Genomic DNA, 51,787 nt, shown 5'->3' on the forward strand with positions numbered 1-51,787 from the left:
TACAGCCTCTTTTAACATTGCATCATACGATGGCTATAGTGTTGGCAGGCTATTAACCCTAACTTCTCTGCTCTTCTGCATGTTCCTTTGAGACTTTTTCACCTTCTTTTTTACCTTCTATGATTTTGTGATCGGTCTCTTTGATATCTTCCGCTTCTGCAGTAGGGGCATTTTGCGCTTGATTGCTCTCCTCTTCTGGTTCGTATTGTAAAGTCGTCATAACAGGAAAGTGATCCGAGCCTATCGACGGCATACGCCGAATATCTACCACCGTAAAACAAGCACTATGGAAGATGTGATCCAGCGCCCAACGTAAAAATGGATAACTGACATGAAAAGTATTGATAAAATGTCGACCAATACGCGGATCCAACAATCCTGAGATACGTTGAAAGCGTCGAGTCGTCTTTGACCATGCTACATCATTGAGATCGCCTGCCAATATCGCCGTTTGCTTGTTTTCTTTGATGTGTTTGCCAACCATCAATAGCTCAGCATCGCGGGTAGTAGATTTATCCGCTTCCGTCGGGCTTGGCGGCATAGGATGCAAGCAATACAACCAAATCACGCGACCACTTTGCAGGCGCAGTTGGGCATGAATAGAAGGTATGTCATCAATCATCAAGTACTTAACTTCAGGATCAATCAACTCAAGCTTAGAATAAAGATGCATCCCATACAGATTGTCTAGTGGCACTTTTACGGTGTAAGGATAATCAGCTTCGATTTGATGCAGCGCTTTTTCCCATTTTTCATCACTCTCTAGCGTAATTAAAATATCAGGCTGTCTTTGCTTCACCAAATCCACCAGTTTTTGGGTGTCATTATTGGGCGTTAGTACGTTTGATACCATTATTTTTAGTTGATGCGCCTGCCCTTCTGGCTTGTCTTTTGCCTTTTGAACTTCTTTTTTCCATAGCTTGGTATAAGGCAATACCATCCTAAGCTGAAAGGCTAATGTAATGCTTAAGACGGTAAATAACAGCCACTGTCCCAGCTGCCACTCTGACCAAAAAATCAGCATACCAATCCAAGCGATGACACCCAACACCATGATCTGAATACGCGGAAATTCAACACCGCGCACCCACCAATTATCCAGTGGTATCCAGCCCCAAATCGTCACAAATGCGATGAACCCTGCTAGCCACTGTATGCTGTAATATAATAGTGAGAGATCCATAGTATGTATTAGCCGTCTATTAAATGATGAATATCGCCATGATTTTAACTGAACTGACGTTAGCTGTTTACTTTAGCATTTCAGAAGGTTATCGCCTACTAATGAGCATGGATTATTCGTTAACCGCTATAAAACATTACACTTTTAATTCGCCCACCATAACGAGTACTACGGACAAATTTTATTTTTAGGGCTATCTACTTGTGGCGAGTAAGGCATTGCCACTATCGCCATTAGGTTAATAACTTAAAGTTATACTGAACATCATTAATAGTGTATGAAAAACCACTAAAAACGGCCGAAACGCCTTGCTTTTTATGGCTATTCACGGCATTGTTATCGGCTGGCAATGCAACAATTTATGGTAAAAAGGATTGAGTTTCATGAGTAATTTAACAGTAGGCTTGGTAGGCTGGCGCGGCATGGTCGGTTCAGTATTAATACAACGTATGACTGAGGAAAAAGATTTTGACGGTATTACACCCGTGTTTTTCTCAACCAGCAACGCAGGTGGTAATGCCCCAAGCCTTGATGGTATTCATACCGGCCAATTAAAAGATGCTCATGATATTGACGCGCTAGCAGCTTGTAATGTCATCATTACCTGCCAAGGCGGCGACTATACCTCGCAAGTCCATCAACCGCTACGTGATAGTGGCTGGAATGGCTACTGGATTGATGCGGCAAGCACCTTGCGAATGGAAGATGACAGCATCATCATTCTCGATCCAGTCAATCGCGCCGTTATTGACAGCGCCCTAGCCAATGGCAAAAAAGACTTTATCGGTGGTAACTGTACCGTGTCACTAATGCTTATGGCGATTGGCGAGCTGTTTAATAAAGGCTGGGTAGAATGGGTCAGCGCCATGACTTATCAGGCTGCTAGTGGTTCTGGTGCTAACAACATGCGCGAATTAATCACTGGCATGGGCGTGCTACACGATGCAGTCAAAGACGAGTTGGCTGACCCTGCCAGCGCCATCCTTGATATTGATAAAAAAATCGCTCAGACTCAGCGCTCAGATGACTTTCCTAAGCGATACTTTGGTGTGCCATTAGCAGGTAGCTTGATCCCCTATATCGATGTTCAGTTAGAAAACAAGCAATCCAAGGAAGAATGGAAAGGCGGCGTCGAAACCAATAAAATCCTTGGTAACGCAGAAGCCGATAAGATTGCTATCGATGGCATGTGTGTCCGCGTTGGTGCGATGCGCTGTCATGCGCAAGGCCTTACCATCAAGCTCAAAAAAGACATTCCGCTAGAAGAAATCGAAGCAGCACTTAAAAACAGCGGCAATGAATGGTTGGACTTGGTCGAAGACGACAAAGAAGCGACCATGAATCGTTTAACCCCAGTGGCAGTGACTGGCACATTGACAGTTGCACTAGGTCGCTTGCGTAAGCTCAATATGGGCCCTGAGTATCTAGGCGCATTTACCGTTGGTGATCAACTGTTATGGGGCGCAGCCGAGCCGCTACGTCGTATGCTTAATATCATCCGTGAGCAAAAAGACTAAGTTTATTTTCTTAAAAAGTCAGTACAAAAAAGACAGCAAATGCTGTCTTTTTTATGGGCATACCACTTCCAAAAATTTGAATAGCACGGCAAACAAATGCAAGTCCTACTTATAACAAGCTCAGAAAATGTGACAACGCTCATCTTATACTTTGAGGCTAGAATTACTTTGGCTTGTAAGCAATCATCACTTCATTACGGCGCAAAAAAGGCAGCGTCCAAGGCGGATTATAACGTGCCAGTTCAGGCTCGCCCGTTATAGTCAAATTTTGGGTTTGCATCCAAGATTGTAGCTCTTCTGTTTTAGTCGCTACTTTTTTACTGCCTGCCAACCCTGAGAACTTAATCACACCGTACGTCTGTGCTGGCACCTCGGTAATCGTGATGTTTGGATTATTAGGCTTTGGCAGTGTTTGCATCGTATATTGACTGGGCATAGTAAATTGTACACGCCACTTACCATCGTCTTGCTGCATACTTACTGGTGCTGTCATCGCAATTTTCTGTGATTCGCTATCACTCTTTTTGTTATTAGGCTGCATCGTAACGGGCGCAGTCATGCTAATTTTACTACTACCGCCAGTTGGCGCTGTATTATTGCCAAATATATAGTCGGCTAACACTTTAAACCCTTCGCGACTCGCTGAGTCTTGGTCTCCACTTACCAACGTTTGCGCTACTAGCTGCTTATCGTAACGACGCAGCTCAAAGTCATCCATTTGCGACCACACTGTATAATTCGGCTCTTCGGTCGCCATAGCTGCTCCTGAGGTTAATAATGAACCACTTAATAATAAGTAGGTTGCCTTTTTCATAGTATGTCTCCAGCAGTTGAAACATCGCTTAGCAATGGTTACTGTCTCGCCATTATGATTTCTACTTTACCAATTACTCATAAGTACTGTCTGTGTCTTTTGGTTATGACAAAATACTATTAACCAAAAGACCCATTTGTCAGATATATCAATACCTCATAAACATCTATGTCCAAAAAAACTGCTAACAATGCTATAATTATCACCATTTTCATAGCTTACATAGCGGTTATCATATGCAATTTGTCTTACATAAAACGGCCAGCGGTGACACGCGTGCGCGCCGTGGTACGGTTCATCTCAATCATGGCGACGTGCAAACACCAGCGTTTATGCCTGTTGGCACTTATGGTACGGTCAAGGGCATGCTGCCACGTGATATTGAAGCCATTGGTGCGGATATTATTTTGGGCAATACCTTTCATCTATGGTTACGTCCAGGTACCGAAGTGATTGATAAGTTTGGCGGCTTGCATAAGTTCATGCATTGGGATAAGCCTATCCTGACTGATTCAGGTGGTTTCCAAGTATTCAGTCTGGGTGCCATGCGTAAAATCACCGAAGAAGGGGTCGACTTTAAATCTCCTATCGATGGTGCGAAAGTTTTTCTGTCGCCAGAAAAATCGATGCAGATTCAGTACAGCTTGAACTCAGACATCGTCATGCAATTTGATGAGTGTACGCCCTATCCTGCGACTCATGACGAAGCTAAAAAGTCATTAGAGCTGTCATTACGTTGGGGACAGCGCTGTGTTGATGAGCACAACAGACTGGGCAGCACCAACGCATTATTTGGCATTATTCAAGGCAGTATGTATCCTGATTTGCGTCAGCAATCACTTGAAGGCCTGCTCGATATCGGCTTTGATGGTTATGCCATCGGTGGTCTGTCAGTTGGTGAACCAAAAGATGAAATGATAGATGTCCTAGACTACCTCCCTGATGATATGCCAGCAGATAAGCCACGCTATCTGATGGGCGTTGGTAAGCCTGAGGATTTAGTTGAAGGCGTACGTCGCGGTGTCGATATGTTCGACTGTGTGATGCCGACGCGTAACGCGCGTAATGGTCACTACTTCGTCACAGGCGATGCAGACAATGCTGGTGTGGTACGTATCCGTAACAGTCAGTATCGCAATGACGAAGGTCCATTAGATCCTGAATGCGACTGCTATACTTGCCAAAATTTTAGCCGTGCTTATCTCTACCATCTTAATAAGTGTAAAGAGATGCTGGGCGCTCAATTAGCGACTATCCATAACTTGCGCTATTATCAGCGTTTGATGCAAGGTATCCGTGATGCCATTGAACAAGACAAATTTGATGAGTTTGTCAGCGAATTTTATAACAAACGTGGACAAACAGTACCTGAGTTAAATCTACGCTAATCATATTTTTGCAATTGTCATATCTATAAAAAGGGCTTAAGAATTATCTTAAGCCCTTTTTAGTGTGTTGCTTTTATTATTTCTAGTTAATCAGTACTAGCCCATTAACGAGGTTACAAATACCACGAGCACGGCAATTGGTGCTACAAACTTAGCAACGATTTGCCATAATTGCCATGCACCATTAGACAGACCAAGCTCTTGCTGAATACTGCGTTGATCCATTTGCCAACCAACGAAAATAATTGCAGCAAGACCAGTTAGCGGGAGAAGAAATTTACTGGTAATTTTATCCAATGCATCAAAGATACCGTTACCCATGATAGTAAAGTCAGACCATAGGTTAAATGATAGTAGTGCCGCAACACCTAATAGCCAAATCACCGTACTGGCAACGATGGTTGATACCGTACGACTCATCGGTGTACGTTCTTCTAAAAACTCAACGGTTGGCTCAAGCAATGAGATTGATGAGGTAATAGCAGCAAAAGTAATAAGCAAGAAGAACAATGTACCAATGATCGTCCCTGCGCCCATGCTACCAAAAGCAATCGGTAGGCTGACAAAGATAAGACCAGGGCCTGAAGCAGGGTCTAGACCATTGCTGAAGATGATTGGGAAGATTGCTAGACCAGCAGCCAAAGCGATAACCGTATCTAAAATCACAACAGTACGGGCGGTTTTTAGTAAGTTCACTTCACGACCCAAATATGAGCCATAAGCAATCATAATACCCATACCAATAGATAGGGTGAAGAACGCATGACCCAATGCTGCAAGCATCACATCGCCAGTCAACTTGCTAAGATCTGGTGTGAATAAATAAGCCACTGCTTCGCCAAAACCACCGTTTATAACGTTATAACCAACGATGACGAACAAAATCACGCCTAATAGTGGCATTAAGACTTTAGCCGTGGTTTCGATACCTTTGGTCACACCAATACCGACAATCAAAGCAGTAATAGCCATAAACACGGTATGCCAAATCGTCAATGTACCTGCTGAAGCCAACATAGCATCAAAGGTCGCAGCAATAGAATCACTGTCTTGACCAATAAAACTGCCTGTACCTGCTTTAGTAATATAGTTGAGTGCCCAGCCACCAATCACACTATAAAACGATAGAATTAAGAAACCACCTAAAATACCTGACGCGCCAATGATGCCCCAACTGCGCGACTTACCTTCACTTGCTGCAACATCCGCAAAAGTGTTGACTGGGTTCTTTTGCCCACGGCGACCAATCAGCCATTCAGCGACTAGAATCGGAAAACCTACCAGCGCGATGCAGAATAAATAAGCGATAACGAAAGCTGAACCACCGCTTTCACCGACCATATAAGGAAACTTCCATATGTTTCCCAAACCAACTGCTGAACCAACCGCTGCCAATACGAAGCCAAAACTTGAGCTCCACTGTGCATGTTCTTGTTTATTAATAGCCATTTTTTCCGTCCTCGTGCTTCAATTAACATCACTGATAATCTTCCTTGATTATCATAAATAGCCATGAAAAATATCAGGCTATTCAATAAACACCTCAATGTGAGGCGTCCAGCAACATTAAGAAAGAATTGTTTACAATATCGTAAAGGCTCAGTTTCTGCTAAGCCACCAAAAAAGTCAAGCGCTCATAAACATAAAAAGCCATAACAATTGGTTATGGCTTCTGGTAATTTTATCTATAACTGACAAGAGTTTGGCTGATTAATGAATGCATACTATATATGATTTTCAGCAAAACCCAATCGCCGTTCTAACGCACGACACCACGACGGCTTTTTTGTAGTGAATCAATGAGCAACTGGATTTTCGGCTCTTTTGGTAGCAGCTCATTATTCAAAACCTCAAGCGCTTGCACGGTCGTCAGACCAGATCTAAAAATCATACGGTAAGCTTGACGCAATACCTCAATTGTCTCTTTTGACCATCCTTTACGACGCATGCCTTCCACATTGAGACCATGAGTCGTTGCTGGATTGCCAGATACCATGGTAAAGGCGGCTACATCTTTTAGGATCAGACTTGCGCCTCCAATCAAGCTATAGTCATCAACCGTACAAAACTGATGAATACCTGAATTACCGCCAATGATCGTGTGATTACCAATAGTCACATGCCCTGCAACGCCAACATTGTTGGCCAATACATTATGATCACCAATCACACAATCATGAGCCACATGAGTGTTCACCATCAGTAGATTATGGCTGCCTATTTTAGTGAGCTCACTATCTTGTGCGGTGCCGCGGTGTAAACTACAGGCTTCTCGAATGGTATTATGATCGCCAATCTCAAGCCAAGTACGCTCACCAGCATACTTCAAATCCTGAGGATCTTCGCCAATGCTCGCAAATTGATAAAACTCATTGTGTTGACCAATACGAGTCAATTTGGTAACAACTACATGGCGATGCAGAACCGTGTGAGCGCCAATAGTGACCTCATCACCGACGATACAATACGGACCAATGATAGCAGTCTCATCAATTTGGGCGGACGGTGAGATGAGTGCTGTTGGATGGATCTGACTCATAATGTGGGCCTTTGTATGATCTGATGCGAGTAAATGGTAAAACAAATACAGCCAATTTAGTTTTATGAGAAAACCTAAGCATGGCTCTGCTGTTAAATGCGAGTGTCAATTATAATGCTTATGACCCGCTTTGACCTAATTCTTTAGACGCTTTGTTTAAAGAATTAGGTCAGCTACGAGGCACAATGGCTATTAGTAAACGTTATTGTTCTTGGCGAGCAATCATTATTTGCGCACTGGCAGCTAACTCATCGTCAACATGTACAGTACAGTCAAATTTATAAATACCGCGCTTCTGCATCACTGTTTTAGCACGAATAGTCAGCTGATCACCAGGAATCACTCGACGCTTAAAACGGACTTTATCAACACCTGCAAATAGATATAAATAACCATCTTCTGCGGTTAGACCAGCACTGATAAATCCGAGCACGCCTGAGACCTGAGCCATGCACTCAACCATAAGTACCCCTGGCATAATCGGCTCATCAGGAAAATGACCATTGAAAAACTCTTCATTGATAGTCACATTCTTAATACCCGTAATGCACTCACCAGGCGTACAATCAATAACCTTATCTACTAAAAGAAAAGGATAACGGTGTGGCAAATAATGCTTTAACGTATGATAAGTTAATGGCAGCGTAAGACCTTGCTCAGCTAAGCTTTTCATTTCTTTATCATTCAAAATATCGATATCGGTGCTGCTCATAATGGTGCTTCCTTGCTATGTTTCAAATCGCTATGATTTTACTGTGTTTGTATATATGCATTGATATTTGCGCTAATCACGCCCAAGCTGACGGAAGCGTACAGCTGCCCGTCGCCAGTTAGCGGTCGGCATAGCAGCCGTTCCAGAGGAGTATGAACCAGCGGTTTTGATAGATTTGGTTACCATGGTCATTCCAGATAAAGTGACATCATCTGTAATCTCGATATGACCTGTGATACCGACCGCACCGCCAATAATACAGCGCTTGCCGATACTAGTGCTGCCCGCAATACCTGTTTGAGCCGCGATGGCCGTGCCATCGCCGATACGCACGTTATGAGCAACTTGTACCAAATTATCAATAATAACGTGATTGCCAATGATCGTATCATCAATGGCACCTCGGTCAATGCAAGTTTGACTACCAATTCGTACATGGTTGCCAATTACGACCCGTCCTAACTGAGCGATACGCTCCCAGCCAGTGGTACTAGGATCTTTGGTTGGTGCAAAACCAAAACCTTCTGCGCCCACACTGACACCCGCGTGTAACCTCACATGATCACCAATGACACAATCATGCCCAATCACCACTTGTGATTTGATAACACCATCAGTACCAATAGTCGTATTTTCTTCGATCACCACATGCGCCGCAAGTGAGCTACGTGCACCAATTTGCACATAATCGGCTATCACACAAAAAGGCCCAATATTCACCTGCTCACCAATGACAGCACTATCAGCAATCACAGCGCTAGGATGAATACCACCAGACAGTGACTCACGAGCAAACAACTGGCTAGCACCAGCATAAGCTAAGTATGGGCTTGCGACGACTAACGCTATCGCTGTGGCGGGCACTTGGTCGCGATATTCTGCAGTAACCAATACAGCCCCTGCCTCGCTAATAGCCAGACTAGAAATATAATGAGGATCGGCCAGAAAGCTTAACTGATTATGACCCGCCGTGGTCAAACTACCAATACTGCTGAATTTTTGACGTAACTGTTCAGCGCTGATTTCAGCCTTATTGGTGATGGGCTGACGCTGCTCAATCCGAGTGATAAGTTGCTCAATCGTTATCATAGTGACTATTAATATAAATATTATTATGAATAAGACAATCGCCAAGCTGAACAATCACCTTGGCGATCTACTAATATCTAACAGATGCTGCATTCATTCAAGTAACTGCTATGGTTAACGACATGAACGCAAACAATCATGCTACGTTAGAACGTATTACCAATCTGGAACTGAACTTTTTCAGTTTCATCGCCTTCTTTATCACCAATAGGTACAGCATAACTTAATGAAATTGGACCAATTGGCGTATACCAGGTTATACCTGCACCCGCACTAAAGCGCATACTATTGTCTTGCGTCAACAGTGGTACGCCCGTATCAGTACCGTCATTAGGATTGATAAAAGTGCGATCTTCCTTATCAGTCGTATCAAATACTTGACCACCTTCAGCAAACAATACTGGACGCACCTGATCTGCCCAATCGCCCTTAAACGGCATTGGCAAAATTAGCTCACTACCGAAGCTGACTAGCGCATTACCACCGATATCTTCATCTTTGTAACGCACATCATCATTTATGGCATCATAATACGTTTGTGATTTTGGCCCAAGGGTTGAGGCCTCATAACCACGTACAGAGCCATAGCCACCAGCATAAAAGTTTTCATAAAATGGCAAATCATTACCATAGCCAAGCTTAGTATAACCGCGTGCTACCCAGTCTTTGTAGAAGGGATAATAGATGTTGCCGCTATAAACAAGTTTTTGATAGTTGGTATCACCCAAGCCAATGGTGGCATCGACCGTATGGCTCATACCTTTGGTCGGGAACACTGGACGATCTAAGGTGCTATAGTCCCAGCCAAACAGTAGGTTATAAGTATTGTAGTCATTTTTGAAGCCTGTGCGTCCAGAAGCCTCATTTTCATCATTGACGAAATTCTCAAACGTACCGCCATCATCAATAATTTGCTGAACGTTTGATACACCCAAGAAGCGACCACCACGTACTGACGTATTATCAACGTTCAAGCCCGCACTAACGCGTTTGGTTTCATCAACAGGATAACTGTAGTTCAGCGTCGCACCATAAGAATCGGTGACATAGTTACTGACGTTTCTATCATCGTATTTCGTTTCACGATAATAGGCACTAAGACCTTGTGAGACGCCGTTTTCGGTAAAGTACGGATCGGTATAGCCCAAACTATAAGAATCACGGGTTTCTGAGCGCGATAGTGCCGCTTTCACACGGTTACCTGTACCCATAAAGTTGTTTTGTGTTAGATCTAACTGGAAAGTCACACCGCCGCTTTGTGAGTAACCCGCGGCAATCGTTGAACTACCAGAAGGCTGCTCTTCAACCGTATAATTGATATCTACTTGGTCTGGTTGGTTCGGTACTGGTTTTACATCAACGTTGACAGCTTTAAAGAAGCCTGTACGCATCAGACGTGTCCGTGACAACTGGATTTTGTCACTAGTCGCCAATGCGCCTTCTAATTGACGCATTTCACGGCGCAGGACTTCGTCTTGAGTTTTGATGTTACCAGTAAAATTAATACGACGAACGTAAATAGGACGTGCAGGGTCGATGAAATAATCGATATCCACTACTTTAGTCTCGTCATTGATACGTGGTACTGGTCTCACCTGCGCCAAATAATAGCCTTCATTACCGTAACGACTCTTAAGTGCCGCGGTGGTTTCATCGAGCTTGGCTTGCGAGTACTTTTCATTGGGTGCAAAAGTCACCAACTCTGTTAGTTCATTGTTCTCAAAAGTCGGCTTACCTAAGAAATTCACTTCGCCAAACTGATATTGTTCGCCTTCGCTTAGACTCACTTCGATAAACACACTGCTCTTATCTTCACTGATGTTGAGCACCGCATTATCTACTGCAAAACGTACATAACCATCGTTTTGGTAAAGCGCTTTTAGATTCTCTAAACTGGCAGCCAGCTTTTCTTTGGCATAACGATCAGACTTTGACAACAGACGTGTCCACGAGGACTCTTTTACCGCAAAAACGTCTTTGATTTCTTCATCACTAAAGTGTTTATTGCCAATGATATTAATATCGACCACTTTGGCAGGTTTGCCTTCGACAAAACGCACATCGAGCTTGACGCGATTGCCATCAAGTAACGTTTGATCAACCTCGATATTGCTGTTGTAATAGCCTTGGCTGATATATTGCTGCTGTAGCTCGTTGGCGACGCCTTGTAGCGTAGCTTGTTTCAGCACATTGCCGGCAGACAGACCAGCATTGTCTAGTCCTTGCTCTAACCCTTCTTTTGGAATGAGCTTATTGCCCTCAAAATTGACTTCAGCAATCGTTGGGCGCTCAACGACATCAAACCTTAGCTGTCCACCTTCGATACGGCTTTGAATATCAGCAAAATTTTCGGTCGCATAAAGCGCCTTAATACTGGCCGCTAAACTACTGTCATTTACCGTATCCCCTACCGAAATAGGTAGAACCGGATAGAGGCTATCGGGGGTTAAACGTTGCAAACCATTGAAACCGATGTCAGTGACTACAAATTCTGCAGCCTGTACTGGCATACTCATCATCGCTACAACTAACGGCAACCCTGCCGCGCTCATAAATAAAGGCGTACGCATAAACACTATCCGTCAATAAAAAACTTGCTTAAGTTAAGTTAAAAAGCCCATATTGTCTAGCGCATTTCGCATGAAATTTAAGCGCATACGCAGCAGACTCAGAACACTTTATATAAAATGCATCACAAAATAAACTAAAAATTACGATTAGTACAGAGGCCATGATACAAAGCATGCTACCTATCATGGTCATAATCATCCCATAATAGGCGTAAAACCATTAGTATCTCGTGCCTTATCGATTATATTAGCGATTCGCTGGTCAAAACAGCCGACTAATATCATTACCAATTGCTAACACCATGAAACCTGCCAGCAAGAGTAAACCGATATTTAGTCCAATCATTTGCACCCCTTCCGAGAGTGGCTTACCGCGAATCAATTCAATAAGATAATACACAATATGACCGCCATCCAACACAGGAATGGGCAAAAGATTGAGTACAGCAAGGCTCAAACTAATCAAAGCCGCCGTCGATAATACCATCTGCCAACTGATATCAAAACTCTGTTTGGCAACTTTGGCGATGGTAATCGGACCTGATAAATTGTCCAAACCAATCATGCCTGATAGCATCTTACCCATTGAGCTGACAGTCATCACTGCGAGCTGTTCAGTTTTCTCAAATGATTTCACCAGTGACTCACCGGGACCATAGACTACGGTGGTCTTGTAAGCATCAGGAATAATAATTTCGGACTGTGCCACCATAGCACCAATTTGCCCATAATCATTACCCAAATTGTCTTTTTTGCCTTGCGGCATAATCTGAAGCTGTACGGATTTACCATCACGCAATACTGTGAAGTTAAGCAAAGTTTCAGGACTGTCGCGGATGATACGAGTAGCACTGAGCCAATCTTTAATTGGTTGATCATTGATAGCAACAATACGATCGCCTACTTCTAGTCCTTGGCGACTGGCGGCACCATCAGCGGTCAAGTCACCTACTATCGGTGCAATATCTGGTTGCCATGGCAGCATACCAAAGCTGGTCAACGCATCTTTACCTTGCGCGCTGCCTTGCATAAACTGAGTTACGGGCGCTTGATAAGTTTTGATCGCATTATCAGCTTGCGCCTCTGATTGCAGAGTAATACTGACATTGTCCGTCTCACCCATTCGTCCAGCAAGCCGATAGTTGATGCCTTCCCACGTTTGTACCTCATGCCCATCAATCGCAACGATTTTGTCGCCAACTGGCAACTGTGCCATAGCAGCAGGCGTCTCGGGTAATACCTGCCCAATCTTGGTCGCCAGCTGCTCTGATGGTGTCATAAACAACACCCAAAACAGCGCAATAGCAATGATAAAGTTCATGATAGGACCAGCGGCAACAATCGCAATCTTTTTTAGCGGATGCTGACGATTAAACGCCAAATGTTGCTCAGCTTTTGCTACCTCACTTTCGCGCTCATCGAGCATTTTGACATAACCACCAAGTGGCAAAGCAGAAATGCGATAATCAATACCGCTTTTTTTGCTCGTCCAGCCAAAGAGTTTGGGACCAAACCCGATAGAATAGGTCAAGACTTTAACGCCGCAAAGACGAGCGACGATATAGTGTCCCCACTCATGTAAGGCAATAAGCGGACCTAAGACAAATATTGCCGCAAGGAGCGTTAATAAAAACGTCATGATCTTTTCTCAGTATGGTTTCTCAGCATTCTTTCTTAGCATCTTTTATTAACATCGTTTTTTAACGACGCAGTTGTTGATACACTTACACCAACTTTGCCACAAGTTTGTCCGTCAGGTGACGTGCTATTTTATCAATTGCGAGTATGTCTTCTATGTCAGCCGTTTCGTTTAACGGTGGCAGCTGTATGTCATTCAAAGCATGCTCGTTGATATCAGCAATGTCAGTCAGGCGAATTTTTTCAGCCAAAAACGCCGCCACGGCAATTTCATTCGCTGCATTTAAGACAATCGTCGCTTGTGTGCCCGCTTGCATCGCCTGTCTTGCCAAACGCAAACACGCAAATTTTTGCAAGTCAGGCTCAATAAACTCTAAGCCGCTGAGCGCAAATAAATCCAAAGGCTGCGAGCCACTATCGATACGATCAGGGTAACTGAGCGCATGGGCAATGGGCGTTTTCATATCGGGACTGCCGAGCTGCGCCAAAAAGCTACCATCGCTATATTCTACCATTGAGTGAATGATACTTTGTGGATGAATCACCACATTTATTTTATCTTCAGACAAATCAAACAAATGGCAGGCTTCGATTAACTCTAAACCCTTATTCATCATAGTAGCTGAATCGACGGATATCTTTTGACCCATTGACCAATTTGGATGTTTGACCGCTTCAGCAACGCTCGCTTGCTGCATCTGTGCAAACGATTTTTGCAAAAACGGTCCACCAGAAGCTGTTAACCATAGCTTACGCACGCCGTGGTTTGGCTGATGAATTTGGGTATTGTCCTGCTGAATAGCCAGTGGTAAACACTGAAAAATAGCATTGTGCTCAGAGTCAAGCGGCAGCAAAGTAGCGTTATGCATTTTGACAGCAGTAATCATCACTTGCCCTGCCATCACCAGCGCTTCTTTATTCGCCAGTAAAATACGCTTACCTGCACGAGCAGCGGCTAAAGTAGAAGGCAGACCAGCTGCGCCTACGATCGCAGCGACAACGGTATCCGTCTGCGAATCAGTGGCAATGTCGACCAGCCCTGCTTCGCCGCCTACCACATCGATGTCAAGACCTGTCGCACGGAGTCGCTGGGCAAAATCATCGACTGCGGCGGTCGGTACGCTAACGCGCTTTGGCAAAAACTGCTGGCAAAGTGCAAACAGTTTGTCTAAACGGTGATAGCCTGACAGAGCGTAGACCGTGTAAAGCTGTGGTTGCGCCGCTAATATTGCTAACGTGCTATCGCCAATCGAACCTGTCGCGCCTAGTACGGCGATGCGTTGCGTCATAACCATCGGTGCCTGTAAATGATACTCTAAAAAATTAAATAAGAAATCGATAAAACGTTTGATAAATAAGAGATAGACAATATCCAGTGTATTAACTAGTCACTCATCTTAACTACTATAATTAGGGCGTATCATCGTCTATGAATTATTTTTTCAGTCCTAAACCACTATCAAACCTAACTGCTGTATCGCCCAAAAACCAAGCGCAAATATCGGTGTGGCAGAGAGCAGTGAGTCGATACGGTCAAGCACGCCGCCATGCCCCGGTAAAATCGTTCCTGAATCTTTGACATCAGCGCGGCGCTTAAGCATCGACTCAAATAAATCACCAAGTACCGAGGCTAAAATAGTCAAGGCTGATAATGCTACAAATGCGACTAACGGTACACCAGTCAATTGCAACTTAAATACACTGATAGCAATGACCACGAGCAGACCGGTAACAAGGCCGCCTGCCAGCCCTTCCATGCTTTTATTGGGTGAGACATTTGGCGCCATTTTGCGGCGACCAAGCTTACGCCCCACAAAATAAGCGCCACTATCTGCGCACCAGACCAAAAGGAACACATAGAGCAACCACCATGCTGACAGTTGCCACAAATAAAACATCGCCGTAATCGATGCGGTCAATATCACCGCACCCATCAATGCCAGTTTTTTGCCATACCAATTGGTATGAGTCGGGAACACTCGCACCCAAGACAGCGCCATTAGCCATATAGCCAGTGAAGCCACCCACCAAAACAGCCATGTGACTTTAAACATGAGTGATACTAGGGTCAACACCAAAGCCAATAGCACAAACAGCGCAGGATGACGCCACTTAGGCATCAGCTTAGTCCATTCGTGAGCGGCGATAATAACGCCAATCGCTAATAGCGGTGCAAATAAAACAGGGGTTTGGCTCGCAAACATTGCAATACCAACGATAATAACGAGAACAACTGCCGTCTTAATTCGTTGCCACATACTTATTGAGCCTTATAATAATGAAAAACGCATGGTCAAAACGTGCATTATAGCAGTTAATCTACAATAGCCCACTAATAGCAGTTGACGCTTATTAACGCGGTTTATTATTTCACAAACAAGCAATATTAACTACTTATACGATAACCGCTTTGTAAGAGCTTTTTCCTTTACAAAATAACAGGCAAATGCTTAACACCATTAACGACTTGCTTGCTCTATCACTATCTGCTCACTGGTTTTGCCAAAACGGCGCTGCCGCTGAGCGAACTCTTTTACCATTGCTGCCAACTCATCAGCTGCAAAATTCGGCCATAATGTCTGGGTAAAGAATAGCTCAGCATAGGCTGACTGCCACAATAAAAAGTTAGAAATTCGGTATTCACCGCCTGTGCGTATCAGCATATCTACTGCTGGTGCATCTGCTAATTGCACATAGTTACCGAGCAATTCTTTGTTAATATCATCAGCACGTAACTGACCAGCCTCTACTTGCTGCGCCAGCTGTTTTGCCGCATGGGCAATATCCCATTGCCCACCATAACTGATAGCGATGACTAGAGTCATGGCTTTAAAGTTTGCTGTTTTTGCTTCAGCGTCTGCCATTAACGCTTGCAAATCATCACTCAGCTGACTGCGGTCACCAATAAAACGCAGACGAATACGATACTCATTCATGCGTGGTATTTGCTCATGAATGGTCGAGGCTAACAGTTGCATGAGTAGTGCCACCTCACTGGGCGGGCGTTGCCAATTCTCACTAGAAAATGCAAATACCGTTAATACTTCGATACCCGTATTAACGCAATACTCGACGATAGGATCGAGTGCATCTTTGCCAGCCACATGCCCTTGGCCTTTGCCCAAATCATTGGCTTTACCATAACGATTATTGCCATCCATGATGATAGCGATATGGCGTGGAAGAAGATCAGGAGCCAAAACGGCTGAAGTGGACATAGGCGAAAGTGCTTATTGTTAAGGTAAAATAATAATAACGGCTGCGATAACGATTAGAAAGCGTCATAACCATAATTCACAAACTTATCATAAACCCATCTATGGGCGTGATTTAGTTTGCAAGATAACGCTTATAAAATACAGTTTACAAATCTGAGCAAGCCTATTGCCGTATCCGATTGATATAACATTGACGCTATTATCGGTACCGTCTACACAATAATAAGCAGCCAATAGTACTGACAGATTGGCTGCTTATTATAAGGATATGACATAACGGATTTTTTCTAAAATAATCGAAAAACCAGTGCTTTATACGTCCATCAAGTCAGTTTCTTTTTTGCTCAAACGTTTATCGATGGTTTCGATATACTTGTCAGTGATTTTTTGAATATCATCACTCGCGCGGCGCTCGTCGTCTTCTGAGATCTCTTTTTCTTTGGCCAATTCTTTGATGTCATTCATCATGTCACGGCGAATATTACGGATAGAAACACGGCTACTTTCTGCTTCTCCACGCGCAAGCTTTTGCATGTCGCGGCGTGTTTCTTCTGTCAATGCTGGCATCGGTACACGAATCACATCGGCGGTCACTGGGTTGAGACCCAAATCTGCTTCGCGAATGGCCTTGTCAATTGCTTGTACCATGGTACGGTCAAACGGCTGAACCATGAGCGTACGTGAGTCTTCAACGTTGACACTCGCCACTTGATTCAAAGGTGTAGGCGACCCGTAATAGCTAACCATCACGCCTGACAACATACCTGGATGTGCGCGCCCTGTACGGACTTTGCTAAAAGTGCTCTCAAGCGCTTCCAGTGTTTTTTGCATACGCGCTTCGCCGTCTTGCTTAATCTCTTTGATCATTAGATATCCTTATTTATCGCTGTCGATAAATCATTCATTTGTTAGTAAATATACGGGTGTTCACTATTAATTATTAGCGACTGGTAGTTATTAACGACCAATCTAAGTTTAATGACTGGTATTCTCGTATTAATATTTAGAGCGTTCAGGCAAGTCAGTGATAAACGCGTGTGCCTTCATTTTCGCCCATGATGACATTTAATAACGCATTAGGCTTGGTCATATCAAACACTTGTAACGGCACGTTGTGCTCACGGCACAAGGCAATGGCAGTTAAATCCATCACGCCAAGCTTTTGCTCTAATACTTCATCAAAAGTTAAACCATCATATTTAACTGCATCGTCATGTAAGCTTGGGTCTTTGTCATAAACGCCATCTACTTTGGTGGCTTTTAGAATTAAGCCCGCTTCAATTTCAATACCACGTAAGCAAGCAGCAGTATCAGTGGTAAAGAAAGGGTTGCCCGTACCAGCAACAAAGATACATACTTCGCCATTTTTGAGATAGCGAATGGCATTACGGCTGCTATAGCTTTCGGTCACTTCACCGATTGGCAAGGCTGACATCAAGCGGGTTTTAATATTGCGGCGCTCAAGCGCATCACGCATCGCCAGACCGTTCATAACGGTTGCTAACATACCCATTTGATCACCAGTCACACGACCGACTAAGCCTTCTTGTTGCAACTGCGCGCCGCGATATAAGTTACCGCCGCCGACCACGATACCGACTTGAACACCAAGACCACGCAAATGGGCGATAGACAAGCTCATCTTATCGAGCACTTCGCTATCAATTCCCATCTCTTTGCCACCAGCTAAGGCTTCACCAGAGAGTTTCAGCAAGATACGAGAGTAACGCGGGTTTTTGTCAGACATGAGGTCACCTTGTTAGCATTAAATTATAATTAAAATGAGCGGTAAAACACAAATAGAGTTTGCCTTCGAATTTACTCGAAGTGTCATCACCGAGGTATTATATAGGAAGCACCGCAACTGATGACAAACGTGTAAAAAGGCTAAATTGCGCTAATTGTAGCAAAAACTGCCCGCGATTGGGCAATTTTCATGCGTCTATTACAGTGACTAATCAGCTACAGTGACTGCTTAGCCTTTGTAACTGGCAAACAAATCATATTCGCTAGCGTCGTCAATCGTCACCGTTAGGAATTGTCCGACTTTAACTTGAGCGGTAATCTCATCAACGTAGACATGACCGTCAATCTCTGGTGCGTCAGCATAGCTACGACAAATAGCAATGCCCTCTTCACTATCAATTTCGTCGACCAATACCATCAAGGTTTTGCCGACTTTCTCTTGTAGCTTTTGCGCTGAGATGTCTTGTTGCAGCGTCATCAAACGCTCATAGCGCTCTTGCTTAATCTCTTCTGGCACATGATTTGGCAGGTCATTAGCCACTGCGCCTTCGACTTCTGAATAGGTAAATGCGCCAACACGATCAAGGCGAGCTTCTACTAACCAATCAAGCAAGCATTGGAAATCTTCTTCTGTCTCGCCAGGGAAGCCAACAACGAAGGTTGAGCGAATGACGATATCAGGGCAAATCTCACGCCATGCATGGATACGCGCCAAGGTGTTTTCGCTATGCGCTGGGCGTTTCATCGCTTTTAGGATGCGATGGCTGGCATGTTGAAACGGAATGTCGAGATAAGGCAGTAGCTTCTTCTCGCCCATTAGCTCAACCACTTTATCGACATGCGGATATGGATAGACATAATGCAAGCGCACCCAAATGCCTAAATCATTTAAGGCTTGGCACAAGTCATAAAACTTCGACTTCAGCGGCATGCCATTCCAAAAACTGGTCTTATATTTCAAATCCAGTCCATAAGCAGAGGTATCTTGCGAAATAATAAGCAATTCTTTCACGCCAGCATTTTTCAGCGCCAGCGCTTCATTCATCACACTGTCAATCGGACGTGAAACCAAGTCTCCACGTAAGCTTGGAATGATGCAGAAAGTACAACGATGGTTGCAACCTTCTGATATTTTTAGATAAGCATAATGGCTTGGGGTCAATTTGATACCCGCCTCATTAATCAAATCTATCTTTGGATCATAACCAGCGTCCTGACTGCGGTCAGGCTTGGGCACATGCAGCGAAACGGCTCTAATGACCTCATCATAAGCATGAGCGCCAGTTACTGCCAATACAGCGGGATGCATTTCACGGATTTTATCTGCTTCTTTACCCAAGCAACCTGTGACGATGACTTTACCGTTTTTGCTAATCGCTTCGCCGATGGCATCAAGCGACTCTTGTACTGCTGACTCAATAAAACCGCAAGTATTCACGACAACTAGATCTGCACCTTCGTAATCACTCGCCACTTGATAACCATCACGGCTAAGCTCAGTGATAATGCGCTCACTATCGACCAAGGCTTTTGGACAACCAAGCGACACAAATCCAATCTTTGGCGCTGCACTAACTGGCATCGTAGCAGTCGCATTGGCAGTCGTTACATCACTACTTTGCTCAATGCTACGGTTTTGATTGTGATTGGCTCTATGATGGTAAGGTTGGTTAGTATTTGCTTGACTAACATCTGCCTGATTGTCTTGTGCTATATTTGGTTTGGCAGGATTAAAAACGGTGACAGTGTCTTTTAACATAGAATCTGTTGGCGTAGAAGTTGACGGTGAGGTAGTAACAGTCGTATTAACCGACTCGGTAGAAGTGTTGGGCATGGCTGACCTTGCTAGAGATAAATTGGCTGTGCGCATTGTACGTTTTTTTTGCAAAAATCGCCAGTTTTGCCGCTCTATAGTGTTGATTTATGGTTAAATATTATATCGCGTCTTCTTTTATTCTAGGCAATAGCCATGACAACCCATTTGACAACCGTAAAACCGACACCTGACTTAGCATTCATGTCACAGCATTTGTTCACCGCTATTTTATGGATCAATGATGATTTATCGATCACTTGGCTAAATGCCCAAGCCGAACAACTACTTGCTATTAGTAGTGGACGCTTACTGGGTCAGTCTATATTGACACTGCTTGCATCCAAAGCATTGAAATCAGCCGATAGCAATCATGACAGTGATAACCATATAACTGTCGATAAAAGTAGTGGTGAAGATATCCATGAACAAACTTGCTCTTTAAAAGAACGATTTCAGCAAGCAAAGCAGTATCAACAACCCTTTATCGATCATGATCACCTTATCAGCACACCGCTAAATGGTAATTTATCATTCTCAGTCGATTATAGCGTGACCCCTGTCATTTATGAGCAGCAACCTTATTTTATTATTGAGATGTGGGGCAAGGATCGCCAAAGTCGCATATCAGAGGAACAACGCCAGCAGCAACAATATAATGTTGCCCGTCATATGCTGCGCTCGGTCGCTCATGAAATCAAAAATCCGCTTGCCGGTATTCGCGGGGCGGCGCAATTATTACAGCGGCAATTCATCAAATTCAGTGACGCCTCGCCTCTTAATAGTGCTCCTCCTGCTATTCTTGGCACAAACCCTATGGTAAACCCGAATAGCCATCTGCAAAAAACGGCTGAAAAACTGCGCAATTATACTGATATCATCATCTCAGAAACGGACCGTCTAACCCATCTTATTGGGAAATTCCTTGGCTCCAATCAATTACCAAATTGGCAAACGCTAAATATCCATGAGCCACTGGAGCATGTTTTATCTTTGGTCGTCAATCAATATCCGCAAGTGACGCTACAGCGCGATTATGACTTGTCATTGCCTGAGTTATGCGCTGATAAAGATCAGCTGATACAAGTGTTTTTAAATCTGATTAATAATGCCTGTGAATCGATGACTGAGTTTGAGCAAACGCTGCAGCAAAGAGAGTTGTCCGAGCCTAAGGTGCAACAACCTGTCACTTCACAAACGAGTAATAAGGACAGCACCAGTTATAAGCCAACACTGCACATTCAAACCCGCATTGCCTTTCAACATACCATTGCTGGGCAACAGCACAAGCAAGTGCTACAAATCAACATTACCGATAACGGTTCAGGCATTGATCCAGCATTGATCGGACAGATATTTTTCCCAATGGTGACCAGCCGTGCCGCAGGGACGGGGCTAGGATTGTCTATCGTGCAAGATATCATCAGTCATCACCATGGTATGATTGACGTGAGCTCCCAACAATCAAAAAACCTTAACGACAGTGTCAAAAATGACTACAACCACCAACACACCAGTTTTACGCTGTACTTGCCTTTCAATCAGCCAGCGCACCATGCTTAAAATAGCCAGTACCCAAGGCTTAGAAACCATGACCTAACCTATGAAACAATCACCCTGAATCACTTGCTTATTAGGCCTGATAAATGACTGCATATAATGACCACGCCACATCTAACAGCGACAATCAAGGCTCTGCCCAAACATCAGACAATCAAGAGTCTAGTAACCGAGAGTCTGATAAACGAGAACCTGATAACCAAGCTACAAAAGTAACGGTCAATAATGCACCTAATACTAACCCTGCAACGTTATGGCTCATCGATGACGATGCAGCCCTGCGTTTGGTGTTGGCAGATACTTTTGAAGACGCAGGATTGACGGTTATCAGCTTTACCCAAGCGCAAGCGGCGTGGACACGCCTCAACGATATTTTGCAACAGCAGGAATCAGCCGCTCAGTTGCCCGATGTGATATTGACTGATATTCGTATGCCCATGATGGACGGGTTGTCTTTTAGTGACTGGGTACATGAGCATTTCCCTAAGCTGCCTATTGTCATTATGACGGCGCATTCTGACCTCACCTCTGCTATTAATAGCTATCAAACAGGTGCTTTTGAATATCTGCCAAAACCTTTTGACTTAGATGATGCAGTCGTCACGATTTATAAAGCCATTAATTATCAGCCCAATATGCTGGCAGCGGCGGCAGCAAACTCTACTCCTGAACCTACTCCGAAGACCGTTACCAAAAATTCATCAGATACTTTACCAAATATCAAGGTAAAACCCAATACCAGATCCAAGCTTGCTAGCAAGGCTACTCTGATCAGCCAAACCAATAAAACATCCAGCCCTAAAATTAAAGTTAAACCTGCCATCAGTGCTAATGACAATCCGAGCGGCATCATTGGGCAATCACAAGCGATGCAGACGGTGTTTCGTGCCATTGGCAGACTGGCACACTCACCCATTACTGTCCTGATTACTGGTGAATCAGGCACGGGTAAAGAGTTGGTCGCCAGTGCGCTGCACCAGCATTCACCGCGTCACCAGCAACCTTTTATTGCCCTAAATATGGCCGCCATTCCACATGATTTGATTGAATCTGAATTATTCGGTCACGAAAAAGGGGCGTTTACTGGTGCGACGACGACGCGACAAGGGCGTTTTGAGCAAGCGGATGGTGGGACATTATTTCTAGATGAAATTGGCGATATGCCTTATAGCACCCAAACTCGGCTGCTACGAGTACTGGCCAATGGTGAGTTTTTTCGCGTCGGTGGACAGCAGCCGGTCAAAGTGAATGTACGCATCATTGCCGCTACTCATCAAAACTTAGAAGAACTGGTCAAACAAGGCAAATTCCGTGAAGATCTGTTTTATCGCCTCAATGTAATTCGCTTGCCGTTGCCGCCATTACGGACACGACCTGAAGACATTCCAGCATTAGCCCATTACTTTATGCAGCGGGCTGCTGAACAGATGAACAGTGCAGAGAAACAGCTGCATCCGACAGCGCTACACATCATGCAGGCTTTTGAGTGGCGTGGCAATGTCCGCCAACTTGAGAATGTCTGCCTTTGGTTGACGGTGATGGCCACAGGCGACACCGTGATGGTGGATGATTTGCCACCAGAGCTGCTTGAAAATATCTCGTCTGATTTAGAAGCGTATCAAGAGCAAAGTCAGCCTACACAAGCTATGACTCACAATGAGCAAATACGCCCTCATTCCCACCGTTCAAGTTGGCAACAAGCATTGGCTGCTTGGGCTGAGCAATCTCTACAAACAGGAGAAACCGATATCTTGCAGACGGCAACCCCTGAGTTTGAACGCGTTTTATTGACGGCAGCGCTCAACCATAGTGGTGGCAAAAAGATCGCTGCTGCTAATTTACTCGGTTGGGGGCGCAATACCCTGACACGTAAATTACAGCAATTAGATATTTCTTCAGCAGAAGGGCAAAATAATCGTTATTAAAGGCGCAAACTCATAAACATGAATACCATTCATATCAATAGCTTATAAAAATAAGTGAAAATAAATGATAAATATTTAAAAATAATTGCAAATAGGGGTTGCCAAACGTTTCAAACTCTATATAATAGCCAACCACTGAGACGCACTACCGAATCAGTTAACTGTCTATATTGTGTTTGAGTTTAAACGCTAATAATGATAGAGTAACGGAAAATGGGGCTGTGGCGGAATTGGTAGACGCACCAGATTTAGGTTCTGGCGCCGCAAGGTGTGAGAGTTCGAGTCTCTCCAGCCCCACCATTTTCGGATAGTACATCTTAGACCAAATATCAAAGCCTGCTTTTTAGCAGGTTTTTTTGTGTCTGTATTTTGTCGGAAAACAAACACTCACTTCAAAACTAATTCAGATCTCCTTCGCTTTTCTTTAATACCAGATTAGTATTTTGGAATAAAAACCCACACCCATCTAATAATTACAATAAAACAATATTTATAATTAATTAGTAATACTAACGACTAATTGTTTACATTAGTTAACTTTTTGTTTACATTACCCTTGACAGGCTTAGGTATGAGATATTCTATAAACATCATACTTAAATAAAAGAGTTAAGTTTATTGATAGTCCAAAAGGAAAGATAATGAAAACTATAGTTGCCTTGTTGGCTGCCCTATCATTGGTTGGTTGTGTTTCAGCATCTGAGCATGCTGCCCAAGTCCAAAACAATGGAAACATCTCTGTAGGGGTTGTTCAAAAACAGATTAAAGTTGGAATGAGTGGCGCAGATGTGTTGCAGGCGCTTGGCTCACCAAATATGGTTTCTACTGACGACAAAAGAAGAGAAGTTTGGGTTTACGATAAGGTAGCAACAGATACCGTGCAGTCATCAAGTACAGGCTGGGTATTTGCTGTTTTAGCTGGTGGCCAGACTAGCTCAGGAGCATCGTCTAGATCACAAAGAACGCTGACTATCATAATAAAATTTGATGAGCAAAACTTGGTAAGAGACTTTGCATACCATTCCTCAAAATTCTAAAGGCCAGCTAAATGAAAAAACTGAAATATATATTTGTTGCTTGTGCCTTAGGAATAACAGGCTGTGCAACCACTCCACCAGAAAACTTATTTCAAGTAGCAGAGACCTCATTACAAGATCGACAAATGCAATCGAGATTTTTTGAAACAAGCAACGAGGTAGAGCTTCTTTCGGCTGGGTTAGCTGTGTTACAAGACATGGGATATTCAATAGATGAAACAGAGACAAAATCAGGTGTTGTGACCGCATCTAAAACTGTAGATGCTACTAACAATGCGCAGATAGCGGGTGCTGTATTACTAGCGGTACTTGGTGGCGGAAACATGTCGATTGATAGCCAGCAACAGATAAAAGTTAGTTTCGTAACATTACCGTCTAAAAACAATAAAAATGGTTATTTAGCTAGAGCTACTTTTCAACGCATTGTGACGAATACACAAGGACAGGTAACCAAAGCCGAAACAATGAAAACAGAAGAGCTATATGCTGAATTCTTTAACAAACTATCTAAATCAGTATTCTTAGAGGCTCAAAAAATATGAATACATTAAAAATAGCTTTATTCGCAGCTTGTCTAACTTTGATTACTGGTTGCGCTACAACTCATGATGCCAGAATTTTAGGCGCTGACAATCAAGTAGAATTACGTAGTATGCAAACTAGATCTTTTGATACTAGTGATAAAACTGTAGTTGTTAGAAATGTCATATCAACGTTACAGGATTTGAGCTTTGTAATTGATAAGGCTGATACCGACCTTGGTACTGTTTCAGCGACGAGATTGTATAATGGCAACAAGGTTAGAATGACTGTAACCGCGAGACCGTCTTCTTCTAGCAAGTCTGTAATCGTTAGAGCTAACGCTCAGTACAACCTAAAGCCAATTGAGAATCCTAAAATATATCAAGATTTCTTCTCATCTTTATCGAAGTCGCTTTTCTTATCAGATAATGCTGTAGAGTAAAACATAATATCCTAACCATTAAAAATAAAAAAAACTCACTAAATAGTGGGTTTTTTATTTAACTCCTTCCACATAAAACTGTACTCTTAGTAAATTCGTAATTGCTCTAAACTCTTCAACACCTCTTCCATACTCTGATACCTTCTCTCCACCCGCTTTGCCAATGCTTTATTAATGATACCTTGATAGTGACTATATTCTAACGGTAAGGTTGGAATAGGCTGTTGGCAATGCTGAATCGCCCATGCTTTTAATTTGTCATTACTGTTAGCACATATCTGAAACGGTCGCTTGCCTGTTAGTATTTCAACCATCATAATACCAAACGCATAGATATCACTTTGCACTGTCGCACTCTGACTCTTACTTTGCCAGCGTTCAGGGGCAAGATACGCTGGTGTACCAGCAAGACTAGTCTCTATTGATTTACTAATTGGCTTAGCTAAGGCAAAATCGTTTAACAATAAATCAGCCTTGATACAGCTATCATCCGCATGATTTGGCAAAAAATCATCTAGCAAAATATTACTGGGCTTAATATCATTATGTAGCCAACCAGCGCTATGTAGAGTAGCGATAAGGTGCGCAGATTGCACCATAAAATGATGCTTTCGTTGAGAATTTAATAACGAATGATTTCGAATATTAAGCTGAGTTGCTAAGCTACCACTGAGATAATATGGCATGGTAAGTATCGTCAGCTGCGAAAACGGATCTAATACCTGTACCCTTAAAGTTTCATAAGCGAGCATTGGCGGAGCAATAGCAAAAAGACTGTCTTGAAATCTCTTTTGATTGGCTGATAAATTATTGATAGATTTTAGAATACCGATTTCATGGGTTAAGCCCGCCAAATTTTGATTGCTAGCAGCCGTTAACTGCCATTTAATCATCACTCGACCAAACTGTAGATGCTGGGCACGCGTCAAGCCTTGGTAGTCATTCTCGTTATTATTGTTACTTTGCTGGCTGAGTCGTTGATGCGAAATATCGTTATAATTCAGGCTTGAGAATAACGCAGTCAATGTTGGCAACATTTGCTGTGCTTGCATTTGTAATGCTTGTTTTGCACACGCTTTTGCATTAGAGGAATTACTGGCATTATGTTTCATGGTAAAGTGAAGCCTTTATACGTCTAGTATGCCACACGTTATTTTAATTTTTATGAGCGACTGAGTATTATGCCCCAATCCACTAAGCCTGTTAAGAATTACGCCCTACCCGACCATTTATTGGATTTACTTGGACAGTATTTACAAGAGCAAGTCACGCCCACTATCGAGATTGATCCTGCACAGCTCGCCTATCGCTGGGTCGGTGGTCATAATGGACATTTGGAGCCATTGGCAGTGAACTTATTTTTAAGTTTAGATGATTTGCATGGTATCGATACGCAAAAGGCAAAACTGGTACAAAACACACGACAATTTCTAAAGGGCTATCCTGCCAATCATGTCTTGATGACAGGGACACGTGGTGCTGGCAAATCATCGCTGATTCGGGCATTGCTACAAGCCTATCATAGTGAAGGATTACGCATTATTGAAATTGCCCGTGATGACCTGCGAGTGCTTGATAAGATACGCGCCGTCATTAATGCACTGCCGACCGAGTGTGGTTGTCACTATGTGGTGTACTGTGATGACTTAGCATTTAACGGTCAAGACGAGAGTTATCGGACGTTAAAAAGCGTATTGGACGGCTCGCTAGACTCAGAGCAAGACAAGTTGTTGGTTTATGCGACCAGTAATCGCCGTCATCTATTGCCTCAGCTAATGAAAGACAATGTCAATATTTATAATGGTCAAACCGATGAGGTCAATCCTTATGAAACCATTGATGAGACGGTATCGCTGTCTGATCGCTTTGGGCTTTGGTTGTCCTTTCATCCAATGGATCAAAATACCTATTTACACATCGTGCGCCATTATTTATCACTTTCGCCAAACCGCCATCTAGATAATGCGAATGACGTTAAAGAAAGTAATAATGAAGAAAAAAATAAGACGTTACCTGATAACATCAGAGCAGCAGCGCTACGTTGGGCATCAGAGCGCGGTGGACGTTCAGGACGAGTGGCGTATCAGTTTAGCCGCCACTGGATAGGACAGACACGATTAACAGCTGAAGACAGTCCATCGTAAAGCTTCATTAAAAGTTATTTTTATGATGACGCTCAGTACTTAACGACCGCGTGCAGAACCCAAATATTGTACGCGGTTATTTTCTTTAATACCTGCCACATCAACCGCACCATCGACCATGTATTGGTCAAAATCTGCGGCTAGCCATAGATTACCTTTGTAAACGCTCTCAGCATCTAGACGAATGTATGCCATATTTGGCGTTTTGCTATTAGGATTCTCAAAACCCTGATAACGCGCGCTAAAATGGGTCAATATTAGATTGTTTACACCACTGTTTTCTACAAAATCCGCCACCAATTGCGCACTACTATGCATTGGATCAAACTCTGGATTTTTGGCTTGAATCTTAGTCAATACCTCATGCGTATATGTCGCTTCATGCACCAATAAATCCGTATCAACCAACGCCGCAGTGAGACACGCTGGCGTATCGTTATCACCAGCCACCACTACTCGCGTTCGTGATAGTTCATCATTGACATAATCACCTGCACATAATTGCTGACCCTCTTCAGTGATGACATCGTGACCTTGCTGCAATTTACCCCATAGTGCGCTTGCAGGAATACCTTGTGCCAGCAGTTTGTCCGTATCAAGCGTGCGATGATGGATAGTCTGCGTGATACCAAATGCATGAGAAGCAACCCGATGTGCTAGCAACGTGATATCAATATCAAGCTGATGCTGGTCGCTTAATCGGATATTCACCTTGCTTGTATCACGTTGCTCAGATAGCACCTCTTCAATCGCTATAAAATTAAGAGTAAAGGGTAAATACAATTCCGTGGTTAAGGTAATGGCTTCGAGCAATGTCGCGATTGCTTTTGGGGCAATGAGGGTCAGCGGATCACGGCGTTCTGACATGGCGGCACTCGCCAATAACCCTGGTAACCCGTAGCAATGATCGCCATGCACATGGGTGATACAGATAGCGGCTAGTTGATGCAAAGAGAGCTTGGTATGCAATAGCTGCTGCTGTGTGCCTTCACCGCAATCTATCAGTAGCCATGGACGCGATTTTTTATTTTGATTGGCATTCTGTTGACGAATGCCCTGCTGTAACCCAGATAAATAAGGATTCAGACATTCAATCGCCAGTGCGGTCACATTGCGCTGTTTGGTTGGCACACCGGCAGAGGTACCCAAAAAAGTCAGCTTCAACATAGATTACTTCTCTTACACATGATACTTATCTGCTATGACAATTGGCACATCATGGTTTTTTGCGCTGCAACCATCTGCCCACCATTGGCCGTACATTCACTGACCATATTTGACTCATAAGATTTCCAGCCGCCATAAAAGCTGGCAATACACAATATAACCACGAGCAATTTTTGTGACCATGCTTTAATGGAGACCTGCTGATGGTTCACATTGTCAGCAGTCGTATCAAGCGCAGGCTTAGCAGCAATGCCAGTATCGACATCAGTATGCTTGTTATTCAATTTATTTAAGTCTGTCATTTCTTATCCTAAAAAAGGTTTTGTTTATGAATAAACAAAACCCTTCATTTTAATATTAAATCAGTCATTTATTAACGATTAAATGCGACGCTTTTAGAACTGCAAACGACCACCCTTTTCTTCTGCACGCTTAAAGGCATCACGCTCTTCACAGCGTTTTAGCCAAATTAAGATATTGGCATATTTACTGCTATCTAATCCTGTACCAGCATTAGCACCTACAACCGCAAGATGCATTTGGATATCAGCGGCACTAAATTCAGCCCCAGCAAACCAATGATTGTCTTGCAAATGCTGCTCTATCATCGCCAATATAGCATCTAGACTTTTGCTTATCATATTTTTTTCGACTTGATTGCGAATGCTTTTGCTCACAGGCTTGATCAGCATGGGCGACTGCCCAACCACTTTGTTAAATACCAAACGCATGACCAATGGCGGCATCACTGATGCTTCAGCGAAATGTAACCAAAACGTGTAAGCCTCCCACGCCGCTTCATTATCATCCGCAGGCTTGAACTGTTTCTCTCTATCATAATGCTTCAACAAGTATTCGATAATAAAACCTGATTCGATGAGCACACGGTCATTTACTTCTAACATGGGTGCATGACCGAGCGGATGTATTTTTTTTAAACTGTCAGGCGCACGGTATGCTTTATTGCGCTCATAGCAAGTCAATTGATAATCGACGCCAAGCTCTTCTAACAGCCAAATAATACGAAATGAGCGCGAATTTGCTAAATGATGAAGGTGTAACATAAACCATCCTAGTTATAATGTGAATAAGTTATCGTATGAATAAGTCGTAATATGTATAGTTGGTGCCACGCATTCCATTAATAAACGTTGTTAAGCGTGGCAGCAATGCTATCGATAATAGCGTAATTAATGCCTCTTTAACACAGAAACTGTGTAGAGTAATGACGAAAAATACTGCCCGCTAAGTCAAGTCTAGATCGACTTGCTGGCAGGCGCTACTTTGAATGCAGCTCTTCAATTTTGCGTGTCATCTTATGTATTTTTTGCTGATACTTTCTAATTTTGCGGAAACGATGCGCGGTTAACACACCTTTAATACGGCGGTTTTTCAGACGGCGACGTGGCGGGAAGCTACCCACTTGTGGCTCATTATAACCATGCAAACGGTCATCACGCTTACGCGCCAAGTAACCAAGCGCACTATCCACAATCATCATCAACAGCGCGACAAAAATCATGCCGTACATAAATAAAGAGCCGCCCTCATCGATACTTTGATGCAAAATCGTGATGGAAAATATAAATAAAAATATCGGCTCAAGGTAGCATAAGGTGCCAAATAATGAGACGGGCAGCTTTTGACTGGCAACCATGGTCAACGACATCGCAGCCGTACTGATAATGCCTAATAGTGGCAACAGATACCAAAACTTATCGGTAGATATCGCCAGCGCAAACCCGCCATTGAGATATAAAGCAATCAACACCACTGGCGTCAATAAAACAAGGTCAGAGATAAGCCCTGTGATCGGCGGCACAGCCAATTTACGACGCAGTAGATAATAAGGCGGATAACCCAAGCAAACAAATAAAGTCGCCCAAGAAATACTGCCGTACTGAAAGACATCATAGGCAATACCTGCGCCTGCGCAAATGGTGGCAATCCATTGTAACAAGCTCATGTCTTCGTTATAAAAAAACCGACCAACCATAATCATAATCATTGGATATAAAAAGTAACCCAATGTCACCTCAAGCCCTAAATCATTGACAGGTGCCCACATAAATATCCAGATTTGCGCGCCCAATATTGGTGTGGGTATGATAAATAAAAACCATTCTTTTGGCGTCTTTAGGGTTTTTAAATAATCAAAAATATGCTGCCACTGCTTCAGCACACTAATCAGCAGCACCAGACTCAATAGCATCATCAATACGCGCCAAGAAGAGACTTGCGTGCCTGACAACGGCTGCATCAATAGACCAAATAAGAATAGCAATGAATATAAAAAATTTGCTGCCACTGCAGCGATGGTACCCTGCGACGTTTGATTCGTGGTGAGCATAACGACAACCTTGAAAAATGAGCGCACGTCCTTGGCAATTTTAGAAAAAAAACAAAAGCCTCCGACGCGGACGTCGAAGGCTTTTTGATCTATAAACTCTGTTATCTACAACATTATCATATAAGATTGAGATAAATACTTGGAATATATCGTGTTTATCTTATGGTCAGTATTATGTCAAAGTCAGAATAGATAAGCAATACACCTGCTTCACTAAAGCGTGCGCCTATTCATTCAGTATCTTACTTTGCACTCAACTGCTCGATTTTTTGCTGTATTCTATCCATCTTTTTTTGATAGCGCCGAATCTTGCGAAAACGATGCGCGGTTAAAACCCCATCAATACGCTGATCTATGAAACGACGACGCGGCGGAAACCCACCCACTTGTGGCTCTCGATAGCCATGCAAATGATTGTCACGGCGGCGCTTAAGATAACCTTTTATACTATCAGCAATCATCACCAGTAACGCCAAACTTACCATACCATACATGAATAAAGAGCCGCCTTCATCGAGGCTTTGACTTAGAACGGTGATAGATAAAACAAACAGCAGCATAGGCTCGACATAGCTTAACGCCCCAAATAATGACACAGGTAATTTGCTACTGGCAATCATGGTTAAGGACATCGCCAGCGCACTAAAGGCTCCTAGCAGTGGTAATAAATACCAGAACTTGATGTCCTGTGCTGCCGTACTAAAGCCGCCGCTAAAATACAACATAATGAGCACCACTGGCGTTAACAAAGCCAAGTCAGACAACAGCCCTGTGATAGGCGGCACAGCCAGTTTACGCCGCAATAGATAATAGGGTGGATAGCCCAAGCACACAAACAACGTTACCCAAGATACTGAGCCATATTGAAAGATATCATAGCCAATACCTAAGGCTGCACATAGCGCGGCCACCCACTGTAACGCACTCATATGCTCGTGATAAAAGAAACGACCCAGCACTATCATCACCAGCGGTAATAAAAAATAGCCCAAGGTGACATCCAGACCAAAGCCATTGACTGGTGCCCACATAAATAGCCAAATTTGAACACCCAAAATCGGTGTGGGCAAAATAAATATCAGCCACTCTTTCGGAGTTTTTAAGGTTTTCAAATAATCAAAAACATGTTGCCATTGCTTGGTAAAACTGACCAACAATAGCAAACTTAGCAGCATCATGAGCACGCGCCATGAGGCTACCTGCGTACCTGTCAAAGGCAGCATAAATAGCCCAAACACAAACATCATCGAAAATAAAAAACTCGATGATATCGAAGCAAGGGTTCCTTGAAAAGTTTGATTGGTCGAGAGCATAACAACAGCCTTAAAAATAGAACTTTATGGGCATTATTTATAAAAAATTAGAGCAGCGGAAACTTAAAAGCAGACTCTAACAATAGATGACGTACAGAAAAAAATAAAAGCCTCCGACGATAACGTCAGAGGCTTTTTATAGAACAATCATATAAGACTAGATCAAAAAGCTAACTACTGAGACATTTATTCGTCGCCTGCGTTTTCACCGTCTGTACTGTCAACATCTAATTCATTGTCAGTAGCAATATCCATAACGTCATTCGTTGCTGTGTTGCCAGTCTCCGCATCAATATCTATCTGCTCTTGACCTGCCACATCAAATGTACCATCTTCTCTCATGGCATCAACCAGCTCATCGTCACCTTCTTCATGCTCAACACGCGCCATAGCGACCAGCTTCTCGTCTTTTGATAGACGAATCAGCGTCACACCTTGCGTATTACGACCAGAGCTAGCAACATGCTCAACGGGCGTACGAACCAACGTACCTTTGTCAGAGATTAAAATAATATCGTCTGTAGAGTCAACCTTAGTGGCTCTTACTAGCGCACCATTACGCTCACTGGTTTTGATGGCAATTACACCGCCGCCGCCACGATTTTGGGTATTGAACTCATCGATAAAGGTACGTTTACCAAAGCCGTTTTCACAAGCAATAAGGATTTCGCGTACATCATCTTCGATCACAACCAATGATTTTATCGACTCATTAGCCGCCAAACGCATACCACGGACACCTTTAGCCGTACGACCCATCACACGCGCATCATTTTCATCAAAACGAATGGCTTTACCACTGGATGCAAACAACATCACTTCTTGGCTACCATTAGTGATACGAGCACTGACCAGCTTATCGCCCTCTTCTAGTCCAACCGCAATCAAGCCGTTCGAGCGAATATTGGCAAACTGCTTAAGCTCTACCCGCTTCACCGTACCATTGGCAGTTGCAAAGAACACAAAAGGTGGCTCTGCTTGCGTGCTGTCGTCTAATAGATCATCATCCCCATCTATTAGAGCCTCTGTTAACGCTTCACCTTTTACCGATAGCTCTTCCACTATTTTTGGAATCGGTAGTATCGTAGTGACCGTTTCATCAGGATTTAAGCCAATTAAATTCACTAATGGACGACCACGAGCCCCGCGACTGGCAATCGGCACTTCAAAACCACGTAAGCTAAAGACACGACCGCTATCCGTGAAGCATAATACGGTAGCGTGCGTTGAGGTCACCACCAAATGATCAATCACATCATCTTCTTTCATTGCCGTTGCAGACTTGCCCTTACCGCCACGTTTTTGCGCGACATAATCATCAATCGGCTGAGTTTTTGCATAACCAGTACGCGAGACCGTCATGACAACCGTCTGTTCAGGAATCAAATCTTCACGGTTAAAGTCAGTACGTGAGTCAATAATATCGGTACGGCGCTCATCACCAAAGTTATCACGAATCTCAATCATCTCATTGGATATAATGGTCATTAGCTTATCAAAATCACCAAGAATAGACTCTAAATGAGCGATTTCACGTAGCAAATCCTGATATTCTTCGGTCAACTTGTCTTGCTCAAGACCCGTTAGACGATGCAACTGCATATCTAAAATTGCGTTGACCTGCTCAAGTGATAAGCGATAACGTTCTTCGCCCTCAATCAAGCCAAATGGTGCTTTAGGATCTTCGCCTTCGATATAGTCAGGACGCACAGATTGACTACCAGCAGCGGTAAGCATCGCCACCACGCTACCTGAACCCCACGTATTATTTAATAAGCTTTCACGTGCCAAACCGCGGTTTGCAGAGGCTTTAATTGTTGCAATAATCTCGTCGATATTGGCTAACGCAACAGTCAAACCTTCGAGCAAATGACCACGTACGCGTGCTTTGTTTAACTCATAAATCGTACGGCGTGTCACCACTTCTTGGCGATGACGTACAAAGGCGGCAATCAGCTGACGCAAAGTCAGTAATTTCGGCTGACCATTATCAAGCGCCACCATATTGATACTAAAGCTTGATTCGAGCGGCGTTTGCAAGAACAAGTTATTAACGATAACTTCAGCTGTCTCACCACGACGCAAATCAATGGCGATACGCATACCATCTTTGTCAGATTCATCACGAATCTCGCTAATACCTTCAATCTTTTTATCACGTACGAGTTCTGCGATACGCTCAATCATTTTGGCTTTATTAGATTGATAAGGTACTTCGGTAAAGACAATACGCTCACGATCGCGGTTGACACCCGTATCACTCATGGCTTCAATATGATAGCGACCACGGATGTGCAAACGACCTTTACCCGTGCGATAAGCATCTAAAATACCAGCGCGACCATAAATGATACCGCCTGTAGGAAAGTCAGGACCTGAGATGTGTGACATCAACTCTTCAGCTGATACTTGCGGGTTTTCGGCATAAGCCAAACAAGCATTAATCACTTCTGTCAGGTTGTGCGGTGCCATATTAGTCGCCATACCAACAGCAATACCAGTCGCACCATTAATTAGTAAGTTTGGAACACGCGCGGGCATGACGCTAGGCATACGCTCAGAACCATCGTAGTTGTCTTCCCAATCAACTGTGTCTTTGTCTAAATCAGCAAGCATCTGATGCGTAAGCTTGGTCATACGTACTTCGGTATAACGCATGGCAGCCGGAGGATCATCATCGATCGAACCAAAGTTACCTTGACCGTCAACCATCGGATAACGCAAACTAAAATCCTGCGCCATCCGCACAATAGCATCATAGACCGCACTATCGCCATGTGGGTGATATTTACCAATGACATCGCCGACGACACGTGCAGACTTCTTATATGGCTTATTATAGTCGTTAGATAGCACGTGCATGGCGTACATCACACGGCGGTGTACAGGTTTGAACCCATCACGCACATCAGGCAGCGCACGCGAGACAATCACGCTCATCGCATAATCCAGATAGGATTGCTTTAGTTCCTCTACGATGCCAATAGGACTGACCGATTCGCTCATATACACTCCTTCACTCACATTGTTTTTCTAATGTTGACACGTTTGTTCAAGATACTCATGGGTTATACAAAAATATAGCTGCATCAATGCGCAGCTACTATCAGAATAGTGACCCTAAAAAAGCACTGTCAAAGGTGCAAAACAATAGGAAAATAGTGATACGGTTTTTGTTAAAAATAATGTTCAATTAAAGAAGCTATTTTAGCACAAATTTGCTGATTTAGGGGCGTCTGGCTGTTATTAAAATTAAGCAAAACAGCTGATTAGCGGTTTTTTTCACTCTAATAACAAGGGTAAAAACAACTTTAACGACATACTTGTTTTGATTGACTGATTTTGCCATTTTTGCAAACAAATTTACCATCTTTTGAGCAGTGAGATACGCCGCCCATTTTGCCTGAACAAGGTGTATTCTTAGCCTGTGCTTGACTGATCGGAGCTATGATAAAGACACAGGCAATTAGTGATAATATTATCGATTTCATATTTTTCTCTTATTGATGATTAAATGATATTCATGAAAAAACTGTATCCAGTGGATACAGTTTTTTCGATAGTCAGGCTATTTTTTATGGTTAAAATGACCTCTATTAAGCAGGTTTAAATTCCTGATTAAAGAACTCACGTGTGGCTTGCGTACAAGCCGTACTGACCAGACCGCCGTGATAGTTGCCCAATACAGCAACGCTTGCAGGTATGCCTTGCTGTGCTCCTGCAGCTACTACGCGTTGAAGATTTTGAACAAAGTTACTTTGAACACTTGTTACCACAGAATTAATATTCCATTGGTTCATGGACGCCTGTCCAATAAGTTGAACATTAGGAGTATTAGGACGATCATTAGCTGTCGTCGCATCAACATCTAATACTGTCACGTTAACGGTAAGGGTAAGGGCTGGATTTTGTGCGACACTCCCTTGAATAATAGCGGCCATTGAACTGGTATTTAGGTCATAAAAAACCGTTGGATCTTGATTGCCACCACATAAAAGAGTTGGCATTTTTGGTACATACCCACGTAGATCATTGGCTTTTAAGGCTTTTCGTAAGTTGTTTTGTGGATTGGCTGCTGGTAATGCTCCTGTCATCGCGATTAGGCTATCAGGGTTCTGTAATGCATCTGCGACATAAGCGGTACGGAAGTCTGTTTTGATCAGATAGTTATCATCCGCGAAGCCAATAGAGGCAAAGGGAACGGTAGGCGCTGGTAGAAGATCAAGCGTAGGATTGTTTTCAGGATCTTTTTCAAACAGCGCATTATCGGGCAGTTTATTAGCAGCGACCAACTCACCAAAGCTCAATAAACTTGGTAATTGTGTGTTTGCATAATTGGCAGTGAATATATCAGCAGTATTGTTATAGACATTGCCATACGCATTTTGGAGACCAGATGCCAGTAGCGGTGCAAAACGCGATGCGCCGATATTGACGTTACCCGAAAATATTGCATCACCGAACGCTGCCAGTGCATAAGGCCCTGATAAAGGTGCAATGGCAGTGACAGGCTCATCATTTTTCTCGAACATTCTTGCAGTTGCCATCGCCACATGCCCGCCCTGTGAGTAACCACTGATGAATAACTTACCAGAGTCATCAAGGTTGGTGTAGTCAGGATCATTAGCGCGCTGTTGTCTTGCAATGATGGTACGGGCACTGTCTAACGCATCAGCCATGTCAGTGGCTTGTTGTTCAGCCACAAGGTATGGATGGTAATCAAGATCAGACTCATCGTAACCAGCATAGTTTGGTGCAACGACGATGTAGCCTTGAGCGGCAAAGTTGGCAGCGATTAATGTCGACTCACCAGCGGCTGGATTTTGAGGATTAGCGACTTGACTAAAATCGTAGCCTTTGTCCGTAGTTGTACCATGGGCATACAGCAAGATAGGTCGATCGCCTTGACAGTCAGCACTGTCGCCACTTGGTAGCATCAAAGCTGCTGTCGCGTTGGTACGCTCACCCGCGGCTCCTACTGTCGGATAGCTGACTTTTTCGATTTTGATATCGCATTTGGCATCAGGGGTTGCCGTACCATCAAGACCAAACTGGGTATTTATTTGCGCGGTGTTAAATGAGCTGATTGATTTAACTGACGTCGCAGAGTCAGAGCCTATGACAGCATCAAAGTCATTGTCATCGCCACAACCGACGAGTAGCAAGCTACTGGCAATAGCGACGGATAATAGGCAGCGCAGCATCACAGGCTTGCTCGTCGTAATGGATACTGATTGATGGGTACTGCTAGATGATTTGTTATTTACAGCGGTAGTAGATTTAGATACGATCATGGTTGCTGTCCTTAGCGGTGGTAGATCAGACGTTTGCTGAGAGTCCTTGACAATAAAAAAATTCAGTATGGCAGACTCTTTTTATCGATTGGTTTTTATCGAATACAGTGAAGTATCAAATATTTTCAATAAAACTTACTCAATAATTGTTTCTTAAACCTTACTACTTATACCGTAAAATATTGTGAAAAGCTACTGGAAAACAGGTATTTAATGGCATCTTTGACGCTATGGTAAAATTAGTATTATTGTCAAACCTAGCTTAGATTTTGTCTTTGTTGTACGATGTTCCAAAATACCACCCTAATACAGATAGCGCTTTATGCAAACCAATAATGAAAGTACCAAAGAACATGACAACCAATCGGTTGATCTGACACAACCAATCGACGCATCAGGCGATATACGTGCCGATCGTAGCTTCGAGGCGATTGCGGATCATTTTGAAAAAAAGGTCTACGGTGGCTTAAAAGGCGATATTCGATTGGCGGTGCTACGCCGTGATATCTTTGAATATAGCGCGCAAATGAGTGAAAGCCTTGGGCGACCTTTACGTATTTTGGATGTGGGTGCAGGGCTGGCACAGATTGCAATAGAGCTTGCAGCTCAAGGTCATACATTGGTCATCAATGATATCTCAGCTAATATGCTAGAAAAAGCGAAAGCGAGTGCCGCGCAGATAGACGAAAATCTCGATATCACATGGTACGTTTGCCCTTATCAGGAGCTGCCAGAAAAGTTGGGTACAGAAAATAGTGAAAAGTTTGATTTAATCATGTGTCATGCGCTGCTTGAATGGTTGGCAGAGCCCGCTGGCGTTATGGACTTTTTTGATCAGCAATTAGCGGATAATGGTGCGCTATCTTTATGCTTTTATAACCCAGCAAGCTTTGATTATCGCAATCTGATCATGGGGAATTTTAACTTACTCGATAATACAGAATATAAGGCGGACAACAAAAAAAGCCTCACGCCCAACCATCCTGTTGCCAAAGAAGAAGTCGAATCTTGGTTGACTGCGCATCATTATCAGACCATACGCACCAGCGGTCTGCGCGTATTCCATGATTATACCCCGCTTAAGCGTGGTGGACACAATGACCCAGAGGCCGTGATACGCATGGAGCTGCGCTACTCGCAATTAGAGCCGTATAAATGGTTGGGACGTTATTTGCACATATTGGCGACACGATAAGCTTAAGTGCAAGCACCTGTTGTTTGACGTAAACATGAATTAATATAGTCGCCGCAGTTTAAAGTAGATACAAGGCAGCCAAGCGTCAATAGCATACTGTGTGCATGTCGCGAGGTTAATTCCCTAATCACTTATAAATGCTGCGACATGCTTCGACTATGAAGACTACTCTGTCTCATCAACTCTCTCTGACCTATCATACTCTGACCAAGTCGTCGCATTGATGTCTTTTTCATCAAATACCACGACATGCTCTAGGATAGGTAAAATACCAATCTGCGATCCAATCTCGTGATTATGGTGACTGGCGACTAAAGACAGTACCGTCTGCCCGTCGTCAAGTTGCAAGCGATATAAATAGTTGGCACCGCGAAATACGCGTCCAACGACTAAAGCGGTTTGTGTGCTCTCATCGTCATGAATGATATCATCAGGGCGCACCAGCACCTTAATCGGTGTGCCGTTAGGATAATCATACTCGCAATACTGTGGATACCCTGACTCATCGCATACTTCCATACGTCGATAGATATCGCCTAATGCCGTCTCAACATGGCCTTCTTTGATGATGCCATCTATCATCGCACCTTCGCCGACAAACTCAGCGACAAAAGGACTGATTGGCTCATGATATAGCTCGCTTGGGGTTGCCCACTGTACCAGTTTACCTTTATGCATCACTCCCACTTTATCAGCCAGTGCAAAAGCTTCGTTTTGATCATGAGTGACCAGTATTGCCGTGGTATTGGTGCGTTTAAGAATATCACGAACATTCATTGCCAATGATTCACGTAGCACCACATCTAGATTAGAAAACGGCTCATCAAGTAGTAATAGTTTTGGCTTAGGCGCTAATGCACGGGCTAATGCCACCCGCTGCTGTTGGCCACCTGACAGCTCATTTGGACGTTTGTCAGCATGCTCAGACAATTCAACCAGCTCTAGCATCTCAGCGACACGGGCTTTTTTGTCAGCGGCCGACCATTTATTCAGACCAAAAGCGATGTTTTTTGCCACGCTCAAATGCCCAAATAACGCATAGTCCTGAAACACCATGCCCATACCGCGTTTGGCGGGTGCGACTGCATATGAGTTGCGGTCAGTTTTATCAGTAAGACATTGATTGTTTAAGAGAACCGTACCATCCCGGCTTTGTTCCAACCCTGCAATCGCTCTTAGTGCCGTGGTCTTGCCGCAGCCGCTATAACCCAAAAAGCAACCAATCTCGCCTTGCTTCAATTCCAATGACAAACCATTGACGATAATCGTATCGTCATAACCGACGATTAAATCTTGCACACTAAAATAAGGACTAGTAGCCGTATTTGTCTCAACATCTTGGCTAAAAGCACTGCTTTTTTCTAAAGACTTACTAGGCTGGGCGGGCGGCGTCTTAACTTGAGCAACTGGTAATTTTTTTATATGCTCCAGCCTTGCCTTGGCCTTTATTGCCTTGGCATTAATTGATTTAGAGTCTGCTGAGCCTTTCATTGAATCAGTGTACATAGACGGTACCAGTTAGCTATTAATAAATAAAACCCATAGATAAAACAGTGAAAACAATCATAAAGTGGAGCGTTATCGGATAATGCAGATTGACTCTAAAAACACCTTAACCTTGCTTATCGCTTTGACGCAATAATATCCAAACAGGCAACAGCCCAACCAGCACAATCAATAAACTAGGCAACGCAGCTCGTCCCCACATGCCTTCGCTGGTCATCTCAAACACCCGCACCGCCAGTGTATCCCAGCCTTGGCGACGCGTCATTAACGTAATCGGCATCTCTTTCATGACTTCAACAAACCCCATCAATAGTCCAGTCAATATTCCTGGACTAATGACAGGCAACATCACTTGCCGCCAGCGCTGATAAGGACTGTCACTCAATAATTTAGCAGCCGCTTCTTGATTGACCGTTAGTCGCTGTAGCTGTCGATCAACTGGCTGAAAACTCACCGTCATAAAACGCGTCGATAATGCCAATAGCATCACAATCACACTGCCTGATAGTACTTGCTGCGTGGTAATCCCAAAGGCAATCATTTGGTTGTCTAGCCAAGCAATTGGGATAAATATGCCCACTGCCAATACTGTACCCGGCACCACATAACCCAAATTTGCCAAAGTAGTCATGAGCTTGGTCAATTTATCAGGATACTGCCGCTTAATCCACGCAATGATAATCGCCAAAAAGGCAATAAAAATCGTGGTCATGCTAGCAATCATGAGGCTATTGGTCACAAAATCAATATAGCGCGCATCAAAATCTTGGCGAAAATTCAATGCCGTCCAGTAGATGAGCTGCAAAAATGGGATTAAAAAAGCGCCAGCAAACACCAAGGTACACAGCAATGTCATGCCCAATTTCGCAGGCGTGCTGGCATCAAAACGCTGACTGCTGCCTTGAGTCACATTATTGCCGCGCTTGGTTTGCCAATACTGCTCAAACAATACCACAATAAAGATCACACCGATGAGCAAAGCCGCCAATTGTGCCGCAGTGGTCAAACTAAAGAAGCCAAACCATGCTTTGTAAATAGCCGTGGTAAAGGTATCAACATTAAAGACTGATACGGCACCAAAGTCTGCCAAGGTTTCCATACTGGCAAGCAATAGTCCGCCAATAATCCATGGCAATGCTTGTGGTAATGCCAACCGAAAAAACACGCGGCTACGGCTTAAGCCCAGCATTTGTCCCGCTTCAATCGCACGCCTGCCTTGCGATAGGAACGCTTGACGCGCCAGCAAATAGACATAGGGATAAAATGCTAGGGACAATACCAAACCTGCTCCCCAGACATTACGGATCGAAGGAATCGCTGCATCAAAGCCTAGGTCGCGCAAACCTGTCTGTAATGGTCCACTAAAATCAACAATACCAATAGTGACAAATGCTAATACATAAGCGGGTATCGCCAGCGGTAACATCAGCGCCCACGAAAAAAATCGCTGTCCAGGGAAGCGGTACATACTGGTTACCCAAGCAAGCGCGGTGCCAATAGTGCCAGACACGACCGTTACCATCAGCAATAAAATCGCGGTATTTTTAAGCACTTGCGGCAGCACATAATCTGCCATGTGCGTCCAGATATCGGCAATTGGCTGCGTCCAAGATAGCAACACAATCAAAATTGGCAAAAGCATAAACGACGAAATCAGTCCTAAGACTGATTTTGAGATAATACGTTTACGGACGGCGTGGTCTTGGCTGACAGTCTGCTTGCCATCAATATTATGATTATCCATATTGTTGGCATGAGCACTATCATTGACTGTATCGTTTTGACGTACAGACGCGTCTGGCGTTTTGATCATATCATTATTACCGTGTCATACGCATAAAGACCTTATAACATTATACCAAACTCAAAAATACAGTTAAAAACACTGTCTGCTTTGAATATAAACACTATCATTTAGCCTATCAAGCTTGATACTCGTGCTTGATAGGCATTGTCATTTTTGAGAATGGTATGACTGTCAATACCTTATTTATAGCCTGCTTTGTCCATCAACTGAATGGCTTGGGTTTGTAGCTCACCAAACTTTTGCACATTGATATCGTCTTTTTTGAATTCACCCCATGATCTGAGCATTTCTGACTCATCAACCCCTATTTTTACTGGGAATTCTTTGTCTGAGCTGGCATAAAGACCTTGCGCCTCATCAGAAGACAACCATTCTATCAGTTTAAGCGTCCCCTCTGGATTGTCTGAACCTGCAACCACACCAGCACCTGAAATATTTACGTGTGTGCCAGTCGTGCCTTGGTTTGCCCAAAATATTTTCACAGGGAAGTTAGGTTTTTCATCGAGCAGACGACCGTAGTAGTAACTGTTGGCAATGCCCACTTCACACTGACCAGCAGCGATGGCTTCTAGCATACTGGTATCATCGCTGAACACGTCAGTCGCTAAGTTAGCGACCCAACCACGGACGATTTCTTCGGTTTTCTCTTCGCCCAAATGCTCCATCATACTGGCCACAAGCGACTGGTTATAGACCTTTTTAGAGGTACGTAGGCATAACTTGCCTTTCCATTTTGGATCGGCTAAATCTGCATAAGTAGACAATTGGTCGGCACTGACTTTACTTGGGTCATAAAAGATCGTACGAGCACGCAATGATAGCCCTGTCCACTGACCTTTTGGATCACGATATTTGGCAGGGACATTTTCTTCTAACACAGTAGAGGATACTGGTTGTAACAAGCCTTGCTGAGCCGCTTGCCATAAGTTGCCGGCATCAACCGTGAGCAGCATGTCGGCTGGCGTGTTCTGACCTTCAGCTTGCAAACGCGCCATGAGCGGACCTGTACTATCTGTGACCAGCTCAATCTTCACACCTGTCTGTTCGGTATAACGGTCTAGCAATGGCTTAATCAGCTGCTCATTTCGCGAAGAATAAATAGTAATCGTTTGACCACCTTTACTCGTAGCACCATCATTAGCAGCTGGTTGCTCAGTAGCCGCCGCTGATGTCTCCGCCTCCACGCTCTCTTCTGTTGTAGATGAATTACTACAACCAGCCAGTCCCAACATCATGCCAAATACGGCAACAGGCAAGATAAGCTTAGTAGAAGTTAGGTTAGCGCTAATGGCATTCAATGACATGGTTTTCCCCATAATGATGCTACGAAAAGGTGAGATAAATAGACGAGATGACAATAAGATAAGACGGCGCTAAAGACCTCTAATAATAAGGTTTGATCACGCGATAATCTTTGAAACAACATACTAATAGAAATGAGATTAATTATCAATACATTTGTTTAACTCAGAAATACACCGATAATTTGGCTCAACTGTCTCTTTTTAAGGATAAATTTATAGATCTTCATGAATCAATCTATAGATTTTCTAAGTGATGGCACGTCTTAATTATCTTTCAATGATCTGCTGATTCACGACAGCAACCATTGACCCAAAATCACATTGACAGCGGCTTCTGTACGCAGGATACGCGAGCCTATAGTGACTGCCGCGCAACCTTGAGTGGCGAGCAGTGCTATTTCATAATCAATCCAGCCGCCCTCGCTACCGATACAAACCAGACTTGGCAATCCTAACGATGGCGGCTGTTGTAGATACTGTGTAAAGGATAGCTCACTATACGGGTGCGCCACGATGGCTCGATTGGTTACCAAACCTGCCAGCTCATCTTCCACGAATGGCTTAAAGCGTTTTTGTAAAGTGATACGAGGCGCTATGGTGTCAACCCCTTGTTGCAGCCCTTCTAATACAAACTCATCAAGGCGCTCAAGCATCGGACTTTGCCAATAGCTTTTTTGCGTGCGATAGCTGTTGATTAGGATGATATCGCGCACACCAAGCGCGGTCATATCCATGATTAAGCGTCGTAGCACTTTAGGACGCGGTAGTGCCAACACAACGGTCAAATCCAGCTTCGGTGGCGGCGCAGTGGTGAGCTGAATATCACGCAACTCAATAGCATCAGAGCGGATGCTCTCAATCACAGCAGTGCCCAAATGACCGCCCATTTGACCGATTTTCAGCGTATCACCAACTTTTGCTGTTAGTACTTTATTGACGTGATTTATTTGTGATAATTCATCAATATATGCCGCATCCGAAGAGAAGTTTTCAATGGGTAATAGTAAACAATTCATAGCAGCTCTTGGCTTGGTTGTTGAATAGCATGCTGCTCGACAACCTCTTTAATCATGGTAAATTGGCGGGTCAATACGGCTTGCTGTTGTCTCGTCATTCGCGCGCCAGCTTGCCCTGCTTGTGCCGCTACCTCAAGATCACTGAGCCAAGACACTAGCTGCTGATAAATGAGCGCTACCTCCTCTTTAGCGGCAGGCTTCTTACGAGAGGATTGTTGATTCGTATCATCATTAGTAGTAGCCGTATTAACAGTAATGGGACGATAGAAAACATTGTTTGGCTGATATAACGCGCCGACCTCCGCCAATTTATCCACCACGCTTTGACAAGACTGCGTATAGCGCCCCATGAGCACAGGCGTTGCCACACTCGCTGGCTCAACGGGATTGTGCCCACCGACATCTACTAACGAGCCGCCGACCAGTGCCACATCTGCCAACTTATACCACGTCATCAGCTCACCCATGCTATCAGCCAGATAGACTTGTGTGTCTACATGAATGCTATCTTCTGCACTACGCCGTGCCATTGTTAAGTCGGACGCTTGAATGAGCGCTGCTACTTCATCAAAACGTTCAGGATGTCTAGGTACAATGATAAGCAGCGCATCAGCGAGCGCGGGATGAGACAATAGCTGTTGATGCAGTGACAATGCCGTCTCTTCTTCACCACTATGGGTACTTGCGGCAATCCAAATCGGTCGACCAGCGATATTCATCTCTTTTGCTAATATAGACTCTTTGACCGATTCAGAATATTGGTTTGGTATACTAGAATTTTCTGTATAATTAGCTTCTATATTAGCTTCTATATCAGCCGCTTTATCTTTAATTTGAGGCGTATTAATCACCCATTTGAGTGAACCTGCTACACGAATTTGCGCGCTATTCGCACCCAATTGTCGAAAGCGTTTAGCAGAGTCGCTGTCTTGAGCGATAATCAAAGTCAGATTTTTCATCATACTGGCACTGACCGCAGCAATTTTTTGATAACTTTTAAAAGAAGACGCTGACAGCCGACCGTTGACCAAGATACTGGGAATATGGTGTTCGGATAATTTGGTTAGGATATTTGCCCATAGTTCTGTTTCTACAAACAGAGCAGCGATGGGCTTGACATGCGCCAAAAAAGCCTCAATCACAGTTGGGCTGTCGACAGGTACGTAGCTATGGCTCATCCGACCTTGAGCAATATCATCGGCGAAACGGCTAGCACCGCGAGCAAAACCTGTCTGCGTGGTATTGGTTAGCCATATTTGATAGCCATCAGCCAATAATGTATCTAATAATGGCGCGACGGTATTGGTCTCGCCCAATGACACCGCATGACACCAAATAACGCCTTTATCAGTTTGCGCATTAGTCACTTTAGCCACTGGTCGCGGCGGATATTGTTTGCCAAAACGCTGCGCCACTTCTTGTTGATAGTTGTCGCGGTTGTGTGAGCGTTGCCAAACTTGCAGTCGATATAGCGGCTTAAGTAAGCCAATGGCGCACTGATAATACAAAGGCGCAGTATAAACAGTGCGGCTGGGCAACGATACTGGGTCAGTCGCTTCTAAAGCACAATCAGAGGATATAGGAGAAGATGACATAAAGTTGCCCAGATTAGTAATGGCTTAAATAATATAGTCAATTCACTATAAAAAAGTGACGGCATTAACCTCTTTAAATTAAATCGACTATAGTAAGGTGACGGTAAAAAATGCGCCAATTCTACCTGAATTTAGCGATTAACAATACGCTTTACAGCGTGTTGCCATAAAATATTTTAGACAATAATTAGGATTAGTATTGCCACTACGAGTATGGCGACGAATAACAACTGATAGCGCTTCATGCTATGTTGCTCTTGTTTTTGTGTCGTTATCAGCGCTTGCGCCTGTTGCCATTGCCCCACTACGCTCGCCGCTTCCGCGTGTCCATTCTTTGCTGCTTGCTCTAGCCAATATTTGCCAGTGTCTATATCTTGCGCTACGCCAACCCCTTGGTAATACATCTTGCTTAGTAGGCGCTGCGCACGACTGTCATTTTTGCTGGCTGCCTGCTTAACCCATTCAACCCCTAACGCTGTAGCAGCACCCTTATCAACCGTTAATCCTTCACCAAGTAACTCATACAGTGCCAAATGTAGCATGGCAGCACTATTACCCGCCTGCGCCGCCTCTTGTAATGTTAACAACGCTTGCTTTTTTGTCGTCAAATGACTCTCTGAAAAGTTTATTTGCGTGCGCGGCTGACTTTGCTTGGCAATATGCTGTTCTAACTGCTCTAGCACTTTATGGGCTTGCTGATACTCACTATTGCCAGCCGTTTGAACGACGTCTATGTTATCCAGCTCTACGAGCAGTTGCGTAAAAATCGCAGGCGTTGGCAATTCTTGAGGAGAAGGCACTAACGATGGTAGTGGCTGCTCTAATACCGTATTTTCTGAGGTTGTATGAGGTCGTACTGTTTCTGATTTAGACAGCACAGGCTTAGTTTGGTTCTCTTGCTGAGACAGGTTCTGAGATTCTGGCACAGCATGTGGCGTATGACTAAACCCTTCTTTTTCTAACGGTTTCTGACTATCAACTGTTTTAATGTGCTCTACACTAGTGCTTGTATTTGGTGTGCTGATATTAATGGCTGGTGTGATCGACTTAGCAACGTGATTGTCGTGCGCATGTGGCAACCTTGCGCTAACCGCTTGATACAGACCACTCGCCACTTGACCGCCTTGTACCGCCTCAAACGGCCGATCAATATGACCAAATAGACGCATCCCTATCGGCTCTAGTGCAAAAAACAATGACGTAACGCTATTAGCATCAGCCGACTGACAATAGACAACCGCCAGCTGTTGATAAAAATCATCGGTTGTAAGAGCCAGTTCAGGATAGCGCTTATGTAGCTCAAACTGTCCATACCAATGCGGCGTACTTTGCCATTGCTGTGCTAATACTCGCCCTGCATAAAACGCCAAAAATACCATAAAGTTACGATAGCGTTCATCGAGCAATAATCTCTCTTCATGCCATCGACCAGTTTTAACCATCTCACGGCGTATGTGCGACAGCAGCGTATCGACTCGCTGTAAGCTGGCCAATGACTCATCTAATATACAATCGCGAAGCTCGCTCTCGTAAGCAATGCCACCAGCGATAGGACGATCCGCTAAAAAGTCTTGCCAATAGCCTGCTGCAATATAATCAAAGGGCGTTAGAGGTGATGCAGACGATGCATACATAGACAAGCGCATCCTTTATCGGGATAAATTAATAGTAATAAAAATAAGGTCATCATGGCACTAAACTGACATCAGTCGTTTACCTTACCCTAAAATCGAAAATGCTACAATAAAGGACTAAACAAGCGTACCACATTATCAAACAAACGCTCTGCACCATGGCGCTGTTGCCACTGCTCTAAACTCAGAAAACGGCAACTTTGTAAGTAGACTTCTTGACAATCAGCCACTTGAGCGACCATCTCTGGTGTATAAATGGCCAAGCTCACTTCCATATTTAGATAAAAACTGCGCATATCGATGTTTACAGTACCAAATAAACAATAATCATCATCGATAACCACTGTTTTGGTATGCAACAGACCACCCTTAAACAAGGCAATCGTCACGCCTGCCTCGAGCAGCTCTTGATAATAGGCTTGTGACGCATGCTGTACAAGAAACGAATCCACCTTTTCAGGGACAATCAGCGTCACCTCAACCCCGCGTTTGGCAGCGATTGTTAATGCTCCCGAGAGCGCCTCGTCAGGTACAAAATACGGTGTGGTAATGCGAATGCGTTTATTGGCGCGATGAATAACGGTCACCAATGTATTGTAAATCACATGGGCCGTCACTTGCGGTGCGGAGGGTATCAGCTGCGCCAGCACCCCTTCTACCATCGGCATCTTCGGTATCACAATCGATGTCGAGCCAATATTTGGCTGCTTATAATAGTCAATCTCACCAGCCAATACCTTTACCCGACTGTTTAAATCATTAATGGTTGGGTTCATCACATATAGTTTACGAGTATAGCCATTTACTCGCTGATTGAGCGCGTCTAAATTGTCGTTATTTTCCGCACCAATATCCGTGGCCACCACGATTGCCATGGCTGTCGTAATACTAATAGAGTGTTGACTGGTCGTGCGTATCGCCACATCGATCCACTGTCCAACGTTTTTATTTTGTTTAAAAAATCTTGGATCGACCAAGTTAAAGCTACCGATATAGCCAATGTGCTCATCAATCACCACAATTTTACGATGGTTACGCAAGTCAGAGCGCTTAAATAGCGTTTTAAACAAACCCACTGGTAGTGACTGATGGACAAAGACACCTGCTTTTTCTAATGTACGATGCGCGCTACTATTAAAAAAACTAAAGCTGCCCACGCTATCGGCCAAGATATGACACTCAATGCCACGCTGCGCTGCTGCTGACAACGCTTCTATCACCTCTAGCACTTGTCCTTTAGGATAAACAATATAAAACTCCATCAAGATAATACTCTGAGCGGCATTGATATCTTCGATTAATCTCTGAAAGATAGTATGAGGATCCGTCAATAGCTGCATATTGTGATTAGGAAACACGCCCAGCCCCGTCCAACGCGTGCCTATTTGACTGACACCGCGGTAGTTGGCTGGCAGCAGCTCTTGTCCCTGATCAAAAACCAAATTCTCACGCCGTGCCATATCATCCATCAATAAGCTTGCTTGGTCTACCCGTTGACGATAGCGCCGCCCTATCATCGGCTCACCCAATAGTATATAAGCGATAAAACCAAAAAGAGGCAAGGTATAGAGCACAGCAATCCAAGCAATAGACACACCGATATTGCGCTGCACCGATACAACACGTAACGTCATTACTATCATGAGAACAATATGCAATACCAGACCCAAGCCTGCAAAGTCTCCCCAAGACCAGGTCGTAAAAGTTTGTTCAATAGTGGAATTTTCTATGCCCGCCTCCAACAATCAACATAAAATAAAGCATGAGTCGTAAAACACCCTCAATAGTATAGTAGTTTTTGACCATCAAACAAAGACTAACCATAATAAGTTTTTAGGCAGCAACCTTAGTAAACACGTGCCTCAGACTACTATTAATAATAGCTGTCAGACAGTATTTTCAATTATTTTTCAAAATAGTTAAAAAACTGTTTGACAGCCATGTGTAAATCTATATAATACACACCCACAGCAGCAGAGCTTAGTGACAAACTTAGAGCTCAGTTGATGTTGAATAAATTGCATAGCAATTGTTCGAAGGGTGATTAGCTCAGTTGGTAGAGCGTCTGCCTTACACGCAGAATGTCGGCGGTTCGAATCCGTCATCACCCACCACTATTTAGTATAGCGTTACTCTCAAGTAGTAGGCTAAGTGGTTAAATAAACTAAGTACGACCTAAGCAGCGGTAGTTCAGTTGGTTAGAATACCGGCCTGTCACGCCGGGGGTCGCGGGTTCGAGTCCCGTCCGCTGCGCCATATTTAAAACGAATTTAGACTGTAAAGTTTAAGCAAGTTTCGCCTCAAGTATTAATTTACTTGAGGTTTTTTTGTGTCTATTAATTCTGCCATACCTCTATTCACTTGCCTCTCATATCATTTGTCCTCAACCACCCTACCAGCTCTTTTCACTACTCTGAATCGTAATAATTATTGCTAGTGGTTCAGCCTACCAACTACTTCGACACATCTCCTTGTTTACAAAAATAATAAAGCTGACCATTTAGTCAGTTAATTTAATAAAATCATAAACTTAGGTAATATCAAATACTTATAAGGCTTGATAGACCATTATTTTGAGCCAGCTTATGGTTGTCACTCATTATAAAACATGCTTAACTGTTTCAAAGTGTTAAGAATTATTGCGGATAACATAGCCAACAGAGCATTTTTTATACTTTTGACAATACTTATATTGATAGCATTTATCTTCATTGTTTTAGACTGCTATCGAAAATTGACCGCGCTTTATCCTTAGCAGCATTGACCCGTTTTGACAGGAAGTTAAAACGCGCTTCTGTCATATATCCAACCTGCTAGGATGACCCACTCTATATAAAGGAATATTACTGTGCGTTATCACTTGTTTGCAAACCTGCCACTGGCTAGCCAATTATGTAGAACCAATATTCAGAAAAAACTGTTTTTTAGTAGCTCATTAACCACCGCTTTAGCCGCGATCGTTGCCTTGGGTACGATGAGCAGCAGCTATGCAAAGGTGCTTTTCACCGATACCAGTCTTTCTGTACTGTATGGCAATGACTATGAGCTGGTAAAAGACGGAGAATTGACGACCATCACTCTGGAGCACGCATCTACCCACAGCTGGGGCGGCGTATTTTTCTTCGTCGATCGCCATCAAGGCGCAAATGATATTGAAAACAATAGATTTAAAGAAACGTATGGTGAGTTTGCGCCCAAGCTTAAGCTCACAACTTTCGATGATAGCTTTATCAAACAGCTCAATCTAGCGGGGCAATATGAGTTTGGCTCGAACAGCAAAGGCTTTAGCCAAGACAACTATATGATAGGACTAGGGGCAGATTTGAATGTGCCTATTTCAGGTATGAAGTACGCCTCTGCTTCCCTATATCATGTCTTCAATGATAATACTGATGATGACCAGCAAATCACCTTAACTTACGGTTGGGAGAAAAATAACGTTGTGGTCGATGGTTATGTAGACTATTCTTTTAACAATGATGACTTAAAAAACCAACTACATATCAATCCGCAAATAAAGTATAACTTACAACCACTATTAGGCATTGATAATCGCTTAGAGGTCGGTATGGAATATAGTTACTGGAAAAATAAGTATGGCAGTGATACAACTCAAAATGTGCCTAGCGCTCTAGGGCGTGTCCCTAATTCAGTTTGCAATGAATCATAGTACAAGCTAGATACAGCATAGACTTATAATTACGAGCCAATTTCTCGTATCTAGTCGCAATACTACGGAAGTGCTTTAG

General features: G+C 43.6%; 40 protein-coding genes, 3 tRNA genes and 1 pseudogene. 13 read left to right on the forward strand and 31 right to left on the reverse strand.

The genetic code is table 11. From position 1 onward, the window contains the following. Positions 1–58: 58 nt before the first annotated feature. Positions 59–1,183 carry an endonuclease/exonuclease/phosphatase family protein gene (locus ACP7AE_RS10550; protein WP_426242975.1) on the reverse strand — a complete coding sequence of 375 codons (1,125 nt, stop codon included), beginning with the start codon at positions 1,181–1,183 and terminating at the stop codon, positions 59–61. Positions 1,184–1,566: 383 nt separating this feature from the next. Here ACP7AE_RS10550 and asd point away from each other — a divergent pair, with 383 nt between their 5' ends. Then, on the forward strand, positions 1,567–2,700 hold the full coding sequence (gene asd, locus ACP7AE_RS10555) for an aspartate-semialdehyde dehydrogenase (RefSeq protein ID WP_201539601.1): 1,134 nt from the start codon (positions 1,567–1,569) through the stop codon (positions 2,698–2,700). Positions 2,701–2,863: 163 nt separating this feature from the next. On the opposite strand, the gene ACP7AE_RS10560 is transcribed toward asd, so the two are convergent. After that, on the reverse strand, positions 2,864–3,514 hold the full coding sequence (locus ACP7AE_RS10560; RefSeq protein WP_201539600.1) for an SOUL family heme-binding protein: 651 nt from the start codon (positions 3,512–3,514) through the stop codon (positions 2,864–2,866). A 236-nt stretch (positions 3,515–3,750) separates the two neighbouring features. On the opposite strand from ACP7AE_RS10560, the gene tgt reads away from it, so the two are divergent. Continuing rightward, on the forward strand, positions 3,751–4,902 hold the full coding sequence (gene tgt / locus ACP7AE_RS10565; RefSeq protein ID WP_193009500.1) for a tRNA guanosine(34) transglycosylase Tgt: 1,152 nt from the start codon (positions 3,751–3,753) through the stop codon (positions 4,900–4,902). Between the two features lie 96 nt (positions 4,903–4,998). Here the strand turns inward: tgt and ACP7AE_RS10570 are convergent, their stop codons facing one another. The 12 genes from ACP7AE_RS10570 to rimO all read right to left on the reverse strand — a co-directional run bounded on the left by ACP7AE_RS10570 (position 4,999) and on the right by rimO (position 20,248). Continuing rightward, positions 4,999–6,351, reverse strand: coding sequence for a sodium-dependent transporter (locus tag ACP7AE_RS10570; protein WP_087814621.1), 1,353 nt, complete (start codon positions 6,349–6,351; stop codon positions 4,999–5,001). A gap of 310 nt (positions 6,352–6,661) precedes the next feature. Beyond that, on the reverse strand, positions 6,662–7,441 hold the full coding sequence (gene lpxA / locus ACP7AE_RS10575) for an acyl-ACP--UDP-N-acetylglucosamine O-acyltransferase (RefSeq protein ID WP_060490688.1): 780 nt from the start codon (positions 7,439–7,441) through the stop codon (positions 6,662–6,664). A 202-nt stretch (positions 7,442–7,643) separates the two neighbouring features. Continuing rightward, positions 7,644–8,153 carry a 3-hydroxyacyl-ACP dehydratase FabZ gene (gene fabZ / locus ACP7AE_RS10580; protein ID WP_201539599.1) on the reverse strand — a complete coding sequence of 170 codons (510 nt, stop codon included), beginning with the start codon at positions 8,151–8,153 and terminating at the stop codon, positions 7,644–7,646. Positions 8,154–8,225: 72 nt separating this feature from the next. After that, complete coding sequence (gene lpxD / locus ACP7AE_RS10585) at positions 8,226–9,242, reverse strand: UDP-3-O-(3-hydroxymyristoyl)glucosamine N-acyltransferase (RefSeq protein ID WP_201539598.1); 1,017 nt, start codon at positions 9,240–9,242, stop codon at positions 8,226–8,228. A gap of 146 nt (positions 9,243–9,388) precedes the next feature. Next, positions 9,389–11,812, reverse strand: coding sequence for an outer membrane protein assembly factor BamA (gene bamA, locus ACP7AE_RS10590; protein WP_193216919.1), 2,424 nt, complete (start codon positions 11,810–11,812; stop codon positions 9,389–9,391). 262 nt (positions 11,813–12,074) lie between these two features. Then, a complete protein-coding gene (gene rseP, locus ACP7AE_RS10595) occupies positions 12,075–13,451 on the reverse strand; it encodes an RIP metalloprotease RseP (protein ID WP_426242979.1) in 1,377 nt (458 codons plus the stop codon). Between the two features lie 85 nt (positions 13,452–13,536). After that, a complete protein-coding gene (gene ispC / locus ACP7AE_RS10600; RefSeq protein WP_201539596.1) occupies positions 13,537–14,745 on the reverse strand; it encodes a 1-deoxy-D-xylulose-5-phosphate reductoisomerase in 1,209 nt (402 codons plus the stop codon). A 153-nt stretch (positions 14,746–14,898) separates the two neighbouring features. Next, a complete protein-coding gene (locus ACP7AE_RS10605) occupies positions 14,899–15,708 on the reverse strand; it encodes a phosphatidate cytidylyltransferase (protein WP_426242982.1) in 810 nt (269 codons plus the stop codon). A 201-nt stretch (positions 15,709–15,909) separates the two neighbouring features. Then, the gene (gene uppS / locus ACP7AE_RS10610) at positions 15,910–16,668 is read right to left on the reverse strand and encodes a polyprenyl diphosphate synthase (RefSeq protein WP_201539595.1); all 759 of its coding nucleotides are present in this window, start codon (positions 16,666–16,668) and stop codon (positions 15,910–15,912) included. Between the two features lie 312 nt (positions 16,669–16,980). Next, positions 16,981–17,535, reverse strand: coding sequence for a ribosome recycling factor (gene frr, locus ACP7AE_RS10615; protein WP_045451790.1), 555 nt, complete (start codon positions 17,533–17,535; stop codon positions 16,981–16,983). 154 nt (positions 17,536–17,689) lie between these two features. After that, positions 17,690–18,415 carry a UMP kinase gene (pyrH, locus tag ACP7AE_RS10620; RefSeq protein ID WP_045444979.1) on the reverse strand — a complete coding sequence of 242 codons (726 nt, stop codon included), beginning with the start codon at positions 18,413–18,415 and terminating at the stop codon, positions 17,690–17,692. Positions 18,416–18,643: 228 nt separating this feature from the next. Then, positions 18,644–20,248 (reverse strand): 30S ribosomal protein S12 methylthiotransferase RimO, encoded by a 1,605-nt coding sequence (gene rimO / locus ACP7AE_RS10625; RefSeq protein ID WP_426242984.1) that lies wholly within the window; start codon positions 20,246–20,248, stop codon positions 18,644–18,646. A 135-nt stretch (positions 20,249–20,383) separates the two neighbouring features. Here rimO and ACP7AE_RS10630 point away from each other — a divergent pair, with 135 nt between their 5' ends. From ACP7AE_RS10630 to ACP7AE_RS10655, 6 genes are all read left to right on the forward strand, one after another. After that, entirely contained in the window at positions 20,384–21,790 is a 1,407-nt protein-coding gene (locus ACP7AE_RS10630) for a two-component system sensor histidine kinase NtrB (protein WP_426242986.1), read from the forward strand. An 83-nt stretch (positions 21,791–21,873) separates the two neighbouring features. Then, the gene (locus ACP7AE_RS10635) at positions 21,874–23,712 is read left to right on the forward strand and encodes a sigma 54-interacting transcriptional regulator (protein ID WP_426242988.1); all 1,839 of its coding nucleotides are present in this window, start codon (positions 21,874–21,876) and stop codon (positions 23,710–23,712) included. A 215-nt stretch (positions 23,713–23,927) separates the two neighbouring features. Further along, positions 23,928–24,012 (forward strand) — tRNA-Leu (locus tag ACP7AE_RS10640). Between the two features lie 341 nt (positions 24,013–24,353). Continuing rightward, positions 24,354–24,749, forward strand: coding sequence for an outer membrane protein assembly factor BamE (locus tag ACP7AE_RS10645; protein ID WP_201539591.1), 396 nt, complete (start codon positions 24,354–24,356; stop codon positions 24,747–24,749). 11 nt (positions 24,750–24,760) lie between these two features. After that, positions 24,761–25,291, forward strand: coding sequence for a hypothetical protein (locus ACP7AE_RS10650; protein ID WP_426242991.1), 531 nt, complete (start codon positions 24,761–24,763; stop codon positions 25,289–25,291). Then, the gene (locus ACP7AE_RS10655; RefSeq protein ID WP_060490678.1) at positions 25,288–25,713 is read left to right on the forward strand and encodes a hypothetical protein; all 426 of its coding nucleotides are present in this window, start codon (positions 25,288–25,290) and stop codon (positions 25,711–25,713) included. Before ACP7AE_RS10650 ends, ACP7AE_RS10655 begins: the two co-directional genes overlap by 4 nt. Before the next feature lie 86 nt (positions 25,714–25,799). On the opposite strand, the gene ACP7AE_RS10660 is transcribed toward ACP7AE_RS10655, so the two are convergent. Further along, positions 25,800–26,825, reverse strand: coding sequence for a protein kinase domain-containing protein (locus ACP7AE_RS10660; protein ID WP_201539590.1), 1,026 nt, complete (start codon positions 26,823–26,825; stop codon positions 25,800–25,802). 69 nt (positions 26,826–26,894) lie between these two features. On the opposite strand from ACP7AE_RS10660, the gene ACP7AE_RS10665 reads away from it, so the two are divergent. Beyond that, positions 26,895–27,857 (forward strand): ATP-binding protein, encoded by a 963-nt coding sequence (locus tag ACP7AE_RS10665; protein ID WP_201539589.1) that lies wholly within the window; start codon positions 26,895–26,897, stop codon positions 27,855–27,857. A 39-nt stretch (positions 27,858–27,896) separates the two neighbouring features. On the opposite strand, the gene ACP7AE_RS10670 is transcribed toward ACP7AE_RS10665, so the two are convergent. The 8 genes from ACP7AE_RS10670 to ACP7AE_RS10705 form a co-directional block, all read right to left on the reverse strand. Continuing rightward, complete coding sequence (locus ACP7AE_RS10670; protein WP_201539588.1) at positions 27,897–29,024, reverse strand: ribonuclease Z; 1,128 nt, start codon at positions 29,022–29,024, stop codon at positions 27,897–27,899. Between the two features lie 32 nt (positions 29,025–29,056). Then, positions 29,057–29,326 (reverse strand): hypothetical protein, encoded by a 270-nt coding sequence (locus ACP7AE_RS10675; protein ID WP_201539587.1) that lies wholly within the window; start codon positions 29,324–29,326, stop codon positions 29,057–29,059. A 93-nt stretch (positions 29,327–29,419) separates the two neighbouring features. Next, positions 29,420–30,088, reverse strand: a complete 669-nt coding sequence (locus ACP7AE_RS10680) for a glutathione S-transferase (protein WP_201539586.1) — start codon at positions 30,086–30,088, stop codon at positions 29,420–29,422. Positions 30,089–30,303: 215 nt separating this feature from the next. Beyond that, positions 30,304–31,374 carry an EamA family transporter RarD gene (gene rarD, locus ACP7AE_RS10685; RefSeq protein ID WP_426242995.1) on the reverse strand — a complete coding sequence of 357 codons (1,071 nt, stop codon included), beginning with the start codon at positions 31,372–31,374 and terminating at the stop codon, positions 30,304–30,306. A gap of 242 nt (positions 31,375–31,616) precedes the next feature. Continuing rightward, positions 31,617–32,687 carry an EamA family transporter RarD gene (gene rarD, locus ACP7AE_RS10690; RefSeq protein WP_201539585.1) on the reverse strand — a complete coding sequence of 357 codons (1,071 nt, stop codon included), beginning with the start codon at positions 32,685–32,687 and terminating at the stop codon, positions 31,617–31,619. A 186-nt stretch (positions 32,688–32,873) separates the two neighbouring features. Then, positions 32,874–35,693 carry a DNA gyrase subunit A gene (gene gyrA / locus ACP7AE_RS10695; protein ID WP_201539584.1) on the reverse strand — a complete coding sequence of 940 codons (2,820 nt, stop codon included), beginning with the start codon at positions 35,691–35,693 and terminating at the stop codon, positions 32,874–32,876. Between the two features lie 305 nt (positions 35,694–35,998). Further along, positions 35,999–36,178, reverse strand: a complete 180-nt coding sequence (locus ACP7AE_RS10700) for a hypothetical protein (protein WP_087814632.1) — start codon at positions 36,176–36,178, stop codon at positions 35,999–36,001. Positions 36,179–36,283: 105 nt separating this feature from the next. Next, on the reverse strand, positions 36,284–37,981 hold the full coding sequence (locus ACP7AE_RS10705; RefSeq protein WP_201539583.1) for an alpha/beta hydrolase family protein: 1,698 nt from the start codon (positions 37,979–37,981) through the stop codon (positions 36,284–36,286). 322 nt (positions 37,982–38,303) lie between these two features. On the opposite strand from ACP7AE_RS10705, the gene ACP7AE_RS10710 reads away from it, so the two are divergent. Further along, on the forward strand, positions 38,304–39,176 hold the full coding sequence (locus ACP7AE_RS10710) for a methyltransferase domain-containing protein (RefSeq protein ID WP_201539582.1): 873 nt from the start codon (positions 38,304–38,306) through the stop codon (positions 39,174–39,176). A gap of 165 nt (positions 39,177–39,341) precedes the next feature. On the opposite strand, the gene ACP7AE_RS10715 is transcribed toward ACP7AE_RS10710, so the two are convergent. The 7 genes from ACP7AE_RS10715 to ACP7AE_RS10745 form a co-directional block, all read right to left on the reverse strand. Continuing rightward, positions 39,342–40,682, reverse strand: a complete 1,341-nt coding sequence (locus ACP7AE_RS10715) for an ABC transporter ATP-binding protein (RefSeq protein WP_201539581.1) — start codon at positions 40,680–40,682, stop codon at positions 39,342–39,344. A 106-nt stretch (positions 40,683–40,788) separates the two neighbouring features. Next, complete coding sequence (locus ACP7AE_RS10720) at positions 40,789–42,495, reverse strand: ABC transporter permease (RefSeq protein ID WP_426242998.1); 1,707 nt, start codon at positions 42,493–42,495, stop codon at positions 40,789–40,791. 173 nt (positions 42,496–42,668) lie between these two features. Next, on the reverse strand, positions 42,669–43,793 hold the full coding sequence (locus tag ACP7AE_RS10725; RefSeq protein ID WP_426243000.1) for an extracellular solute-binding protein: 1,125 nt from the start codon (positions 43,791–43,793) through the stop codon (positions 42,669–42,671). A gap of 290 nt (positions 43,794–44,083) precedes the next feature. Next, positions 44,084–44,809 carry a 16S rRNA (uracil(1498)-N(3))-methyltransferase gene (locus ACP7AE_RS10730; protein WP_193009521.1) on the reverse strand — a complete coding sequence of 242 codons (726 nt, stop codon included), beginning with the start codon at positions 44,807–44,809 and terminating at the stop codon, positions 44,084–44,086. Further along, on the reverse strand, positions 44,806–46,404 hold the full coding sequence (locus ACP7AE_RS10735) for a 3-deoxy-D-manno-octulosonic acid transferase (RefSeq protein WP_426243002.1): 1,599 nt from the start codon (positions 46,402–46,404) through the stop codon (positions 44,806–44,808). The genes ACP7AE_RS10730 and ACP7AE_RS10735 overlap by 4 nt, the downstream gene beginning before the upstream one ends. 176 nt (positions 46,405–46,580) lie before the next feature. Further along, on the reverse strand, positions 46,581–48,038 hold the full coding sequence (locus ACP7AE_RS10740; protein ID WP_426243004.1) for a tetratricopeptide repeat protein: 1,458 nt from the start codon (positions 48,036–48,038) through the stop codon (positions 46,581–46,583). A gap of 104 nt (positions 48,039–48,142) precedes the next feature. Then, positions 48,143–49,780 (reverse strand): cardiolipin synthase, encoded by a 1,638-nt coding sequence (locus tag ACP7AE_RS10745; RefSeq protein WP_055124468.1) that lies wholly within the window; start codon positions 49,778–49,780, stop codon positions 48,143–48,145. Between the two features lie 296 nt (positions 49,781–50,076). On the opposite strand from ACP7AE_RS10745, the gene ACP7AE_RS10750 reads away from it, so the two are divergent. The 3 genes from ACP7AE_RS10750 (at position 50,077) to ACP7AE_RS10760 (ending at position 51,708) form a co-directional block, all read left to right on the forward strand. Continuing rightward, a tRNA-Val gene (locus ACP7AE_RS10750) sits at positions 50,077–50,152 on the forward strand. Positions 50,153–50,217: 65 nt separating this feature from the next. Next, a tRNA-Asp gene (locus ACP7AE_RS10755) sits at positions 50,218–50,294 on the forward strand. A gap of 592 nt (positions 50,295–50,886) precedes the next feature. Further along, entirely contained in the window at positions 50,887–51,708 is an 822-nt protein-coding gene (locus ACP7AE_RS10760; protein ID WP_426243006.1) for a DUF5020 family protein, read from the forward strand. Here the strand turns inward: ACP7AE_RS10760 and ACP7AE_RS10765 are convergent. Beyond that, a pseudogene (locus ACP7AE_RS10765) lies at positions 51,683–51,787 on the reverse strand (IS5/IS1182 family transposase); the annotation flags it as partial. The gene ACP7AE_RS10760 and the pseudogene ACP7AE_RS10765 overlap by 26 nt on opposite strands.

The sequence above is a fragment of the Psychrobacter sp. TWP2-1-2 genome (assembly GCF_049896785.1).
Lineage (GTDB): Bacteria > Pseudomonadota > Gammaproteobacteria > Pseudomonadales > Moraxellaceae > Psychrobacter.

What these genes read in the sequence shown, in the direction of transcription:
- ACP7AE_RS10725 (WP_426243000.1), bottom strand. Translation starts at nt 43,793, where the DNA reads ATGTCATTGAATGCCATTAGCGCTAACCTAACTTCTACTAAGCTTATC.
- pyrH (WP_045444979.1), bottom strand. Translation starts at nt 18,415, where the DNA reads ATGTCTGACAAAAACCCGCGTTACTCTCGTATCTTGCTGAAACTCTCT.
- ACP7AE_RS10635 (WP_426242988.1), top strand. Translation starts at nt 21,874, where the DNA reads ATGACTGCATATAATGACCACGCCACATCTAACAGCGACAATCAAGGC.
- ACP7AE_RS10655 (WP_060490678.1), top strand. Translation starts at nt 25,288, where the DNA reads ATGAATACATTAAAAATAGCTTTATTCGCAGCTTGTCTAACTTTGATT.
- tgt (WP_193009500.1), top strand. Translation starts at nt 3,751, where the DNA reads ATGCAATTTGTCTTACATAAAACGGCCAGCGGTGACACGCGTGCGCGC.
- rarD (WP_426242995.1), bottom strand. Translation starts at nt 31,374, where the DNA reads ATGCTCACCACGAATCAAACGTCGCAGGGTACCATCGCTGCAGTGGCA.
- ACP7AE_RS10605 (WP_426242982.1), bottom strand. Translation starts at nt 15,708, where the DNA reads ATGTGGCAACGAATTAAGACGGCAGTTGTTCTCGTTATTATCGTTGGT.
- rimO (WP_426242984.1), bottom strand. Translation starts at nt 20,248, where the DNA reads ATGCCCAACACTTCTACCGAGTCGGTTAATACGACTGTTACTACCTCA.
- ACP7AE_RS10705 (WP_201539583.1), bottom strand. Translation starts at nt 37,981, where the DNA reads ATGATCGTATCTAAATCTACTACCGCTGTAAATAACAAATCATCTAGC.
- rarD (WP_201539585.1), bottom strand. Translation starts at nt 32,687, where the DNA reads ATGCTCTCGACCAATCAAACTTTTCAAGGAACCCTTGCTTCGATATCA.
- uppS (WP_201539595.1), bottom strand. Translation starts at nt 16,668, where the DNA reads ATGTCCACTTCAGCCGTTTTGGCTCCTGATCTTCTTCCACGCCATATC.
- ACP7AE_RS10665 (WP_201539589.1), top strand. Translation starts at nt 26,895, where the DNA reads ATGCCCCAATCCACTAAGCCTGTTAAGAATTACGCCCTACCCGACCAT.
- bamA (WP_193216919.1), bottom strand. Translation starts at nt 11,812, where the DNA reads ATGCGTACGCCTTTATTTATGAGCGCGGCAGGGTTGCCGTTAGTTGTA.
- lpxD (WP_201539598.1), bottom strand. Translation starts at nt 9,242, where the DNA reads ATGATAACGATTGAGCAACTTATCACTCGGATTGAGCAGCGTCAGCCC.
- ACP7AE_RS10715 (WP_201539581.1), bottom strand. Translation starts at nt 40,682, where the DNA reads ATGTACACTGATTCAATGAAAGGCTCAGCAGACTCTAAATCAATTAAT.
- ACP7AE_RS10710 (WP_201539582.1), top strand. Translation starts at nt 38,304, where the DNA reads ATGCAAACCAATAATGAAAGTACCAAAGAACATGACAACCAATCGGTT.
- ACP7AE_RS10740 (WP_426243004.1), bottom strand. Translation starts at nt 48,038, where the DNA reads ATGTATGCATCGTCTGCATCACCTCTAACGCCCTTTGATTATATTGCA.
- asd (WP_201539601.1), top strand. Translation starts at nt 1,567, where the DNA reads ATGAGTAATTTAACAGTAGGCTTGGTAGGCTGGCGCGGCATGGTCGGT.
- fabZ (WP_201539599.1), bottom strand. Translation starts at nt 8,153, where the DNA reads ATGAGCAGCACCGATATCGATATTTTGAATGATAAAGAAATGAAAAGC.
- ACP7AE_RS10700 (WP_087814632.1), bottom strand. Translation starts at nt 36,178, where the DNA reads ATGAAATCGATAATATTATCACTAATTGCCTGTGTCTTTATCATAGCT.
- ACP7AE_RS10650 (WP_426242991.1), top strand. Translation starts at nt 24,761, where the DNA reads ATGAAAAAACTGAAATATATATTTGTTGCTTGTGCCTTAGGAATAACA.
- ACP7AE_RS10730 (WP_193009521.1), bottom strand. Translation starts at nt 44,809, where the DNA reads ATGAATTGTTTACTATTACCCATTGAAAACTTCTCTTCGGATGCGGCA.
- frr (WP_045451790.1), bottom strand. Translation starts at nt 17,535, where the DNA reads ATGATCAAAGAGATTAAGCAAGACGGCGAAGCGCGTATGCAAAAAACA.
- ispC (WP_201539596.1), bottom strand. Translation starts at nt 14,745, where the DNA reads ATGGTTATGACGCAACGCATCGCCGTACTAGGCGCGACAGGTTCGATT.
- ACP7AE_RS10680 (WP_201539586.1), bottom strand. Translation starts at nt 30,088, where the DNA reads ATGTTACACCTTCATCATTTAGCAAATTCGCGCTCATTTCGTATTATT.
- ACP7AE_RS10675 (WP_201539587.1), bottom strand. Translation starts at nt 29,326, where the DNA reads ATGACAGACTTAAATAAATTGAATAACAAGCATACTGATGTCGATACT.
- ACP7AE_RS10570 (WP_087814621.1), bottom strand. Translation starts at nt 6,351, where the DNA reads ATGGCTATTAATAAACAAGAACATGCACAGTGGAGCTCAAGTTTTGGC.
- ACP7AE_RS10550 (WP_426242975.1), bottom strand. Translation starts at nt 1,183, where the DNA reads ATGGATCTCTCACTATTATATTACAGCATACAGTGGCTAGCAGGGTTC.
- ACP7AE_RS10670 (WP_201539588.1), bottom strand. Translation starts at nt 29,024, where the DNA reads ATGTTGAAGCTGACTTTTTTGGGTACCTCTGCCGGTGTGCCAACCAAA.
- lpxA (WP_060490688.1), bottom strand. Translation starts at nt 7,441, where the DNA reads ATGAGTCAGATCCATCCAACAGCACTCATCTCACCGTCCGCCCAAATT.
- rseP (WP_426242979.1), bottom strand. Translation starts at nt 13,451, where the DNA reads ATGACGTTTTTATTAACGCTCCTTGCGGCAATATTTGTCTTAGGTCCG.
- ACP7AE_RS10735 (WP_426243002.1), bottom strand. Translation starts at nt 46,404, where the DNA reads ATGTCATCTTCTCCTATATCCTCTGATTGTGCTTTAGAAGCGACTGAC.
- ACP7AE_RS10720 (WP_426242998.1), bottom strand. Translation starts at nt 42,495, where the DNA reads ATGATCAAAACGCCAGACGCGTCTGTACGTCAAAACGATACAGTCAAT.
- ACP7AE_RS10645 (WP_201539591.1), top strand. Translation starts at nt 24,354, where the DNA reads ATGAAAACTATAGTTGCCTTGTTGGCTGCCCTATCATTGGTTGGTTGT.
- gyrA (WP_201539584.1), bottom strand. Translation starts at nt 35,693, where the DNA reads ATGAGCGAATCGGTCAGTCCTATTGGCATCGTAGAGGAACTAAAGCAA.
- ACP7AE_RS10630 (WP_426242986.1), top strand. Translation starts at nt 20,384, where the DNA reads ATGACAACCCATTTGACAACCGTAAAACCGACACCTGACTTAGCATTC.
- ACP7AE_RS10660 (WP_201539590.1), bottom strand. Translation starts at nt 26,825, where the DNA reads ATGAAACATAATGCCAGTAATTCCTCTAATGCAAAAGCGTGTGCAAAA.
- ACP7AE_RS10560 (WP_201539600.1), bottom strand. Translation starts at nt 3,514, where the DNA reads ATGAAAAAGGCAACCTACTTATTATTAAGTGGTTCATTATTAACCTCA.